This is a genomic window from Pedobacter sp. (assembly GCF_040513095.1).
Taxonomy (GTDB): Bacteria; Bacteroidota; Bacteroidia; order Sphingobacteriales; family Sphingobacteriaceae; genus Pedobacter.
Window position 1 is genome coordinate 1 of sequence record NZ_JBEVDX010000007.1, and the last position, 57,671, is coordinate 57,671.

The following is a 57,671-nucleotide window of genomic DNA, read 5'->3' on the forward strand; positions in this document are numbered from 1 at the left end:
TAGTAATGACACATGTTGATGTTACACAACATGCTCATTTTTAATGATTACTGTAAAGGTAGAGCCCTTATCGACTTCGCTTTCTACAGAAATTGAACCGCCTAATGAGGTGATCTGGGTTTTGGTAATGAACAGGCCGACGCCACTGCCATTAACATGACTGTGAAAACGCTCATTTAAACCAAAAATGCGGTCTTTGTGCTTTAAAAGGTCTATTCCCATGCCATTGTCACTGAATGTAAGGACAATATTACCATTCTCATCCAGTTTTGTAGCAATTTCAATCCGTAATGGACGGTTTTCTGAACAGTATTTCACCGAATTGGACATTAAATTCATCAGTACACTCTCCAGATAACTCTTGTTGAAAGGGATCATTTCACACTCAAAACTGGTGTGTATATAAATGCCCATTGTGTGTATCTGTTTGGTGAACGAATTGCATACTTTCTTAAATATCCGGGACACACTTACTTTTTCTATCTTGATTTCTTTATTCTGTTTCAGACTTAGCATCTGTGTCAGATCATAAATAGTTTCGTTTAATTTATCTGCTGAATCCCTGAACATGTCTACAATCTTTTTATTGTACTCGTCCAGCAGATCGTAATTTAAAATATCGATTAAGCCAATGAGGTTGGAAAGGGGCGCCCTGAGATTATGGGAGGTGATATAGGCAAACTGACTGAGATCCTGATTCCTTGAAGTGAGATCCTCAATGAGCTGATCGCGTTCTTCTTCAGTTTTATTGCGGGCAATATATTCCCGAAAATTAGCCGCTAGTGCACTAATGTCCGAGTTCTTTATCATATTATTATTCAGTTGGTTCGACATAAAATTTATCCTTGGTAGTGATGTACCACATAACAGACAAACACCTTGCCATCTTGTCGGAGCAAACGTGCCGAAAGATATCCACATCCTGTGAGTATTCCTGTAGCGTTTACTACTCCCCGGGATCAAGTAAACGGAGGGCAAGCTCGGCTTGCCGGGCCGAAGCCGCGGCAATACTCAGGATATATTCATCCCGGGATCCGTCGCCAATAAATTCTGTGTTGGTATTGCCAGCGAGATCTGTCACGCTGTTGAGCGGGTTGTAAGGAGTAACTTTGATATCGTTTTCAGAAAAGCCATTTTCGATAAGCATTACAAATGCATTTTCTGCTTCGTTCTCTTCCTGATAAATACGGGTGATCACCTGAAAGGGAATATGCTCCTCATAGCTGCCGGTAGCCCTTCTGGCGTAGAGATTGGATTCATCAAAATCCTTATGGCCGTAAAGCTCAGAATCGGCGGATACCACAGCATGTCCTTTGATATAATCCGGAAGTACGATCAGCTGCTGCGCAGTAATGTTGGGCAGGATTACCTGGTCGTGTGCGGCATCCAGTTCCGCTACTCCAATGGGGATCAGCACTTCTCTTTCTGCCATGTTCCAGATATTACCTTCGAGATTAAGCACCAGGTACCGTACTTTCTGCTCTGTTTCGTCAAAAAGAAGATCGGTGACGGTCCCCAGGTCCTGGCTGTCTGAATTGAGCACTTTCCAGTGGATAATATCGGGTTGACCATCTTTGATCTCAAAATCACTTGTGCTCAGTTCCTTCAGCTGTCTGATTTCGTGCTCATTTTCTTTGCGTTCCATATTGTTTAATAAATGATTTTGTCGCTAAGAAAATAGAATAAAGCGAGTCCTAATGCTGCGATTGCAATGAGCCAGCTAAACCAGCCTTTATATTTTTTGGGTTGAACTTCTAATTGTGCCATGGTTTCTGTAGGTTGATGTATCTGTTTAACAGACGGCAGGCTATTTATGTTTGAGTATCAAGTAATTCTACTGCCTCTTTGTTTCCCTGCTGTATAGCCAGGTCTAATGCAGTAAGCCCCCTGAATTCCCTGATATCAGGATCAGCGCCATAATCAAGCATCAGTTTTACAAGTTCATTTCTCCCGAACATTGTAGCAAACATCAGCGCTGTGCCGCCGTTTCCATGCTGAAGATTGAGATTTGCACCGCTCTCTATTAAAAGTTTTGCGATATCAGCATACCCTTTAAAACATACGCCCATCAATGCAGTATTACCGCCAATATCTGCGGCATCCACATTGGCACCTGCTTCGATCAGTAGCTTTGCGGCCTCCAGACGATTATTGTAACAGGCAATGATCAGTGGGGTGTATCCTTTTTCGTCATGTATGTTTACGTTTACTGCATCATCAAGAAGGGATTGGATGTAAGCCATATCGCCTGATCTGGCAGCGTTAATTAGTGTAGGTTGAAGTTCCATAGAAAATTTAATCTTTTATAACCATGTATTACTATTTATAATCCCATGGAGGGAGTATTGTAGAATAAAAACCTCCTGTATGGATTACAGGAGGTTTAGTACTATTTATGCAGGTACGTCTGGCTTTTTCTCTCTTTCCCAGAAACGGTGCTGGGCAACTGCAGCAATGAAATCAGCAGGTTTGCCATTGAGGATTACTCCCGGAGGCGTTGCCCCTTTTGGCCCGAATGGGATCTGGGTCATTTTAATAAAATCTTCAGCATCACTGGCTGCACCAATAGCTTTACAATGTTTGAAAGCTTCGGTAACGAAATGGAGCGCATCCGCTTCGGCAGCTATAGATTTTACGCTGGCTGCTCCTCCCGGAATATATACCGCATCGAATAATACTGATGCTGATGTCAGGAAAGTAAAGTCGACTTTAACGGCAAGGCCTTTGTCATCCTTGATATGCCCATTGTGCGTAGCCACGATTTTAGCCATTGCACCGCCAGCCTGTAAAGCTTTTTGCAGGGCATTCAGTTCTGTGCTATTTACGCCATCTGTAGCCAGAATAGCGATCATCCTGCTTTTGATAGAATCCTTGGGTGTATTGGCCATACTTAAAGCAGCGGATGCTTCTGTAGAAGATTTCACGATTCTGGATTCATATTTTGCAGGATCGGCATCTGCAGGTACACCATGGTTGATTGGCAACTCCGGTCCTTCAGGAACTTCAAGACCTAATCCATCGGCTACTCTTTTTGCAAGCGTGCCATCTACCAGGGTAAGAATACCGACCATCCTTTTACGGATATCCTCCCGGTCTACTTTACCCAGTTCAAAACGCAGGGCATCTACAATGTGGTTCTTTTCGTGTTCTGCCTGACTGTTATAAAACATCGTGGCCTGGCTGAAGTGGTCAAAGAAGCTCTCGCTGCGGTCCCTGATCTTCCGGGCATCAATCCTTTCTTCGTAAGTATTGAATCCGCCTTCGGCAACAGTTGCCTGTTTTGGATAGTTCGCAGAGATGCTGTTTGGCTCATAACTGGTGCGGCTGGTATTTATAGTCTGGCGCATGTGGCCATCGCGCTGGTTATTGTGTACTGGCGAAACCGGTCTGTTGATAGGGATTTCATGGAAGTTTGGTCCTCCCAGACGCAATAACTGTGTATCTGTATAAGAGAACAGTCGTCCCTGAAGCAGCGGGTCATTGGTAAAATCAATCCCCGGAACAACGTGGCCAATATGAAAAGCTACCTGTTCTGTTTCTGCGAAGAAATTGTCAGGGTTTCTGTTCAGTGTCATCTTACCGATTTTCTGTACCGGTACCAGTTCTTCAGGGATTAGTTTAGTTGGGTCCAGGATATCAAAGTCGAACTTATGTTCATCTTCTTCGGATATAATCTGTACGCCGAACTCCCATTCAGGAAGGGCACCTGCATCGATAGCATCCCAAAGGTCTCTTCTGTGGAAGTCGGGATCATTACCAGAAATCTTTTTAGCTTCGTCCCAGGCTACGGAGTGAACGCCCAGCAAAGGTTTCCAGTGGAATTTAACAAAGCTTGATTTTCCTTCGGCAGTAATCAGGCGGAAGGTATGTACTCCAAAACCTTCCATCATGCGGTAACTGCGGGGCAGTGCCCTGTCTGACATTAACCACATAATCATATGTGTAGATTCTGGCATAAGTGAAATGAAATCCCAGAAAGTATCATGTGCTGATGCTGCCTGAGGAATTTCATTGTGCGGTTCTGGTTTTACAGCATGGACCAGGTCTGGAAACTTGATCGCATCCTGTATGAAGAATACTGGCATATTGTTACCAACAAGGTCGAAATTACCTTCCTGGGTATAGAATTTAACAGCAAATCCGCGTACGTCGCGCGCCATATCTGTTGAGCCTCTGGAGCCTGCAACAGTAGAGAAACGTACAAATACAGGTGTTTTGACTGAAGTATCATTTAAGAAACCTGCCTTTGTCAGTTCAGGAATAGGCTTATAAAGTTCGAAGACACCATGTGCACCTGAACCACGTGCATGGACGATCCGCTCGGGAATACGTTCGTGGTCAAAATGGGTGATCTTTTCACGCAGGATAAAATCTTCGAGAAGGGTAGCACCTCTTTCACCTGCTTTCAGTGAATTCTGATTGTCGTTGATTTTTATACCCTGGTTAGTGGTCAGGAATTCGCCGCCGCCGTGCTCTTTATCTGACTGCAACTGGATTTGTTTTGCGTTTTCCAATGGTGCATTCTTGCTTTTTGCCGGAGTGGTTTCCTGTAGTTTGCTGGTTTTCTTGTCTTTCATGTTAGTATGAGTATGCAGAGAACTTTAACACCATTTAGGGCACAGTGTTTTGATTGATTACACATATTTGAGGTGAAACACTGTTAAATCTGTTTTCAATAAGCATTCCGGGGAGGGGTATGACTAAACTTATATGGAAATAGGTTGTTGGGGAGTATATCTAATCTATACTTATGAAAAATATTTTAAATACTTCATCATTAGGGCTCCTTGCAGGAGCACTGTTATTTGCCTCATGCGGTAACTCTACAAAAACGACTACGACAGATAGTACTTCTACGGAAACTACAACTATGACTACTGATTCTGCAGCTTTAAAACCTACTGGTCCCGCACCGGAATGGGGTAAAACTATCCATCCGGAAATGCAGGCAGTGATTGAAAAGCTGGTAAGTTATGGTGATAAACCAACAGAAAGCCTGAGTGCAACGGATGCAAGGAAAAACCATACACCTACTGATGCGGTAATGGACCTGGTGAAAGAAAACAATATCACTTTACCTGCACCTGGTGTAGATACGGTTGGAAAAGAAATCCCGGTAGCCGGCGGAAACATCCACTTGAGAATTTATACCCCTAAAGTGGGCAAAGGTCCTTTCCCGGTAATTGTGTATTACCATGGCGGTGGATTTGTGATTGCCAATATAGACGTATACAATGCTTCGGCACAGGGACTGGCTGAGCAGGTTGGCGCAGTAGTGGTTTCTGTGGCTTACCGCCTTGCTCCGGAACATAAATTCCCGACTGCACATAATGATTCATTTGCCGCATATGAGTGGACCCTGAAAAATGCAGCCTCTATCAATGCTGATCCTAAGAAAATTGCCGTACTGGGCGAAAGCGCAGGTGGTAACCTTGCTGCTAACGTAAGCATCATGGCAAGGGACAAAAAGATTATGGTTCCTTTGCATGAAGTATTGGTTTACCCAATTGCACAGGCGGACATGACTACCAAATCGTATACAGCTTACGCCGCGGCGCATCCGCTGAACAAACCAATGATGGCCTGGTTCACTGAGAAATATGTAACTGCTATGGCAGAAGCTAAGGATCCAAGAATTTCATTGGTGAATGCGAACCTGAAAGGATTGCCTCCAACTACAATTATTACTGCTGAGATAGACCCATTGAATAACGATGGCATGATGCTGGCCGACAAACTGAAAGCTGCCGGTGTAACAGTTGATACTAAAAACTACGATGGTGTTACCCATGAGTTCTTTGGGATGGCAGCAGTTGTTCCTGAAGCCAAAGAGGCTCAGGCTTATGCGGCTGACCAGCTAAAAAAAGTTTTTGGAAAATAAATAAAACATTTTTTTTAGTTCAACGTTGTTTGAACGTCTACACATTTACCTGTGAAAAACAAAAAGGGCTGGGTCATTTAATTGATTCAGCCTTTTGTTTTTGTTAAAACATTTTGCGCTAAAATTGATTGATAAGGGTAATGGAGAAGATTACTGTATACCCCGGCCGTCCCTATCCGTTAGGCGCTACCTGGGATAGCGAAGGTGTTAATTTTGCGATATATGCCGACAATGCCACGGCTGTTGACCTGTGTTTTTTTAATGGAGAGGACGATGAGCATGAATCCCTGAAAGTAAAGCTGACTGAGCGTACCCATCATATCTGGCATGGCTACCTGCCTGATATTGCCCCCGGACAATTGTATGGCTACCGTGTTCACGGACCCTTTGATCCGGAGAACGGACACCGCTTTAATGCAAATAAACTGCTGATAGACCCTTATGCAAAAGCAATTTCGGGAGTAATAGGCTGGAGCGATGCGCTGTTTGGGTATATAATGGGCTCTGAAATTGAAGACCTGAGTTTTAGTGAACTGGACAGTGCGCCCTTTATTCCAAAAGCGGTGGTAATTGACCAGACCTACGATTGGAAAGGAGACATACCTCTGGATATTCCCTACCATGAATCAATTATTTATGAAGCTCATGTAAAAGGTTTTACTATGCAGCATCCCGGGATCCCGGAAGAGATCAGGGGAACTTATGCAGCACTGGCACACCCTATAACCTTAAACTATCTGAAGGAACTAGGAATTACAGCGATTGAACTGATGCCTGTTCACCAGTTTGTGAACGACAGACACCTGGTAGAAAAAGGGCTGAGCAATTACTGGGGATACAATACTATAGGATTTTTTGCCCCGGATGTCCGCTATGCAGCCAGTAATGAGCGCGGCGGACAGGTAAGGGAATTTAAGGATATGGTGAAGGCGATGCATGTAGCGGGTATAGAGGTGATCCTGGATGTGGTATATAATCATACTGCTGAAGGCAACCATATGGGCCCCACGCTTTCGTTTAAAGGAGTAGACAATGCTTCTTACTATAGACTGGTAGATGACAAGCGCTATTATATGGATTATACCGGCACAGGAAATACCCTGAATGCCAACCTGCCAAATGTGCTGCGTTTGTTTATGGACAGCCTGCGTTACTGGATAACGGATATGCATGTAGATGGATTCCGTTTTGACCTTGCCCCGGCGCTGGCCCGCGAACTGCACAGTGTAAATAAGCTGAGCGCATTTTTTGATATTATCCACCAGGACCCGATCATTTCGCAGGTGAAGCTGATCGCTGAGCCCTGGGACATTGGTGAAGGTGGTTACCAGGTAGGAAACTTCCCGCCTGAATGGGCAGAGTGGAATGGCAAATACCGGGATTGTATAAGGGATTACTGGCGTGGTGCGCATAGTATGCTGGGTGAATTTGCCCAGCGTTTTACGGGAAGCCCGGACCTTTATCAGGATGACCTGAGAAGCCCGACGGCAAGTATAAACTTTATCACAGCGCATGATGGCTTTACGCTGCATGACCTGGTGACCTATAACGAGAAACACAATGAAGCCAACGGTGAGGATAACCGCGATGGGGAGCAGCACAATGGCTCTTACAATTACGGCGCTGAAGGCGAAACTGATAATGCAGAGATCAATGTGATCCGTTCCAGACAAAAGCGGAACCTGCTGACTACCCTGTTTTTGTCGCAAGGTGTACCAATGATGGTTGCAGGAGACGAGTTTAGCCGTACACAGCGGGGAAACAACAATGCGTACTGCCAGGACAATGAAATTTCATGGCTGGACTGGGTCAATGCAGACCAGGAACTGTTCAATTTTACCCAGCAACTTATTCACCTGAGAAAAAGGCATCCCGTATTTTGCCGGCGCCGCTGGTTCCAGGGTGTGCCAATTAAAGGTGTAGGTCTGAAAGATGTTGCCTGGTTCCTGCCCGGAGGCCTGGAAATGCAGGAGCACAACTGGAACGAGGATTATGCTAAATCCCTCGCGATCTACCTGAACGGGGATGACCTGAGAAGTACTGACCCGAGAGGAAACAAAATTACGGACGACAGCTTTTACCTGATGTTTAATGCGCATGATGAGCCATTAGACTACAGTCTGCCGAATGCACGTTATGGCAGGGAATGGCTCAGGGTATTAGATACAGCAATACAGGATATCAATGAATCTCCAACGAGGCACTTTACAAGTGATACCATCAGGGTGGAGGGAAGATCTATAGTTTTATTAAAACATGTAAGGAACACTGAAGATTATGTTCAACAAGCTAAAAAGAAAAACAGGCGTAAACTTTGATGAGAACGGGAATGCAGCCATACGTTTATGGGCACCCGAAGCCGAAACAATAGATCTTAAAACTGCGGAGGCAACGCTCCCACTGGAAAAGAAAGATTTTGGGTATTGGGAAACGGAAAGCGATCAGTTACAACCTGGAAATACCTATCAGTTTCTCCTTAACGGGGAGAGCCTGATTCCTGACCCTGCGAGTCTGTCGCAGCCTGAGGGGGTGCACGGGCCATCGGAAGCAAAGGATCTTTCGGCATTTGCCTGGACGGACCAGTCCTGGAAAAACCCGGAGCTGGGAGATTATATCCTATATGAACTGCATACCGGTACTTTCAGTCCTGAAGGCACTTTTGAAGGCATCATAGCCAAACTGGATTACTTGGTTGAACTTGGAATTACTGCCATTGAGATCATGCCGGTAGCACAGTTTCCGGGTGGCCGTAACTGGGGTTATGACGGGGTTTTCCCTTTTGCCGTACAGGATTCTTATGGTGGCGCCGAAGGCCTTCAAAAGCTGGTAGATGCTTGTCATGGTAAAGGATTGGCAGTAGTACTGGACGTAGTTTATAACCATATGGGGCCCGAAGGCAATTACTTTGCGCAGGCAGGACCCTATTTTACTGAAAAATACAGTACTCCATGGGGCAGTGCCATCAATTTTGACGATGCATGGTCTGACGGTGTGCGCGACTATTTTATTGAAAACGTACTGATGTGGTTCAGGGATTTCCATATTGACGGTTTACGCCTTGATGCTGTACATGCAATTAAGGACCTAGGTGTGAAACACCTGTTACAGGAAATCAGCCAGGAAGTTGATAAACTGATGGAAGTTACGCATGGTAAACATTACCTGATTGCGGAATGCGACCTGAATGATAACAAATACATCAATCCGGTTGAGCAGCACGGCTACGGCATGGATGCACAATGGATAGATGAATTTCATCATGCATTGCGTGTGACGGCCGGAGAGCCTGCCACTGGTTACTACAGTGATTTCTCGGGGATAAAGGACCTGGAAAAATCTTACAAGGATGCTTATATCTATGATGGTGTCTACTCGCCTCACCGCCTGAAAACTTTTGGCGGTAAAGCCGAAGGTAACGCAGGATCACAGTTTGTGGTGTTTTCACAAAATCATGATCAGGTAGGGAACCGGATGCTTGGCGAACGTACCAGTACATTACAGAGTTATGAAATGCAGAAGTTAATGGCGGGAGCGGTATTGTGCAGTCCTTTCCTGCCTATGTTGTTTATGGGCGAGGAGTGGGGTGAAACCAATCCATTCCTGTTTTTTACCAGTCATGGAGACCCGGAGCTGATCGAGGCCGTGCGTAAAGGACGGAAGGCTGAATTTGCCGCTTTCCATGCCGAAGGCGAAGCGCCAGACCCGCAATCGGATGATACCTTTGAGCAGTCTAAATTACAATGGGAACTCCTGCAGTCTGAAGGACATCAGGAATTGCTGGCCTATTACAAGACCTTCATCGCCCTGCGAAAAAAATACGCAGCACTGAATAATACCAACCGCAGTCAACTAACCGTATCGGCCGATGTCAGAACAAACTGCCTGGTGCTGAGGCGCTGGGAGGAGGAAGTCCAGGTGTTATGCCTGATGAATTTCTCCGGTAAAACACAGGACCTGACTATTCCGGATGATAAACCCAGCTGGAAGAAGATCCTGGATTCTGCTGACCCGAAATGGAAAGGCCCGCGTGCAGCACCAATATCGGTTGATGCACTGCAAAAAATGGAGATACAACCACAATCTATCCTAATTTATACCAATAAATATGCATAAGCCAATTTCAACCTACCGCATACAATTTCATAAAGATTTTAAATTTAAGGATTTTGACCAGATCATCCCTTACCTGAAAGAACTGGGCATTACCACCATTTATGCTTCGCCGGTACTGGAGGCATCTCCGGGCAGTATGCATGGGTATGATACCGTTAACCCGGAGCAGATCAATCCCGAGATTGGTACACTGGAGGAACTAAAGGCTTTGTCGCGCAAGCTTAAATCCCTGGATATGCAGTGGATCCAGGATATTGTACCTAACCACATGTCTTTCCATCCCAATAACAAATGGCTGATGGATGTGCTGGAAAAGGGAGAGCAATCGGCCTATGCCGGTTTCTTTGATATCAACTGGTCTGGCGATAAAACCACACCGCTGATGGTTCCCTTTCTGGGAAGTACGGTTGAAGAGGCGATAGCAGCAAAGGAACTGAAACTGGTGCAGCGTGACAGTGGCATCAAACTGCAGTATTTTGAAACTGAATGGCCGGTAAATGATAAAGTAAAGGATGTAAACATGCCGGTACAGCAGGCTGTGGATCTGCAGTACTACAGGCCTTGTTCTTACAAGGAGACAGATTATCAGATCAATTTCCGCAGGTTCTTTACCGTAAACAGTCTGATTTGCCTGAATATGCAGGATGAAAGGGTTTTTGAGGCTTACCACAGCCTGATCAAAACTTTGCTGGATGAAGGTGTTTTCCAGGGCCTGAGAGTTGATCATATTGACGGCCTGTATGATCCTGAAACTTACTTTGAAAGGCTGCGCAAGCTTGCAGGAGATGAGGTTTATATAGTAGTGGAGAAAATTCTGGAAGAGGGGGAGGAAGTGCCGGATGACTGGCCGGTTGAAGGAACTACAGGATACGACTTCCTTGCACAGGTAAATAACCTGTTTACCGCGCGGAAGGCAAAAAAGAAATTTACCAAATTTTATGAGTCGCTCAGCGGAGAGACCAAAAGTATAGAAAGGCTGATACGGCAGAAGAAAGCAAGTATCCTGGGCGACCATATGGCGGGCGAGCTGGAAAATCTGTACCAGCTGTTCCTTGAGCTGAAGCTGGCCGGTGAAGCAGAATTAAATGCGCTGAAGCCGGGAACCTTGAAAGATGCGATAGGGCAACTGCTGATCTGCTTTCCTGTTTACCGTTTTTATGGTAATCAGATGCCTTTGGAGAAGACTTTTTATCAGAGCCGGATTATTAATATCCTGAAGGATATTGATGAGGTAAAAGTGCTTGAAGGTGCAGTAGAAATACTCAGGGCCGTGCTGATTATCAAACCGCTGGAAGAAAATGAGGATTATAACCGGAGGGTAACGCAGTTTTATCTGCGTTGCATGCAGTTTAGCGGTCCGCTGATGGCCAAGGGTGTGGAAGATACTTTAATGTATACTTATAACCGTTTTATCGGCCACAATGAAGTGGGTGATGCACCTGCCGCATTCGGTATCAGCAAAGAGGAATTTAACTTTTTGATGATTGAACGCGCAAACCACCTGCCGCTGTCAATGAACGGGACCTCTACGCATGATACGAAAAGAGGCGAGGATGTACGTGCGCGTTTGAACGTGCTTTCAGACCAGCCCGAGGAATGGATAGCAAAAGTGAAGCAATGGAGAAAGCTGAATAAGGAACTTGCCGGTGGCCTGGATCCGAACGATGAATATTTTATCTATCAGACTCTGGCCGGCAGTTATCCTATGCCAGGGATGGACGAGGACAATTATGCAGAACGCCTGCAGGCTTATCTGGAGAAAGCGCTGCGTGAAGGAAAAGTGAATTCTGACTGGAACGATCCGGATACGGATTATGAAGAACTGGTGAAACAGTTTATCATAGGTATACTGGACCAGTCTGCCCCTTTCTGGGAGAACTTTGCAGCCTATCACCATAAGATTTCTGATGCGGGGATACTGAAGTCACTCTCGCAGCTCGTACTGAAGTTTACTTGTCCGGGAGTACCTGATACATATCAGGGTACTGAACTGTGGGATCTGAGTCTGGTAGATCCGGACAACAGAAGGCCTGTGGATTACAAGCAGCGACAGGACTGGCTGCAGGAATTGCAGCAGGGTGACGCTTCGCTGCGGAACCTGTGGGATGAACGTTTTAACGGCAAGATTAAGTTGTATCTGACTCATTTATTACTGGATAAGCTTAAACCCTTTGCCCGGCTTTTAGCGGATGGCTGGTATGAGCCGCTGGAAGTAAAAGGGAAGTTTGCAGATAGGGTACTTGCTTTTAGCAGACAGGACCGGGATCAGATGCTTGTTGTAGTTGTTCCTTTGGATATTGCTGCTCCGGATCCTGAAATGGACTGGGGAAATACGCGTGTAGAGCTTCCCCTCAAAACGTTCCACTGGAATAGCCTGACAGATGGTTCAGGAGCTAAGGAAAACACACCGGATCTGCCTTTGGCTAAATTGTTTGGGGATTTCCCTCTTGCAATAATTTCGGTTGAAGCCATTGATAACCCGCGCGGAGCCGGGATCTTACTGCCTGTTACCTCTTTGCCCTCTGCTTATGGGATAGGTGATATGGGTTTTGAGGCCTATGATTTTATTGATTTTCTGGTGAGATCGGATCAGAAATACTGGCAGCTGCTGCCATTGAACCCGATAGGCGCAGACCAGGCATTTTCGCCTTATAGTTCTGTTTCGGCAATGGCCGGAAATACTTTGCTGATTAGTCTGTCAGGCCTTTCTTACCAGGGCTACCTGGACCAGCAACAGCTCGAGAAAGCCAGTATTGCAAATAAGGATGAGATTGATTTTAAAAAGGCTATTGCTATAAAAGATAAGTTGCTGAAAAAGGCTTATGAAAGCTGGATGGATGCAGAGGATGAAGAATTTTTGGTTTTTATTGAGCAGGAAAAAGACTGGCTCGATGACTTTGCCCTTTATACGGTTCTGAAAGACAATCACAACGGTGATACATGGCTCAACTGGCCATCTGATTATAGAGACCGCAATAGCCTGAGCCTTGAAAACTTTGCTGCAACCCATGGTGACGAGCTGAAATTTGAACAATGGAAGCAATATATATTTTTTCAGCAATGGGCTGAGATCAGGGATTACGCTGCAGGAAACCAGATTAAACTTTATGGTGATCTGCCTTTTTACCTGAGCCATGATTCTGCTGATGTATGGGCGAACAGGGAGCTGTTTAGCCTGGACGATAAAGGCGATATGACTGGTATAGCGGGGGTTCCACCTGATTATTTTAATGCTGAAGGCCAGCTTTGGGGAATGCCGGTATATAACTGGGACAGGATGAAGTCTGATGATTACCAGTGGTGGATCAGGAGAATCCGTAAAAATATGGAACTCTACGATTTGCTGCGGCTGGATCATTTCAGGGCTTTTTATGACTATTGGGAGGTGCCTGCCGGAGAAAGTACTGCGGTAAACGGAACCTGGAAAATGGGACCCGGATCCGACTTCTTTACCGCCTTGACGAGGGAATTTCCTGAGATGCCATTTGTAGCGGAAGACCTGGGCGAGATCAGTGAAGGTGTTTATGAACTTCGCGATGAATTTAAACTCCCGGGAATGAAGGTGCTGCAGTTTGCTTTTGGTGCGGACATTGGTTACACTGACCATATCCCGCACAATTACACATCGGACAATTTTATCGTATACACGGGAACCCATGATAACAATACTACCCGCGGGTGGTATGAAACAGATGCAGACCGCTTATCTAAAAAGAACCTGAATAAATATACAGGTGTGAAGGTAAAGACGAATGATGTCCATACCGTACTGGCGAAGCTTGCTTATTCTTCGATAGCTAAAATCGTGATCCTGCCCCTGCAGGATATACTGGGGCTTGATGGAAAATCGAGGATGAACAAACCTGCTTCGGTAAAGGAAAACTGGAAATGGCGCATTAAGGAACTGCCGGGATGGGATGTAGAAAAGAAATTGCGGGGATGGGTTAAAATATATGGAAGGCAATAATTTGAATTTATAAATCATAAATTATGAGTAACGATAACAGGAAATTTATAGTTGATGAGCTGAGCGCTCTGATTGAAAAAGGCAATGCACATGCCTCTTTTGAGGATGCCGTTAAAGGAATTTCTATGGACCTGATTGGGGTTGTGCCCGATCGTTTACCTTATGGGGTATGGCATATGGCCGAACATCTGAGAATTACACAATGGGATATCCTGGAGTTTTGCCTGGGGCCTGATCACGAATCGCCGAAGTGGCCTGATGAGTACTGGCCGGAAGTGGGAAGGGAAGTTTCAAAGGAAACCTGGGATGCTACAATATCAGGATTCCGCAAGGACAGGCAGCGCTTTCTGGATCTGCTGAAAGATGAAAGCCGGGATTTGTATGCACCCTTTGCTTATGGGGACGGACAGAGTTTGTTCCGCGAAGCATTGCTGCTCGCGGACCATAACTCTTATCATGTGGGAGAGATTATCGTCATCAGGCGCTTGCTTGGCGACTGGAAATCAGGTTAACCGGCTCCTAAATCGACTTAACTGCTAAAGAAATCGTAGAGAATTTATTTTTTTTACGATTTTTTTAGCGTTTAAGCGCCTGGATTTTCCCCCGAACGGCCTGGTTGGATCCCATCCAGGCTAAAACGTTTTAAAGTTTATTAGCATGCTTAATTTACAGAACTGCCTGTTTAATTTTGCTGAATACTTCTATGTATTATAGAGATAAAACTGCCTCTGCATAGCTAAAAATAAAGCCTTTTAGTTAAATCGGGAACTGTGTCCCGATAAAATACCGGGAGCATTTATTAGCTTTACATTTTAATTCAAATATAAAATGTGTGGAATAGTAGGTTATATCGGCCATAGGGAAGCCTGGCCAATTGTCCTGAAAGGCTTGAAAAGGTTAGAGTACCGCGGTTATGACAGTGCCGGTATTTCATTGATTAGTGAACATAGCCTGAACATCTACAAAAAGGTAGGTAAGGTTCAGGAACTGGAGAACTTCAGTGCCGGCAAAAACTTATCGGGCACGATAGGAATGGGACATACCCGTTGGGCTACCCATGGTGTTCCGTCTGACAGAAACTCACACCCGCATACTTCCAATGATGGCCGCCTGGCGATCATCCACAATGGGATCATAGAAAATTATGCAGTACTCAGAGAAGAACTCTCGCTGAGAGGGCACCGCTTTAACAGTGATACGGATACGGAAGTGCTGATCCACCTGATTGAGGAGATCTATAAAAAAGAAAATATTGACCTGCTGGAAGCCGTTCGTCTGGCTCTGCACCAGGTAAGCGGTGCTTATGCGATTGTGATCATGGACGAAGAGCAGCCTGATCAGCTGATTGCAGCCCGCAAGGGCAGTCCGCTGGTAATTGGTGTAGGTACCGGTGAATACTTTATAGCCTCGGATGCTACGCCTATCATCGAATATACCAAAAATGTGATTTACCTGAATGACAACGAGATCGTCCTGGTTAAAAGAGAAGAACTGGTGATCAAGAGGCTGGATAATCTAGTGCAGACACCGTACATCCAGGAACTGGAGCTGAAGCTGGAAATGCTGGAAAAAGGCGGATACGAGCATTTTATGCTAAAGGAGATTTTCGAACAAACACGATCTATCCGCGACTGCCTCCGCGGCCGTATTTACGCCAATGAAGGCAGGGTACAGCTGGGAGGAATTAAAGAATACGCGGATAAGCTTAAAAATATTGACCGGATCATCATCGTAGCCTGTGGTACATCATGGCATGCGGGACTGGTTGGGGAGTACCTGATTGAAGAATATGCGCGGATCCCTGTTGAAGTGGAGTATGCTTCTGAGTTCAGGTACAGGAATCCCATTATTACAGAAAAAGATATTGTCATAGCCATCTCTCAGTCGGGCGAAACTGCAGATACCATGGCGGCAATCCAAATGGCTAAGGAAAGAGGCGCTACGATTTTTGGTGTGTGCAATGTAGTAGGCGCCTCTATTCCGCGGCTAACGCATGCCGGTGTGTATACGCACGCGGGACCTGAGATTGGTGTGGCTTCAACAAAGGCTTTCACCGCGCAGGTAACAGTGTTGACACTGATGGCGTTTTATATGGCACAGCAAAAGGGTACACTTACCCAGGCGAAACTCGTGGAGCTGCTGACGGAACTGGATCATATCCCGGAAAAAATTGAAATAGCACTGGAATCGAATGAACTGATCCAGGAGATCGCGCATAAGTTTAAAGATTCGAGGAATTGTCTGTTCCTGGGCAGGGGTAGTGGTTTCCCTGTAGCCCTGGAAGGGGCTTTGAAGCTAAAGGAGATTTCTTACATTCATGCCGAAGGGTATCCCGCTGCCGAGATGAAACATGGACCTATCGCGCTGATCGACGAAGAAATGCCGGTGGTGGTGATTGCGACAAAGAATTCTTCGTATGAGAAGGTGATCAGTAATATCCAGGAGGTTAAGGCCAGAAAGGGCATTGTGCTTGCAATAGTTACTGAAGGTGATACTGAGGTGCGTAGCATGGTGGATTTCTGTATTGAAATACCTGATGCAAGTGAGGCGTTTTTGCCTTTGCTGGCGACGATCCCGCTGCAGTTACTGGCTTATCATATTGCGCTTTTACGGGGCTGTAATGTTGATCAGCCCCGGAATCTGGCAAAAAGTGTTACAGTTGAATAACTGACACAAAACCACAGCATTATTTGTAAACTAAGATGCGATAGTCGCAGTAGTTCTGCTTATAGTAATCTTCCTTACGGTTTCGATGATCCCTGTTTTGTCATATCCGCAGATAGCCCAGAGCTCTGCCTGCTCCCCATGTTCAACAACTTCGTCAGGCATTCCTAAGCGGATTACGCTGGCCTGGTAGTTATGATCAGCCATAAATTCGAGCACTGCTGAACCCATTCCGCCCTGAAGGCAGCCGTCTTCTACAGTAACTATCTTTTTGTAGCGTTTAAACACATCGTGCAGCAATGCTTCATCCAGTGGTTTTACAAAACGGATATCGTAATGGGCCGGGTGAATGCCTTCAGCATTGAGTTCTTTACAGGCTTCAACAGCAAAGTTTCCAACATGTCCGATAGTAAGGATAGCAACATCTTCGCCATCACATATTTTACGGCCTTTGCCGATTTCTATAGCTTTGAACGGACGTTTCCAGTCGACCATTACACCTGAACCCCTTGGGTAACGGATAGAGAAAGGGCCTGCATCTTTAAGCTGGGCGGTGTACATCAGGTTCCTGAGTTCTTCCTCATTCATTGGTGCAGCTACGGTCATATTAGGGATGCAGCGCATATAAGCAAGGTCGTACGCACCATGGTGAGTAGCACCATCTGCACCGGCAACACCGGCACGGTCAAGACAGAAGACAACGTTCAGGTTCTGGATCGCCACATCATGGATCACCTGATCATAGGCACGCTGCATAAAGCTCGAATAGATATTGCAAAATGGAACCAGTCCCTGAGTAGCCAGTCCGGCAGAAAACGTTACGGCATGCTGTTCTGCAATACCCACATCAAATGCACGGTCGGGCATCGCTTTCATCATGATATTCATCGAAGATCCTGAAGGCATAGCAGGAGTGATTCCTACGATATCTTTATTGCCTTCGGCAAGTTCTACCAGAGTATGCCCGAAAACGTCCTGATATTTTGGTGGCTGAGGTTTATCAACAATGGATTTCTTGATTTCGCCGGTCATTTTATCAAACAGACCCGGTGAATGCCATTTGGTCTGATCCTTTTCTGCCAGTGCAAAGCCTTTTCCCTTTACGGTTACGCAATGCAGCAGTTTAGGGCCGGGAATATCCTTAAGGTCTCTGAGGATAGCCGCCAGTTTTTTGACATCGTGACCATCAACAGGGCCGAAATACCTGAAATTCAGTGCTTCAAACAGATTGCTTTGTTTAAGCAGTGTACCTTTGATACTTTTCTCGATCTTTTTAACGAACGTATGGGCATTTGGGCCCAGTTCCGAAAGTTTGATCAGTACGCTTGATATATCATCGCGGAAGCGATTGTAAGATTTTGAAATGGTAATGCTCGTAAGGTATTCCTTTAGGGCACCTACGTTTGGATCGATTGACATACAGTTGTCGTTCAGGATCACGAGCAGGTTGGAATTTTCAATTCCCGCATGGTTGAGTCCTTCAAAGGCCATTCCTGCTGTCATAGAGCCATCGCCGATTACAGCTACGTGCTGACGGTCGTTTTCTCCTTTATAGTGAGAGGCTACGGCCATGCCCAAAGCTGCAGAGATAGAAGTGGAAGAGTGGCCTACACCGAAGGTATCGTATTCACTTTCGCTGATCTTTGGGAAACCACTGATACCATGCAACAGGCGGTTGGTATGGAAGACAGATTTTCTGCCTGTAAGGATTTTATGTCCGTAGGCCTGGTGGCCGACATCCCAAACGAGCTTGTCATAAGGAGTGTTGAGTACATAATGTAAAGCAACAGTAAGTTCTACCACACCAAGACTGGAGGCAAAGTGCCCGCCATTAACACTCACTACATCAATGATATACTGACGTAGTTCCTGGCTGATCTGCTCCAGATCATCTTCTTTATACTGCTTTAAATCAGCAGGGTAATTTATGTTCGGTAGTAATGGAGTGGTAAAATTTTCCATGCAGTGGTTAGTAGACAACAATATACAAAGTACGTGATTTTAGTTAATAAAACCGCAAAATATTAGTCTTTCCGTCAATTGCCTCCAAACGTGTTTGCAGGATGACATAATTATGCCCTTAAATTCAGCAGGAAATCATTATTTTTGCGAAAATTATATTTTAATAAATGGAAAGAGATACTTTAATCTTTGATTTGATTGACAAGGAATTAGATCGTCAGGAGAATGGCCTTGAGCTGATCGCTTCAGAGAACTTTGTAAGCAGACAGGTAATGGAAGCTGCAGGTTCAGTGTTAACAAACAAATATGCTGAAGGCTTGCCAGGCAAACGTTATTATGGCGGTTGCCAGGTAGTTGATGATATTGAGACCATTGCTATTGAGCGTGCGAAAAAACTATTTGGCGCTGCATGGGTAAATGTTCAGCCTCACTCTGGTGCACAGGCTAATGCTGCTGTAATGCTTGGTGTATTGCAGGCTGGTGATAAGATTCTTGGATTTGATCTTTCACATGGCGGTCACTTAACGCATGGTTCTCCGGTTAACTTTTCAGGAAAATTATACCAGCCCCTTTTTTATGGTGTAGGTAAAGAAGACGGACTGATTGATTATGCAAGGCTTGAAGAAGTAGCTCTGGCAGAACGTCCAAAGTTAATTATCTGTGGTGCGTCTGCTTATTCAAGAGAGTGGGATTATGCATTTATCCGCAGTGTAGCTGATAAAATCGGTGCATTGGTGCTGGCTGATATCTCTCATCCTGCAGGATTTATTGCCAAAGGTTTACTGGCAAACCCACTTCCACATTGCCATATCGTTACTACTACTACGCACAAAACACTTCGCGGACCACGTGGAGGAATGATCATGATGGGCAAAGATTTCGAAAATCCTTTCGGATTAAAAACTCCTAAGGGTGAAACCCGTATGATGTCATCTGTGCTGGATATGGCTGTTTTCCCGGGAACGCAGGGCGGACCACTGGAACACATCATTGCTGCAAAAGCTATCGCTTTTGGAGAAGCACTGAGTGACGACTATTTAGTATATATCAAACAGGTACAGGCAAATGCCCAGGCTATGGCCAAAGCTTTTGTAGCTAAAGGATATGGTATCATTTCTGGCGGAACCGATAACCACCTGATGCTGATTGACCTGAGAAATAAAAATATTACCGGTAAAGTTGCTGAAAATGCGCTTGAAAAAGCCGATATTACGGTGAATAAAAACATGGTGCCTTTTGATGATAAATCACCATTTGTAACTTCAGGAATTCGTGTTGGAACCGCTGCTATTACTACCAGAGGTCTGAAAGAAGAAGAGATGGGACAAATAGTTGACCTGATTGATCAGGTGTTGACAAACCCTGAAGATGAGGCTCATCTTGCTGCAATAAAGAAACAGGTAACTGCCCTGGTTGCCCGTTTCCCATTATATAAATAAAAACAAGGGTTAAAAACCAAAATGCAGGAAAATCCGGGAGTATCGTCATCAACTGAGCAGGACAGGCTGAATGCCTTAAATGCTTATCATATCCTGGATACTCCTGCTGACAGTAATTTTGATAACCTGGTTAAATTAGCCACACAAATATTTAGTATGCCCATTGCCTTTATCTCTCTTATTGATGAGAAAAGGCAATGGTTTAAATCTTCTATCGGCCTGGACACGCCGGAGATGCACCGGAACGATTCGTTCTGCGAGCAAACCATCCAGGAATGCAATGTCATGGAAGTTTGCGATACTTTACTGGACAGCCGATTTAAAGACTATGCCATTGTCACTGAAGAACCTTATGTCCGTTATTATGCGGGATCTCCGCTGATTGACGAAGATGGATTTGCGCTCGGCACTTTATGTGTAGCCGATACGAAACCGGGTAAGCTGTCTGACTTGCAGAAAGATATTCTATGCAATCTGGCTAAAGAAGTGATGGTACACCTGAAACTGAAGAAAAGGGATCAGGAAATTGCAGCAAATGCCCTCCGTGTGGAGGAAAGTAAAAAGGTTGAAAACGACCGGATGAAACTCTCCTTTGTTGCCAGTAAAATTAACAATGCAGTAGTGATCAATGACGCCAATAACCTGGTGACCTGGGTAAATGCTGCATTTGAAAAAATTACGGGATTTACGCTGGAGGACGTAAAAGGCAAAAGGCTGGGGGACCTCATCGTAGGGCCAAAAACGGATATGGAGCTGCTGGAAGAGGTAAGGCACCTCACTGAACAACGGCAGTCGTTCACCATTGATATGTTGGCCTACCGTAAAGACAAGCGCGAAATCTGGCTTTCAGTATACAACACCGTTGTACTTGATGAAGAAGGCAATGTGGATGCTGAAATAGAGATCATCATTGACATTACCGATAAAAAGAAGGCTGAAGAAGAACTGATGGTACTCTCACTGGTAGCGAGTAAAACCGATACAGGGGTAAGCATCCAGGATAAGGAAGGAAGAACTACCTGGGTGAACAAGTCGCTCGAAAGAATGACCGGCTACACGCTGAAAGAACTGCGCGGGCATCAGATGGGCAATATTATGTCGCCCGATTTTGATCAGGAGCTGATACAGACTTCGCGGGATAAGAGTAAAAACAATCAGTCATACAGTATAGAAGTACTTGGTGAAAAGAAGGATGGCACCCCCATCTGGTTTTCTATCTCCAACACCCCTATTTTGAACAGCAGGGGCATGGTTGAACGGCAGATTGATCTGATTTCTGACATTACCCAACGCAAGCAGGTAGAAAAAGAGATGTTTGAAGCCAAGGAACAGGCGCTGAAACTGAGTCAGGCCAAGCAAATGTTCCTTTCTGTAATGAGCCATGAAATCCGTACACCACTGAATGCCGTGATTGGTATGACCCACCTTCTGCTGGATAATGATCCAAAGATCTCGCAGATTGACGATCTGAACATTCTGAAGTTCTCAGGAGAGAACCTGCTGCATATCATCAATGATATCCTGGACTTTACCAAGATAGAGACCGGTAAGATGGAACTGGAGATTTTCCCTTTCAGCCTGAAAACGCTGGCCAATGACATTATCAATTCCTTACAGGTTAATGTTAAGAAGAATAGCAACGAACTGAGACTGGTGCTTGATCCGAATATTCCTGCCCAGGTTTCGGGTGACAAGAACCGGTTATACCAGATCCTGATGAACTTTCTGGGGAATGCCATTAAGTTTACAGACAGCGGGCTGGTGCAGCTGAGCATAAAGCTGGTGGAGGAGAATGACAAAGAATCTGTAATCAGGTTTGAGGTGCAGGATAATGGTATAGGTATACCCAAAGATAAACAGCATTACATCTTTGAAACCTTTACACAGGCAAAAACAGATATCTCAAGGAAATACGGAGGTACAGGACTGGGACTTGCCATCACCAAAAAACTGCTGGATATGTTTAATTCTGAAATCACTGTTGACAGTATTGAAGGAAAGGGCACGACCTTTTCTTTTGAAATGAAGTTCAGCAGGACGCATGAAAAATCGTTGGCGGCTGTACTGGGACCAGAAATGAGTGTGTTTATTGGTAAGAAGATTCTGGTTGTAGATGATAACGAGATCAATATCTTAATTGCCAAGCGTATCCTTAGCAAATGGGGACTGGAAATCGATTCTGCTATTAATGGCTATGAAGCGATAGACAAGATCATGAGCATCCATTACGATCTGGTCTTTATGGATATCAAAATGCCGGGCATCGACGGCTTTGAAACTACAGGTATCATACGTGACATCAGTGATCCTTATTATAAGGAAGTGCCTATCATCGCTTTAACCGCTTCAACCTTGAAAAATGACCATTACAAGTTCATGGAATGTGGGATGAACGGGCATGTGCTCAAGCCATTTAATCCTGAAGAGATCAAACAACTGCTTTCGGGATTCCTCTCAGTTGAGAAAGTAGAAAACTGATATCCATTATCCCATACATTTAAGAAGCCCTTTAACAGATAAAGGGCCGGTTTTTCTGTTAAGAAATGACCGACCCTTTTACCATCTAAATTAACGCTCTCGAATATATAAACGGAGATGTTTTGAAAATGTTTTATGCTTTATTAAATTTTTAATAAAAATTATTTTTACAAGCGCCATACTATTCTGCGAAGGCTATTGCGGCGATGCTCAGTTTGGTCAATCCGGTATCCAGCAGTACCTGCCCGCAGGCTTCGAGTGTTGCTCCGGTAGTGATTACATCGTCGACAAGGAGCACATGTTTGTCAGTCAGCTCCCCTGAATCCTGGACGCTGAAGACTGCTTTCATATTCTCGAAGCGTTTATACCGGTTTCTTTTTGTTTGTGTGCCTGTAGCCCGCTGCCGGATCAGCTGGGTAGTGCCTACAGGAATATGCATTACACTGGCTATGCCTTCGGCAATCATTCTGCTCTGATTGTAACCGCGGCTTCTTTCTTTTTTGGGATGTAAAGGGACTGGGATAATCAGGTCAGGTCTGGGTGAAGCAGTGACTAATCTCTCACCAAGTAATACGCCTAAGCGGAAACCCAGATCTGGCTGAGAGCGGTACTTTAGTTGGTGAATTAATTGCTGAACCTTTGTCCCTTTTCTGAAATACAGCATCGCCATCGCTGCCTGACAGTTGATTCTTCCCCAGAATAGTTTTGCTACTGCGTTTTCAGCGTACAGGTGGAAGTCCGTATAAGGCAGGTCATAAAGACAGGCTGTACAGATTTGTTTTTCTCCATGAAAAAGCTGTTTCCCGCAAGCTGCGCAGAGATCAGGAAACAACAGGCTGAAAAAATCTGATATATATTGTGTGAACGTGCTCATGCACACAATGTACTGCTGATTGCAGATAAACTGGTTGAGATTTACTGAGCTTCTTCTTCTTTGACTGCTAACTGGCCACAGGCAGCATCAATATCTTTCCCTCGGCTGCGTCTGATATTGGTATTTACGCCCTGGCCTTTCAGGTAGTTGGAAAATGCATCGATCTTATCGCCTTCGGCATTGATGAAATCTGCAAACTGGATGGGGTTATACTCAATCAGATTCACTTTGCAGGGAACGTGTTTACAGAACTTAGCCAGGTCTCTTGCGTCCTGTATCTCGTCATTGAAACCATTGAATACGATATACTCGTAAGTGACCGGGTTCTTGGTTTTAGCGAAGTAATATTTTAGCGCTTCTGCAAGTGCTGTAAGGGAGTTATGCTCAGTGATGGGCATGATCTCATTTCTTTTCTTATCGTCTGCCGCATGAAGTGACAGTGCAAGATTGAACTTAGCACCATCGTCACCGAGTTTGCGGATCATTTTAGCAATTCCGGCAGTAGAAACGGTAATCCTTTTGTATGACATATTTAGACCATCGGGAGCAGTGATGCGCTCGATCGATTTCATTACGTTGGCATAATTTAAAAGGGGTTCGCCCATACCCATATACACGATATTAGTTAGCGGGGCATTGTAATTCTTTTTGGCCTGGTCATCGATCAGTACCACCTGGTCATAGATCTCATCAGCATTGAGATTACGTTTTCTGTCCATGTAACCCGTAGCACAGAACTTGCAGGTTAAACTGCAGCCTACCTGTGAACTTACACAGGCTGTCATCCGTTCTTCCATAGGGATAAGTACACCTTCAACGATATTGCCATCGTATAGACGGAAGCTGCTTTTAATCGTATGGTCGTTGCTGAACTGCGAATTATTTACTGATACCACATTGATGGCGTAATTCTCATCCAGTTTCTTTCTCAAATCTTTGGACAGGTTGCTCATCTCCTCAAATGTGCGCGCAGATTTTTCCCATAGCCATTGGTATACCTGTTTGGCACGGTAGGCGGGCTCATTCATTGCTGTGAAGTGTTGCTGAAGCTGGACCAGGTTCAGTGAGCGGATATCAGTTTTAGTAAGTGTTGCAGGCATTTGATGCAAAGTTACCTAAAATTTGTAAGCCACCCAATATTTATAATGAGTTGACTTACAGATGGCATTATCATTTCGTGTTCATGCAGAGGGTATTATCTTTTCGGGCTTCTGGTTTTTCCTGCTGGTGCACCGGATTTTCCGTTTGAAGGTCTTACCGGTCTTCTGCTTGGACCATTGCTCTTGTTCCAGTCTGATGACGGTCCTGCAGGTTTATAAGATGAAGAACCTCCCGCTTTTGGTGCTGATGCCTTTGAAGGTCTTTCTGAGCCCTCTGCTCTTGCTGAAGCTCCTCTTGAAGATTTTCCGGAAGATGTTGCCCTGGGTGCTCTTGTTGCCGCAGCTTTCCCTTTTGATGGTCCCGCAGGTCTTGCACGTGAAGATGTTCTTTTCGGGGTTACGTTAACAAGATCTTCGTCTTCCTTAACAGCTTTTTTAACGATTCTTTTTGGTGTTTTATCTGCTGCGGAACTTGATTTGGCTACTAAATTATAGATATCTGTTTCTTCCTCGGGAGTCAGTTCTCTCCATTCTCCTACGGGAAGGCCTTTCAGGCTGATATTCATGATACGTACACGCTCCAGTTTGGTTACTTCAAAACCGAAGTGTTCGCACATGCGGCGAATCTGCCTGTTTAGGCCCTGGATCAGGATTATCCTGAAGACAAAAGGACTTTCTTTGATGACTTTACATTTTTTTGTCATCACCCCCAGCACAGGAACTCCCTTGGCCATGTTGGTAATAAACTGCTCTGTTAAGGGTTTATCAACTGTAACCAGGTATTCTTTTTCGTGATTGTTTCCTGCGCGAAGGATTTTATTTACCAGATCTCCATTATTGGTCATGAAGATCAGTCCCTGTGAATCCTTATCCAGTCTTCCGATAGGGAATACACGTTCGCTGTGGTTTACGTAGTCGACAATATTGCTTTTTACACCTGCTTCGGTAGTACTTGTTACGCCTACTGGTTTGTTAAAAGCCAGCAAAATAGAGTTTTCTGCCTGCTTAGGTTCGATACTCTGTCCGTTTACCGAAACCAGGTCCCCGAAATATACCTGATCGCCAACTTTGGCTTTCCTGCCGTTAATTAATACATTCCCCTGCTCTATATATCTGTCGGCTGCTCTTCTTGAGCACATTCCGCTTTCACTAATGTATTTATTTAATCGGGTGGTAGAATCAGACATAAACGTAATTAATTGATTTTCTTTTTACAAAGTAATCAATTTATACCCATATATGCTATCAAAATCTTTTAATAAGCCCATTTGACAGATTGGCTGATAAGTATTTGTAAACTTTTTGTAAGCTGAGTGTAATTCACTAATTTTATCAAAAAATATTGCATATGATACTTCCTTCTGCGCTGAATGATGTGGATAATAACCTGGTCAACCTGTTTCAACATGGTGACAAAGAGGTTTATACCAGGTTGTATAACAAATATGCACCCGCTGTTTTAGGCGTACTCAGCAGAATGGTCGGGGATAAGGTGGTCGCTGAAGAGTGTACAAACGATGCGTTTTGTACGATATGGGCCCAGCGGAAAGATTATGATCCCGCTAAAGAGCGTCTGTTTACCTGGATGATCAAGATTGCGAAACACTGTGCCGCCTGCCTGCCACCGGAAAAGAGAAACCAGATGGCCGATGAGATCCGCGAAGAAATAGATCTTGTTTATGCAATGGACATCAGAAGATACCTGCAGGATATGCAAAAGGAGCAGGGCGATAGCTTTGCTGCCGGCCTGGATGTAACAATCAGGGAAGCAATACATCTAATCTACTTTGAATCGTACAGCTTTGCTGGTGCAGCAGAAAAAATGAACATATCCGTTGACAGTCTCAGAGGAAAAATGATTCAAACAATTAAACAAATTAAGGGGTCATTACTGGCATGATGAATCTGGAGGATTTCATAACATCCGGAATTTTAGAACTCTATGTTCTGGGTCACACTTCCGATGAAGAGGATGCAGAGGTACTAATTATGTCCAGCAAGTTTCCTGCTGAGATTGCACATGAAATCCTGGAAATAGCTACCGCCCTTGAATACCTTGCACTTAAAAATGCTGTGGAGCCCTCAGCAAAGCTAAAGGAATCTGTATTGGCAAAATTCAGCGGGATGCCTGCAAATGATCCTGCCAGCCAGGAAACGGATGTAGCAGAGAAAAAGTCAGGGGCAGCAGCCGGAAGAAATGGCGCCGCAGAGAAAACTACACGGCCTGCAATTGAAATTCCGCGTTTAACCCCCTTTTCCAGGATCGAGGATTATACAGACTGGTTCGTTCCGGAAGATCTGATAACACCCGAAGGTTTTAAGGGCGTGCATTTGAAAATTCTTGGACATACTGCGGAAATGACCACGATGATCATTTGTGCCACAGAAATAGAAGGTGAAATCCATCACGATATTTATGAAAGACTGCTGGTGCTTGAAGGCACCTGTGATGTGATTATCGAAAATAAGGTTTTCTCGTTTCACAGAGGAGATCTGATTGACATTCCTCTCCACAAATGGCATGATGTAGTCATTCCCGAAGGAACGGTCTGTAAAGCTATCCTGCAAAGGATACCGGCATAATTTTGCGCCGTTTTTATCAGCTTTGACGGGAATAACCGTTATTTGTAAAATATGATTTCCTATCTTTCTGCATCATGGATTTATCCTGTAAGCTCTGCACCGCTTGAAAACGGCGTAATCGCGCTGCGCAGCGACGGTACAATTGAAGAAGTATTTTCTGCGGAGGAGGCAAAAGCAAAAAACATACAGGACATACAATATTATGAGGGTATCCTGGTACCGGGTCTGGTCAATACGCATTGCCACCTGGAACTTTCTCATCTGAAAGGGAAAATCCCCATGCATACCGGTTTGCCGGGTTTTGTGCGGCAGGTGATCCAGCAGCGTAATTCATCGGCAGAGGAGATTGAAACTGCAATGTTGCATGCTGATGAGGAAATGTATGCCAATGGGATAGTAGCTGTTGGAGATATCTCTAACCAGAGCGTTTCGAAAAAGGTAAAACTGCAAAGCAAAATTTATTACCACACCTTTGTGGAAGCCATGGGCTTTAATCCGGTGAAAGCGGCAGAAATCATTGCCAATGCTAAACTTACACAGGCATCCTTTGCTCCGCTGAAAGCGACAATCGTGCCTCATGCACCTTACTCTGTTTCGGCCGAGCTGTTTACAGAGATCAATGCGGTATCCGGTATAGCAGGCGAATCCATTTCGATACATAATCAGGAAACAGCGGATGAAAATGCTTTTTTTGAAAGTAAAACCGGCCATTTCCTCAAGCTTTATGAGTTTCTGGGACTGGATATCTCTTTCTTTGAAATACAGGGGAAATCCTCTCTTCAGACTTATCTCCCGCTTTTATCTGCAGCACCAAGAACTTTACTGGTACATAATACTTTTACCAGCAGTGCAGATCTGGAATTTGCCGGATTAGCACATCAGTTGTTGTTCTGGTGTTTATGCCCGAATGCCAATCTCTATATTGAGGACCGGCTGCCGGATATAGCTTTGCTGAAGGATGCCGGAGTGACAATTACTCTGGGAACCGATAGTCTGGCCAGTAATCAGCAACTGAATATCCTTGCAGAAATGTATAGCCTGCAGGAGAAAGGGGACGTTTCTTTTGATGAATTATTACGTTGGGGAACGCTGAACGGAGCAGCATTTCTTGGAATAGACGCGATATATGGTAGTTTTGAAAAAGGGAAGAAACCTGGTGTGAATCTGGTTACACAGACTGAAGGCCTGCGTCTGAAACCCGATAGTAAGATTCAGCGTTTAATGTAAAATTGTATTCTATGTCTAACCGCATTACCAGCTTGTTTAATATTCACTATCCGATCATTCAGGCAGGTATGGTCTGGTGCAGTGGCTGGAAACTGGCCTCAGCAGTATCTTCAGCAGGAGGTTTAGGGATTATCGGCGCAGGGTCTATGTATCCTGATGTGCTTTGGGAGCATCTCCGGAAAACTAAAAAGGCTACGGACAAGCCATTTGCCGTGAATATTCCCCTTTTATACCCGGATACGGAAATATTGATGGATATCATTGTGAAGGAAGGAGTAAAAATCGTGTTTACTTCGGCCGGTAATCCGGCAATCTGGACAAGCTTTTTAAAAGGGATGGGGATTACTGTTGTGCATGTAGTGTCTAATACCAGATTTGCAAAAAAAGCGGAGGAATGTGGTGCGGATGCGGTAGTTGCGGAAGGATTTGAAGCCGGCGGACATAACGGGAAGGAAGAAACGACTACACTGTGCCTGGTACCTATGATAGCAGATGCAGTAAGTATACCCGTAATTGCTGCGGGTGGAATATCCTCAGGAAGAAGCATGCTCGCCGCTATGGCGCTGGGTGCGGAGGGTGTACAGGTGGGTTCGGCCTTTGCCGTTGCAGAAGAATCTTCCGCCCATCCGGCATTTAAAGAAAAGGTGATCAAAGCGGCCGAAGGGGATACCCGGATGCACTTACAAAAAATTGTACCGGTAAGGCTGCTCCGAAATACTTTTGAAGCTGCTGTGGCAGCTGCGGAAGCTGAAGGGGCCGATCCTGCAACATTAAAAGCATTGTTAGGCCGCGCAAGAGCAAAATTAGGTATGTTTGACGGCAATATAGAAGAGGGTGAGCTGGAAATTGGGCAGGTATCAGCGATGCTAAACGAGATCCGCCCTGCAAAAATAATACTGGAAGAAATATGGCAGGACTTTCTGTATGAAAAGGAGAAGCTCTGCAGGTTATAGGAAACTAACAAATCAGGAAGCTTTCTTTTCAGAACGTTTCGATAACAATAAAAATAAGATGAAGCATATCATTATCAAAATAACAGGTAAAGTTCAGGGTGTGGGTTTCAGGTATACCACGAAAGTTGTAGCCGACCAGATGGGCGTAAGGGGAATGATCAGAAATGAAAAGGACGGAAGTTTATATATAGAAGCTGAGGGCGATGATACACTGCTGGAAGTTTTTCTGGAATGGTGCCATGAAGGACCGGACCGCTCCCAGATAGAAAACGTGGAGGTTACGCCCGGCGAACTGAAAAACTATCGTAATTTTGAAATTATTAAAAAATAGAATGCATTATTGTTCGTTTAATCCGGTCACGTGTCAGTTATAAAGAAGTTTTTAGGTCAGACGGCAGTATATGGTCTCAGTACCGTATTTTCAAGGCTGTTTAATTTTATTTTAACACCCCTATTTACCAAAGTGTATGCGACCAGTGTATATGGTATTTTCACAACCTTATACAGCTATGCGTCGCTGATCAATGCTGTACTGGCGTTTGGTATGGAAAGCACATACTTTCGCTACCTGAACAAATATGAGGATAAAAAGCAGGAAGTTTACAACAACTCATTTATCTGTATAGCCTCTATTGCACTCCTTTTTCTGATTAGCGGGAATGTATTTGCTGATGGTATTGCTGCCTGGATCAATAACGGGCAGGACAAACAGGTTCTTGATTATCAGCAATACATCCGCTTTTTTGTGTGGCTGCTGTTTCTGGATGCCATCTGTGTGATTCCTTTCGCCAAACTCAGGGCGGATGATAAAGCGTTTAAGTACAGCCTGATCAAATTTTTAAACATAGGGACCTTTGTAGGATTTAACCTGCTTTTTATTTATGTTGTTCCGCTGATTATCAGCAATCATGGGGCGGCTGGCATCTGGTTTGAATCGTGGTACCGCCCGGGCTGGGTAGGTTATGTATTTATTTCGAATTTGATTGCAAGTATGGTTACATTTTTATTGCTGTTGCCAGAGTTCCTGCAAATCAGATTCCGCTTTGATAAGGAACTTTTTCTCAAAATGCTTTCTTACAGCTGGCCTATCCTGGTAGCCAATTTATCCTTTATCGTGAATGAAAATCTGGATAAAATAGTTTTGAGCAGATTGCTTCCTGATACAGTTGCAGATGTTCAGGTTGGGATCTACGGTGCAGTGTGTAAGATTGCAATATTCTTAAGTATTTTTATTACTGCCTTCAGGCTCGGGGCGGAGCCCTTCTTCTTCAGCCATGCGAAACAGGCAAATGCAAGGAATACTTACGCAATTATACTGCACTACTTTGTGATTGCGCTGTCATTGTTGTTTGTTGCGCTGGTTGCCAATATTGAGCTGCTTAAACATTTCATTCAGAACCAAGCCTATTGGGTGGGATTGCCTGCCGTGCCTTATCTGCTGTTTGGCTATGTATGCCTTGGGATATATATGAACCTCTCTATCTGGTATAGGTTATCTGATCAGACAAAGTACGGTCTGTATATTTCAATGATTGGCGCGGTGATCACCATTGTTTTTAATTTTATCCTTATTCCGCATTACAGCTATATGGGGTCTGCATGGGTGTCTATGCTTGCTTATGCTGTCATGATGGTTATCTCTTATGTCCTTGGACAAAAATATTATCCGATACCTTACAAGCTAAACGTTATACTGGTATATCTGCTGACAGCTGTAGTGCTGGTAGTGCTCTCGTTCTGGGTATTTCACAGGAATATCTATATCGGAAACGGGTTGCTGCTGCTGTTCCTTGCGGGGATCTGTTATGTAGAAAAGGATGAAGTTAAAATGCTTCTGGCAAAAGGAAAGTAAGTTCAAATACAATAAAACTATATATTACAAATGAAGATCAATATCATCAACAAATCAGGACTGGCCCTACCTCAATACGAAACAGCTCATGCAGCGGGTATGGATATGAGAGCTTTTACACCGGAAGAAATTGTGATTAAACCTTTGCAGCGTATTCTTGTCCCTACAGGACTACATATTGAACTGCCTGTAGGTTATGAAGCACAGATCCGCCCGAGAAGTGGTTTAGCCTATAAACATGGGATCAGTATTGTCAATTCTCCGGGAACGATCGATGCAGACTACCGCGGAGAAATAAAAGTATTGCTGGTAAATCTTTCTGACACAGATTTTGTAGTGAATAATGGCGACAGGATTGCACAGATGGTAATCGCAAAACATGAAACAGTGAGCTGGGAGAGTGTTGAAGAATTGAGTGATACTGCACGTGGCGAAGGTGGCTACGGACATACGGGTAAATAAAATTTATCATGAACAGAATTGTTGTTTTATGCTGTGTACTTTTTACAGGAATGCATGCTGCAGCCCAGCAGGCAACGATTTCTGTACGCGATAGTACTATCATTAAACAACTTTTCTTTGAAGGCCTCAGGGACAAGTTAAACGAGAATTACGATAAAAGCAATGTAAGTTTCAGCAGGATTGCCGTTCTGGACCCCCGGAATGCTGCTGCATGGTACGAAATAGCACTCCTGAATTTCAGGCAGAATAAAATGCCGGAAGCAGAAACTGCGATTAAAACGGCAGTGGGGCTGGAGAAAGACAATATCTGGTTCTGGAAACTATTGGCTGAGCTATACAAGAGTACCGGCAATATGGAAAAACTGATCCCGGCCTTTGACCAGCTGATCCGTCTTTCGCCGGAGCAGAAAAGCTTTTATTTTGACAGGGCAAATGCTTTGTCTATTGCCGGGAAAAAGGAAGAGGCCCTGGCAGCGTATAGCCTGCTGGAAAAGAAATTTGGGCCTTCGCCTACACTCAACAGGGCTAAACAAAGGATAGCAGCAGATACCTTACCGGCAGATTCTATGGCTGCGGCAACGCTGTATGCAGGGCAGAAAAACTTCGGGGCTGCTGCCCGTATCCTGAAAAATATTGCTCCGGCACATCTTGAAGATCCATTGTATTTTGCCCTGTCGGGCGATATTCTCTATGAAAACGGAAACCTGCCTGGCGCACTGCGGAGTTACAGGAAAGCCTTAAAGATCAGCGATCAGCTATATGGAGTCTGGGAGAAGGTACTGAACATACATATCCTGCTGGGGCAATATAAACAGATGATAGAGATGGGAGAAGCCGCTTTATCGGTTTACCCCAACCAGGCGATCCTGTATTACTATATGGCTTTTGCCCTGCACCGCGAAGAACAGAATGTGGCTGCATTGGGTAATATCAAAACAGCGCTTTCACTGGATGGAGACAATAAAGAATTGCAGGCGTTGATTTTTGCTTTACAGGCCGAGATCCTGATCGACGAGCACAAGCCGGATGCGGCGGATAAAGCTTTTGATAAAGCGATCACGCTGGACCCGCAGAATTACCTGATCATGAATAATTATGCTTATTACCTTGCACTGAGGAATGAGAATTTAAATAAAGCAGTTTCGCTGATTGATATTGCAGCCCGGGCCCTGCCTAATGACGCTTCGGTTGCTGATACATATGCCCTTGTTTTATTTAAGGGAGGCAAGTATGCAGTGGCCAGGACCTGGATAGAAAAGGCACTGGAAAACAAGGAAGCTGAAAATGGTGTTTACCTGGAGCATTATGGCGATATCCTCTTTATGCTTGGAGAGCAGGACAAGGCAGTAGTCCAGTGGAAAAAATCAAGAGATGCAGGCAACGATTCAACGCTGTTAAAAAGAAAAATAGATGAGAAGAAATACATTAAATAGCCTGCTGGTACTTTCACTTCTGCTGATTGCTGCAGGATGTAAGTCTAAAAAAGCTATAGTTAAAGCGCCTCCCGTAGCAGAAACTGTAGCGCCGGTGCTGAATACGAAAAAGCTGGAGAACCTGAAGACCTTAAAATCCAAAGACCTTCCCTTTACTACGCTCTCGCTGAAAGGCAGGGTGAACATGGAAATTGAGGGCAAGGAGCAGGGTATATCTGTTAATATCAGGGTGAAAAAAGACGAAATGATCTGGATCAGCATGACGGCTATTGCAGGAATTGAAGTTGCCAGGGCACTGATTACGCCAGATAGCCTGATTGTGCGCAACAACCTGCAGTCGCTGGCCATTAAAAAGCCCTTCAGCTATATTTATAAATTTACCAGTAAACAGGTCACTTTTAAAATGCTGCAGTCGGTGCTGACAGGCAATACGATGGATGAGCTGATGACGGAGCGTTCTGAAGTAAATCTGAATGGGGGTATCTTTACACTTTCGGGCGACAAGACCGGATTAGGCTACAGGGTACTTTTCAATACCTTATTAAAAACTGCTGAACTGAACCTGAACGATGCCAGGGCAGGACAGGCGCTGAAAGTGGTATATTCCGATTACCAGGACGTAACTGGGGCGCTTTTTCCTTCAGTTACTAAAATAAACTCCGTATCAGGGACGAAAAAAACGAACATTGCGTTTGATTTTAATAAAATAGAGCGTAACCTGCCTCTGGAATTTCCGTTTACGGTTCCCAAAAGGTTTGAGTTAATAAACTAATTTTTTTTATACTTTTGATGCAATGAAGCTACACAAATTACTTTTGTTTCTTTTATTTTTTGCGTTTGCATCAACTGCGGTTGCGCAAAGCAGTTCACAGCTGAAAAGAAAAAAAGAAGCCATACAGCGGGAAATCGAACTTTTACAGCGTAATCTGAACAAGGCTTCCCAAAGCAAGAAGCTTACTTTAGGAGAGATTCGCGCATTAAGCGCCAAGATCAACCTGATGCAGAACAAGATCACGGTGATCAACTCGGAAATAAAAAACCTGGATAGTGAAATCCATGAAAATACGAATACCGTACATTCACTTCAAGGTCAGCTGGCGCAGTTGAAAAAGGAATATGCGGGAATGATCAGGTTTGCACAGCGGAACAGGAACTCTTATGATAAGATGATGTTTATTTTTGCTGCGCGTGATTTCAATCAGGCCTACAAAAGAATTAAATACCTGCAGCAGTTTGGTCAGTACCGTAAGAAGCAGGCAGACTATATTCAGGGAACAGAAAAGAACTTAAACTACAAGATTGTAGTACTGGATAAAAGCCTGAAAGCGAAAAGCAATCTGCTGCGTGAACAGGAGTCGGAGCAGGATAAACTGGCAAGAAACAAGAGGGAGCAGGCTACGGTATTGAACCAGGTAAGCAAACAGGAGAAAGAACTAGGACGCGATATTGCCAAGAGAAGGAAACAGCAGCAGGCGGTAGACCGCGCGATCAGGGATGCGATCAGTAGGGAAATTGCAATTGCAAGAAAGAAAGCAGAAGATGAAGCCCGTGCGGCTGCAGCAAAAGCACGTGCCGAGAATAAAGCTGCGCCGGTTGAAAAAGCAAAGACCAACAGCAATTACCTGACCTCTACACCAGAGGCGGCGAAGTTATCTGCAGGGTTTGAGAACAACAGAGGCCGTTTACCATGGCCGGTAGGACAGGGTTCCATTACTGAAAACTTTGGAAGACACACCGAAGGCGAAGCCAGCTACAGCAATGACGGGGTAAATATCCTGACAGCTGACGGAGCGGCAGTAAGGGCTGTATTTGGTGGAGAAGTGCTGTTTGTAAGGATGATACAGGGAATTTATGTAGTGGCCATTCGTCATGGTGATTACTTTACGATCTATCAGAACCTGAGATCTTCTTCGGTAGCCAAGGGTGATAAGGTAGAGACGCGCCAGAACATCGGTACTGTAGCTACTACGTCGGACGGGCCATTATTACATTTTGAAATCATGCGTGGACAGGCTAAACTGAATCCTGAAGCATGGATAGCAAAATAAATAATTGGTTTTAAAATGATTATATTTGTAAAGATTTATAAAGTTGAGTGATATGCAGACTGGAGTGATATTAGAATTTTTAAATATGGGCGGTGGAGAGATCATGCTGATTCTTGGCGTGGTCATGCTTTTATTTGGAGGTAAGAAATTACCTGAACTGGCGAGAGGCCTTGGAAAAGGAATCAGGGATTTCAAAGATGCATCTGAGGGAGTGAAAAGAGAAATTCACCGCAATATCAATGCGATGGATATTGATGAAGACCTGAAAGCTGAGAATGATAAATATGACCAGCAGTATCCAAAACCTACTTTAGAAGAACAGATGTATCCTACTGCGGCGGCAGCTGCACCGATTAACCTGACTAAAACTTCTGATACAGAAGAAGTGGAAATACCTGCTTCAGAGTCCCCTTCGGAAGTTGCAGCAGAAGCACCAGTATCAGCTTCGGGAACTACCGTAGTTCCTGCATCGCCGGAAGCCACTGAAGTGCCTGTTGCGAAACCGGCAACAGCTCCGCTGGGCACGCCAATTGCAGCTTATTCGGCAACGGCCGCGGCTGAGAAAGCAGCAACACCAGCGTCATCCGCTGCTCCGGAAGTTTCAGCGACAACGGAAACAGCAACAAACACAAATACGATTGAAACCGTTACACCGGATTCAGAGTCAACAGTACCTTCAGAAACAGAAAAAAATAAAATTTAATCCTACGATTATGTCAAACTTCACAATATTAGCTGCCCTGGGCACACCTGAGATCATTATTATTTTAGTAGTTGTTCTCCTGCTTTTCGGTGGTAAAAAAATCCCTGAATTAATGCGTGGCCTTGGTAAAGGCGTAAAAGAATTCAAAGACGGTAAAGACGGAGCAGATGATTCAGTTGAATCTAACCGTACCAATACCCATAAACCTCTGTAGGTTTTTATTTTGAATTCGTAACCCTTTAATTCCTTTCCATTAGTTTGAAGAAGTATACATCTTTATCAGAGATACAAGCGCTTATTGAGCAAAAAAAGCTTGTTCTTCCTGATCTGCTTGACCATTATTTTACACAGATAGAAACCCACAAGAACCTCAATGCATTCAACGAGGTTTTTTTTACTTCTGCGGGAGTACAGGCGCAGGAAGTGCAGGAAAAGATCCATAATGGTACTGCAGGGAAACTTGCGGGTATGGTAATCGGTATCAAGGATAATATCCTGTATAAAGACCACATTACTACTGCTTCTTCTAAAATGCTGGAAGGATTTATCTCGCCCTATTCTTCAACAGTGGTTGAAAGACTGATTGCTGAAGATGCCATTATCATCGGCAGGTTAAACTGTGATGAATTTGCAATGGGCGGTTCCAATGAAACCTCTTACTATGGACCGGTACGCAATGCCGCTGATACTGAAAGGGTAGCCGGTGGCTCATCCGGTGGTTCTGCTGTAGCGGTACAAGCTGATCTTTGTCTTGCTGCTCTGGGAACAGATACCGGCGGATCTGTAAGACAGCCCGCTGCTTTTTGCGGATGTTTTGGATTTAAGCCTACCTACGGACGTATTTCAAGATATGGTGTAATTGCTTATGCTTCTTCTTTCGATCAGGTAGGAACGCTGACATCTTCTGTAACTGATGCAGCTCTGCTGATGGAAGTACTGGCCGGTGCTGATACGCATGACAGTACGGTATCAAGACTGCCTGTGCCGGCTTATTTGTCGAAGCTTGATGATCAGTGTAATAAGAATATTGCAGTCTTAAAGGAAACACTGGAGAGCGAGGCACTGGATCCGGATATCAAATCTTCTATTCTTACGGCTATCGAAGAATTGAAGGCACAAGGACATACGGTTAATTATGTATCTTTCGATCTGCTGGACTATTTAGTGCCTGCCTATTATGTGCTGACAGCTGCCGAAGCTTCTTCTAACCTATCAAGGTATGACGGTGTTCATTACGGATACCGCAATCTGCAGGCGGAGAACCTCAGCAGTTTATATAAAAAATCCCGTGCCGAGGGCTTTGGAGATGAAGTAAAACGCAGGATACTGCTCGGAACTTTTGTACTGAGTGCCGGGTATTACGATGCCTATTATCAGAAAGCCCAGCGTGTAAGAAGGATGATCAGGGATAAAATTGAAATGTTATTCAATAGCTACGACGTGATCCTGACTCCTGTAGCGCCTACTCCTGCCTTTAAAATAGGCGAGAATATGCAGGACCCGCTGGTAATGTATATGGCTGATATTTTTACCGTGCTGGCTTCGCTTACAGGTATTCCTGCAATTGCAGTTCCACTGGGCAATAATCCGGACGGTTTACCGTTAAGCTTACAGTTAATGGCAAAACATTTTCAAGAAGATGTTTTACTTTCTTTAGCAAAGAGTTTTAGCAGCACCCCTAAACGCTTATGATAAGAAATGTACTTGTAGTAATCTTCTGTGTATTGTTTGGTATGAAAGCCGGCGCACAGGAAAAAATAGTCAGGCTGGATTCTATTTCCCCGATCAGCTTTCTTTCTACAACCTTTACAGGTGACACCACGGCAGTGCCGCAGGTTTTAGAAAACCCTTTATTCTACAATTACAATTTTACTTATAAAAAACGCCTCGATTCCATTCAAAAGGAAATTCCTCTGACTTACAATGAGTCTGTACAGCGCTATATTGATGTGTATGCCGGCAGAAAAGAGATGATGGGCAAAATGCTGGGGCTTTCAGAATATTATTTTCCAATCTTTGAAAATGCGCTCAAAGCTTTTAGTGTGCCTCAGGAGCTGAAATATCTTCCGATTATTGAGTCTTCTATGAATTCCCATGCAATTTCCAGAGTGGGTGCCACCGGTTTATGGCAGTTTATGTTTACCACTGCCAAAGGATATGGACTGAACATGGATAACTTTGTTGACGAACGCAAGGATCCGATCCAGGCCAGTTATGCGGCTGCAAGATATTTTAAGGATGCATATGCTGAGCTGGGCGACTGGCTGCTGGCAATAGCTGCTTACAACTGCGGTACCGGTAATGTAAACCGGGCGATTGCGAAAGCACATTCCAGGGACTTCTGGGCAATCAGGCCTTTCCTGCCAATGGAAACAAGAAATTATGTGCCAGCATTTATTGCTGCGATTTATGTAATGAATTGCCCAGATAAACACCAGATCCTTGCACAGAAATCGCTGTTTGCGATCAAAACAGATACTATCCAGGTGAGCCGCTATGTTTCTTTAACAGAGCTTGCAGAAGCTTTGTCAATGCAGGAAGAAGATCTCTGCACCTTAAACCCTTCCTATAAGAAAAAGATCGTTAATGGTTCAATAGAGCTGCCGAAACGGATCATTATGCCCAAAGTGAGCCTGGCAAGTTTTGCCAGTATTTACGAAGTGCTGAATGACCATACGGTAGAAATGAATACCCGGATTATCCAGGCATCAAATGATGACAGGAGACTCCTTAAAAAACACAGGGAAACAGTTGCTGAAGACAAACCTTCTATCGTGTACCATAAGGTGGTTCCGGGACAGAACCTGACTGCTATTGCCGATAAGTTTGGAATAGATGTACAGGATATCAAAGTGTGGAATAAGCTGAAAGGGAATAATATTGTTCCCGGACAGAAATTAATCGTCTCAAAAAATCAGGCTGCTGCCAGGCATACTGAAAGCCGTTCGGGAAAGAAATACATCTCGTACAGAGCGCAGTCAAACGGCGCTGAGAAGTCTTCCGGAAGGCTTTAATCAGCTCTTATTCTTTTTGTTCATTCCTGATCGACCCTTTTTTTTGCTCAAATATTATCTCATATTCGTAAGCGCTTCGGATCATTTTTACGCAGCCCGAATTTGTGCAGGTAAATTTAGTACACAATAAAGAATTTAATAACGTTTTCCTATTAACTTTGGCTCAAATAACAGCAAAATGTAATCGTAAGTACCGGCAGCCGATCTCTTAATTATACGCTCTATAGATAAGAATTTAGGTTAACGAAACTATGAAAGTGATAGAGGTGTTTTAATTCATTAAGAATGATAAATTCCTTTTAGTAGCTTTAGCACATTGATTTTAGCGAAAAAATAGAAAGATATGTATGATTATATTGATGGCAGGCTGACTTTTAAATGTCCTGCTTATGTTGTGGTTGAAGCTGGTGGTATAGGGTATCACATTAATATATCATTGAACACATATAGTGCCTTAGGTGCTGGCGAACGTTGTAAAATGTACGTTTGGCTGCATGTAAAGGAAGATAGCCATACGCTTTACGGGTTTATTGATGAGGGGGAGCGCCGTTTGTTCCTGCACCTGATCTCCGTTTCTGGTATCGGGCCAAATACCGGTAGAATGATGCTCTCCTCGATTACGCCGGCAGAGATCCAAACTGCTATTGTGAATGCAGATTTACCTTTAATCCAGCGGATAAAGGGCATCGGTGCGAAATCCGCACAACGGTTAGTTTTAGAACTTCAGGACAAATTGAAAAAAGAAGGAACAGGATCGCTGATTGCTGCCCCATTAAACCATACAGTACGCGAAGAAGCACTTTCAGCCCTGATGATGCTGGGTTTTGCAAAATTACCGGCGGAGAAATCTATAGACAATGCAATAAAAAATGGTGGAACAGATCTGACAGTAGAGCAGATGATAAAAATAGCTTTGAAGAATTTATAATAAAGATCAGCCAGTTACGGAAAAACATATCATATACTTTTGCCTTTGAGAAACACTTTTACTTTTCTACTCTTCCTGGTTTTTTCTTTCTGCGGCTTACATGTTATAGCGCAGGTAAGGCGTGTAGTTCCTGCCCAGGATACTACCAGGAATACTTTTGGCCTGAGGGAAAAGCAGAGGTTAGGAATAAGGCAGCCATTTAACTCGTTTTCGCCAATGCCTGATAACATGACGAGGGAGGTGGAGTATGATGCTGTCAATAAAAGGTACATCATCCGGGAGAGAGTTGGCGGAAGAATCCTTGGTGCCCCACAGTATCTGACTGTAGAACAATATCAGCGCCTGGTGAACAGCGAGATCAAACGCAATAACTGGCGTGAGATTTCAAACGCTGAGGCGGATGAGATCAGGCAAACGGGAGTAATTCCGAGTTTGACGATTGAAAATAAATCTTTTGAACGTTTATTTGGCGGTAACCAGATCAACATTCAGCCGAGGGGGGAGGCAGAGCTTACCTTTTTGGGCAGGGTCAACAAAAATGAAAATCCACTGTTCAATGAAAGACAGCGTGTGCAAAGTAATTTCGACTTTAACCAGCGGATCCAGATGGATGTGGTGGGTAATATCGGAACCAAGCTCAAGCTAAACATGAACTACAATACCGAAGCCCAGTTTGATTTTGAGAACCAGATAAAGCTGGATTATACCGGCGGCGAGGATGATATAATCAAAAAGATTGAAGCAGGTAACGTAAGCATGCCGCTGAGCACTTCCCTGATCTCAGGTACCCAGGCACTCTTCGGAATCAAAACTCAGCTCCAGTTTGGTAAACTGAACGTAACTTCAGTTTTCTCACAGCAGAAATCTCAGTCGCGCGAACTCAAGATAAGCAATGGTGCGCAGCAAAATGAATTCAGACTGAGCGCTGATACTTACGAGGCCAACAAACATTATTTCCTGGCAAAATATTTCAGGGATACTTACAATAAATCCTTAGCTACACCACCCACCGTATTGTCGGGTATCAATATCACCAAGATAGAAGTCTGGATTACCAATAAAACGGGCAATACCCAGGACTCAAGGGATGTACTGGGCCTCATTGACCTTGGAGAAAACCAGCCTTACAATACCGGTCAGATTGTTGGCGGAGCTGGTTTTTCTACATTGCCTTCGGGATTTGCACTGCAGGGCAGCAGACAGTCTAATGACCTGCTTACGAAAATTCCTGCCGGTGCAAGACTTACCAATTCAAACGATATCATTTCCTACTTCCAGTCTAATGGGGGAACGGACAACTTTGGTAAGATGACCTATGCCCGCAAGCTATCTGATAAGGAATATACACTGCATACGCAGCTGGGTTATATCTCATTGAATAACCCATTAAATGCAGATGAGATACTGGCAGTTGTATTCAGGTACACTTACAACGGTGCCGAATATCAGGTTGGGGAGTTCTCTACCGATGTGAGTTTTGATCAGGCAACGCCGAAGGTTTTGTATGCTAAATTGCTGAAGAACGAGACGACGAAAACCAATCTGCCTACCTGGGACCTGATGATGAAAAACATCTATTCGATCGGGGGATACCAGATCAGTCCGCAGAATTTCAGACTTGACATCCTGCGGCTGGACAACGAATCGGGCATAGAAAAACCGGTGATGTCAGAAGGTATCAACACGGCGAATAAACTATGGATCAACCTGACGGGACTTGACCGGCTGAACCAGCAGAATGAACGTAAGCCTGACGGGGCATTTGACTTTGCTGCTGAAGATAAGCCTTTTGCCAGTACAGCAAGTGCCTCTACAGAGACTTCTATAGGCAACCTGAATTCCCTCGGAAATGTGAATTCAGGTGCGACAAGCAATGGACTATCCTCTTTTGTCACAAATACCAGTGCGGGTTACGTGACTATCGATCCCCTGAACGGAAGGGTGATCTTTCCGGTACTGGAACCTTTTGGTAAAGACCTGGCCTCGCAGTTTAACCCCGGAGAGCAGAACCTGATCGATAAATATACTTTTACAGCTTTATACGACTCTACCAAGGTAGTTGCTCAGCAGCTGTTTACAAAGCAAAACCGCTTCATCATTAAGGGAGCATTCCAGTCGGACGTAGCCTCAGAGTTCAGTCTGAACTCTATCAACGTTCCCGAAGGCTCAGTAAAAGTGTTTTCCGGTACAATCCCCTTACAGGAAGGTGTGGATTTTACCGTGGATTACCAGGGCGGCCGGGTAAAGATCATCAATACAGGATTACTGATCTCAGGTCAGCCGATCAGGATCACTACTGAAAACAGTGAATTATTCGGCTTGCAGCAACGCTCTCTTTTTGGAACACGCCTGGATTACCGTGTAAGCAATAAGCTGAACATCGGGGGTACATATATGAACCTCTCGGAAAAACCGCTTACCCCAAAAGTAAACCTGGGCGAAGAGCCGATCAGCAACAGTATTTACGGATTTGACCTTAACTATAGTTCTTCTTCGCGGTTTCTGACAAAGATGGTAGACCGCCTGCCTTTCCTCTCTACCAAGGCGCCTTCCAAATTCACATTTTCAGGAGAGTATGCCAAGCTGGTGCCTGGGCATCCGGCTGCGCTGAATAGTGAAGGGGATAAAGGTGGCGTAAGTTACCTGGATGACTTTGAAGCTACCCGCTCAGTGATCGACCTGAAAAGTGCGATCTCCTGGCAGCTGTCCAGTACTCCCCAGCTTTTCCAGGAGTCGCAGCTTATCGATAATCTTGCCTATGGGTACAACAGGGCAAAGATGGCCTTTTACAATATCGATCCAACCTTCTACAATAGCTCGGGTACAAACCTCCCGGCCAACCTCAGGAACAACAGGACAGAATTGTCAAACCATCTGGTGCGTGAAGTCATTGAACAGGAAGTTTTCCCGTTTAAGGAAACCCCAACAGGACAAACCGTATCACTCCCTACACTGAACGTTGCCTATTACCCCACCAAGAGAGGTCCTTACAATTACGCAACCACAGGATTTGCAGCCAATGGTGACCTGCAAAACCCGCGCTCGCGATGGGGGGGAATATTCAGAAAGATTGAGACCAACGATTTCCAGGCTTTAAATATTGAATATATTGAGTTATGGGTGATGGACCCAAACATCTACAAACCCAATTCAATTGGGGGAGACCTGTATTTCAACATCGGTAATCTCTCCGAGGATATCCTGAAGGACGGAAGAAAATCTCTGGAGAACGGGCTTCCTGCCGATGGCGATCCTACAAAATATGACGAAACCAACTGGGGCCGCGTGTCTAAGCTGCAGCCAGTTATACAGGCTTTTGATAATGACCCTGCTGCACGGAGAGCACAGGATGTAGGTTTAGACGGACTTTCCAGCAATGATGAAAAGCTGAAGTTTGCAGCAGCTATCTCACAGATCAAAACACAGTTGAACCCAACAGCAGCAGCCGAAATTGATAATGACCCGAGTTCTGATAATTACACCTATTACAGGGGGCCAGCACTGGATCAGGCCAATGCCGGAATTTTAAGACGTTATGAAAATTACAATGGCCCGGAGGGTAACTCCAAAACGGCACAGCAATCCCAGGAGGAGCTCGGTATTGAAAATTCGGCCTCTACCTCATTGCCTGATGCTGAAGATGTTAACAGGGACAACAATATGACGCAGAGCGACGAGTACTTTCAGTACAAAGTGTCGATGCGTAAGGGCGATCTGGAAGTTGGAAAGAACTATGTAACTGATGCTGTGACCTCGCAGGTGAAACTTGCCAACGGGCAGACGCAACCGGTAACCTGGTACCAGATCCGCATCCCTCTGGCCGACTATGAGCAAAAGGTAGGAAACATACAGGACTTTAAATCTATCCGTTTCTTCAGGATGTTCCTGACCAACTTTGCAGATACAACTGTGCTGAGGTTTGCAAAGATCCAGCTGGTAAGGGGCGACTGGAGGCAGTACAATTCACTGAACGAAAGTTCGCAGATCATTACTGATCCGGCACTGAGTACAGTGACAGCAGACAACTCGACTATAGAGCTGACTACAGTTAATATCGAAGAAAATGGTAAACGTGCGCCAATCCCCTATGTGATCCCGCCGGGAATTATCAGGGAGCTGGATTTTAACAACTACAGAACGGATACGAAATTAAATGAGCAGTCGCTGGCCTTTACAATCCGCAACCTGAGGGATGGGTATGGCAGGGCTACCTTTAAAACTACGCTGAGCGATTTCAGGTCGTACAAACGCCTGAAGATGTTTGTCCACCTCGAAGCCCTTGGAAATGCCGTCATCAACAGCGGAGATCTGACTGCATTTGTCAGGGTAGGATCAGACAATCAGGACAACTATTATGAATATGCGCAGCCAATGACGGTGACGCCCCCAAATACAAGTAACCCGGATGCTATCTGGCCGGATGCGAATATTATTGATATTGAACTGAAGCTCTTCCAGGATGCCAAGCTGGCCAGGAACAGGGCCAGGGACGTAAACGGAGCTTTGTGGGACATCAGCAAGCCTTTTAGTTATGTTGTGGATGGTAACCGGACAATAACGATCAAAGGCCAGCCGGATATGGGACAGGTAAAGGTGTACATGCTGGGAGTGAAAAACCCGCTGAAGAATGTAGCAAATGCTGCAAATGATGATGGCCTTGAAAAAAGTGCACAGCTCTGGTTCAATGAGCTGCGCTTGACGGAATTTGATGAGCGCGGGGGTTGGGCAGCAGCAGGGCGGATCAATGCCCAGCTGGCTGATTTTGCCGAAGTCAATGTATCGGCAAGCAAGACCACCATTGGCTTTGGATCACTTGACAGCAGGGTAAGCGAGCGCAACAGGGATGATAATGTCTTTTTTGATATCTCTTCCAATCTGCAGTTAGGTAAGTTCTTCCCTCAGAAATCAGGTTTGAAGGTGCCGATGTACGTAAGTTATTCTAATCAGGTGAGCACGCCGCAGTATGACCCGAAGATGCCGGATATAGAACTGAAAACAGCACTGGCAACGGCTACCAAAGAGGAGAAAAAGGAAATTCTTGATTATTCGCAGGATGTAACCACGCGCAACAGTATCAACTTTACGAATGTGCACAAGGAACGTACTGACCCTTCCAAAAAACCGCAGGTATGGGATGTGGAAAACCTGAGTGCCAGCTACTCTTTCACCAAGTTCCTGCACCATGATTTTATCAATCAGAATACGGTACAGAAAACAACTTTCGCTTCGCTTGCCTATAATTACTCAGGGCAATCAAAAAACTATCGCCCCTTTGACAGGATCATTAAAAATAATACTTTGGCCCTTCTCAGGGATATCAACTTTAGCCTGCTGCCAAGTGCTATTAATTTCAGGATTGACGTAAACCGTTTTTACTCGGAGAACAGCCTGCGGAATAATGATCCGACCAACAGTATCCCGATCAATACTACCTATAACAAGAATTTCCTGGTGACCCGGGTATATGCTATTTCATGGAACCTGACGAAGTCGATGACTATAGATTTTGATGCAACAAACTACTCGATTATTGATGAACCGGATGGAAAGATTGAAGGACTTAAGAGAGATACCGTATGGCAGAACCTGAAAAATCTGGGGCGTACAACGGATTACAGCCATAACCTGAATATTACTTATGCATTGCCGGTAAACAAGATCCCGGGGATGGACTGGGTAAATGTGGCTACACGCTACGGGACCAACTTCAACTGGCAGACCGAGCCGCTCTCTACGCTGAACGACCCGACGATTAATCTTGGAAACACTATCCAGAATTCGAGGACGATCCAGCTGAACCCTACGCTAAACTTTAACGGGCTTTATAATAAATTTGGTGCATTGCGCAATATGAAGGATGGTAATGGCGGCGGACTTTCAGGCGTGATGCTGAACTTGCTTACAAGTATTAAAAATATCAATGCTGCCTTTACACAGACTAAAGGGATCTTCCTGCCGGGCTACCTGCCGAAGACCAGCTACCTTGGTATCGATGATATTACCGGGGCTCCCGGACTGGGATTTGTTTTCGGAAGCCAGAGGGATATCAGGCAGATGGCCATCAGCAACAGCTGGATCACTACCGATACCCTGCAGTCGCAGCTTTATATCAATACGCTGAGAGAAGATATCAGTGTAACCAGTGTACTGGAGCCTTTCCGTGATTTCAGGATCACGCTGACAGCGAACAAGAACAGGACGATGAATTATTCTACAAACTTCAGGTTCGACAATACGAGCCAGGCGTTCCGTAATCTGAGTCCTAACACGACCGGTGACTACAGTATATCATTTATTACCCTGGGTACTGCCTTCTCTGAAAAATCAGGCAGCACTGTATCTAAGCTGTTCAATCAGTTTATGGCCAACAGATCAGTAATATCCCAGCGTTTGGGTGCGAAGAACCTGAATTCAAGAGGTGTATCCGGCGGTTATGCAGATGGCTACAACCAGAACTCACAGGATGTGATCATCTCGGCCTTTATGGCTGCATATACAGGAAAAGATGCTTCGTCAGTAAGCCTGAACTCTTTCCCTAAGATACCGTTACCTAACTGGCGGATCAATTATGGCGGACTGGGCAGGCTCGACTTCATGGCTGAGACGTTTAAATCGATTGATATCAGGCATGCCTACCGCTCGGTTTACAGTGTTAACGGCTTTAACTCTCTGCAGCGCTACACTGAAAACGACGGCTACGTGAACAGCAGGGATGATAACCAGAACTTCCTTCCTTTCTACCAGTTTCAGCAGGTAACTATTGCAGAGACTTTCTCTCCGCTGATTGGTGTGGATACACGTTTAAAGAACAACCTGACAGCCAATTTTGAGATTGGAAAAACCAGGCTGCTCGGGCTGAGCCTCTCCAACAGTCAGCTGGCACAGTTAACGGAGAATAACCTGGTATTTGGAATAGGGTACAGGACTACGAAATTCAGGTTTCCTTTCGGGCTGTTTAAGGAGCTGAAGCTGGATAACAATATGGACTTTAAACTGGATCTGGCCATCAGGGACAACAAAACTGTTATTTACAGGGCAGATGTATTTGAGGCCGAAGTCTCTTCAGGTGCAAAGAACATCACTTACAGGCCTACTGTAGATTATATCCTGAACCAGCGTTTCAATATCAAATTGTTTTATGATGCGAACCTGACCAAGCCATATACCTCGCAGACTTACAATACATCGTTCAGCAACTTCGGCTTTAGTTTGCGTATTACACTGAATTAGCCTTGCTTAGAAGCAGATATTAATTACCTTTGGCTCATACGAACAAAACCTAAAAAAAAATGAATTTTCCATCAGAACTAAAGTACACGAAAGACCACGAATGGGTTAGAGTTGAAGGCAATGAAGCCTTTATTGGTATTACTGATTTTGCGCAGCGCGAACTGGGTGACATCGTTTATATCGATATCAATACAATAGGTGATGAAATCAGCAAAGATGAAGTTTTCGGTACCGTAGAGGCCGTTAAAACTGTGTCTGACCTTTACATGCCTGTAACTGCAACAGTATTGGAAGTAAATACAGCATTGAACGATAACCCTGAACTGGTGAATTCTGACCCTTATGGAGAAGGATGGATGGTCAAAGCATCGATCTCTGACGCCTCACAGGTAGAAGGATTATTAACTGCAGAAGCATACCAGGCCTTAGTTGGTGCATAATATACAATGAGTAAATTAAAAACATTATCATATCAGCGCTGGGCAGGTATCTGGACAGTGGTTATCCTGATTTTTTGTACTGCGAAAATGCCCGACACTCAAGGTTCGGGCTTTTTCTTTATTGGTTTTGATAAGCTGGTGCACCTGGGGTTCTTCTTTGTGCTGAGCATTTTACTGTTCTACGGTAAGATCAAAAGCCAGTCGAGCTACAGTTTCAGGGTAATGACAATATTTAAGATCGTAGCGCTGACATTCTTTATTGGCGGAGCGATTGAGATCATTCAGCTTGAGCTTTTCCCCTACAGATCTGCTGAATGGTGGGATCTGGGAGCCGATATGATGGGTGTGATGATGGCTGTTTTTAGTTATGTCCTTTTGCACCGTTCCAACTATAATGAAACTACAATGAGCCGGGAAATCCGCAAGAACAACGAAGCGGCCCTGGATGCTGTGGATGCTGAAAAAAAATAACCCGATGGCCTCAGGCCATTCTATAATAATTTGGTATGAAGACAAGATATAGTATTATGTTTCTGGGATTAGTGATGCTGGTTAGCAGCTGCAGTATTTTTAAACCGGGCTGCCATTGCCCGCACGTAGTTTCTGCTGCACATTCCGATAAACAGGCGGTCAAAAGATCCTGATATTCAGGAGTTTTCAGTGTAGGGCGTCAGAAGATTCTTTGTATTTAATTTGTTACCCTTCTTTTTGTTTGTCATTTCAAACTATTTCACCGGATTGGAGTCTGATAGAGTAGACAAATAACCATACTCCTCATTCTTGATGATAACTTCTACAAAAACTCTCCTGCTGATTACCAAAAATTTTCTGCTGACAGCTTTTCTTCTGATCAGCTTCTCTTCATTTTCGCAAACTAAAAATGGTTCGGTAACCGGAAAAGTGCTGAATGCCAAAGGCCGTTTGCCAATTGATTTTGCTTCTGTAGCCGTTAAAAATCTAGCAGATACTACACAAACTTCTGTTATCAATACACAAGCTGATGGTTCATTTAAAATTGCCGGACTTGCACCGGGAAATTACCGCCTGACGGTAGCATACCTTGGATTAACGAATTTCAATAAACAGTTTGCGGTCACTGCGGCGGCTCCGGCTGTCGCACTGGGTGAACTTGCTATGGAGAACAGCGGGCTCGATTTAAAAACGGTGGAGATCAAAGGAGTGGTTACGCCGGTTGTTGTAAAGACAGATACCGTTGAATATGATGCAAAAGCTTTTAAGGTAAGGGAGAATGCTGTAGTAGAAGATGTTCTTAAAAAATTGCCGGGTGTGGATGTGGCAAAAGATGGATCGATCAAAGCACAAGGCGAAACGGTTACGCGTGTGCGTGTTGACGGTAAGGATTTTTTTGGAAATGATCCCTTACTGGCTACCAAAAATCTGCCGGCAGATATGATTGATAAGATCCAGGTTATAGACCTGCTTTCTGACCAGGCCCAGTTTACCGGTGTGGATGATGGAAACAGGGAGAAGATCATTAATATTACAACCAAGAAGGATATGAAGAATGGCTATTTCGGCAATTCTTCAGCGGGTTATGGTACAAATGCTGGTGAAGGGACTGATCCGCGCTACGATGTGAGTATCAATGCGAATAAGTTTAAAAACGATCAGCAGTTTTCTGTAATCGGCCAGTTCAATAACGTGAACAAGCAAAACTTTGGCAGTGGCGGCGGCGGTGGTAACCGTGGCGGTGGCGGCGGAGGTGGCGGCTTTGGTCCGAGTATAAGTACCGGTGCCCCTCAGCAGGGAATAACCACCACAAATGCCTTCGGGATCAACTTTGCCGATGTATATACAGATCAAACGAAGGTTACCGGAAGTTATTTCTTCAATAAGAGCTCACTTTTTAATGATCAAAGCAGTTTCAGACAAAATTTACTGGGGAACAGTACGACTACTTTTGATCAGGACCTGAACAGCACTACAGATAAAACCAATCACAGGTTCAATTTTATGATTGATACCAAGATTGATTCATCTACTACAATTCGTATCGAACCGGCGGTTACTTATACAGAAACCGGGTTGAATCAGAACAGTTCTTACGTGAACAGTTATGCAACTTCACAAACTGTAGGTACCCAGCAGCTGAATACAAAAACCACGGCGCCTACGGTAAATAACAATATCCTGCTGCGGAAGAAGTTCCTGAGAAGAGGACGTACACTTTCATTGAATGTAAGAACAACGATCAACGACAGCGACGGCAAAAACTATAATACGATTGCGAACAGGACAACGTCAGGCATTGATTCGCTCACGCTGGACAATACGGACCAGCTGAACAATACGACTGCCCATTCTATAAGCAATACCTCAAGACTGGTCTACACAGAACCACTTTCTAAAACATTGAGCCTGGAACTGAACTATCAGAATGTGTATAATTTTGATAACAGTGAAAGGTTTACTTATAATTATAACACTATAACTTCATTGTATGATATTCCGGATTTTACATATACCAATACTTATGAGAACAAAACCTTAACCAATGCGGTAGGTGCAAGTATCAATAAGACGGCTAAAAAGTATAACTGGAACATTGGCCTGGCCGTACAAAATGTAGACAGAAGAAATGAGAATCTGACCACCGGCAATATCTTTAGTCAGAATTTCAACAATATTGTTCCAAGTGGTCAGCTGCGTTATAATTTCAGCAGGAGCAAAAGACTGGTGATCAGGTACCGCGGAAGCACTCAACAACCTTCGATCACCCAGATTCAACCGATCCCGGATAACTCAAACACACAAACTATCCCAATTGGTAACCCGGATCTGAAGCCAGCGTTTACCAACAATGTTACTGTAATTTACAATAACTTTGATTTTGCCCATTTCCGTTCACTGTTTATTTTTGCCAACATCAGTCAGACTTTCAATGCCTTTGGTAACAATAATTCCCTGATCAATGATGCTGGAGATCCCAACTTTGGTAAGATTGCTGTGGTACCGGTAAATGTGAATGGTGTGTACCAGGGCACACTGGGATCATCTGTTGGTCTCCCGATCATAACAGACAATAAACTGAACCTTAATATTGACCTTGGCAGTACTTATGCAAGAGGTGTAAACTTTACCAATTCCATTCAGAACATCACTAACGATCTTTCTGTAACCAACAAATACAGGCTGGTAACTTCTATGGATAAACTTGATATGACTGCCGGTATTGCCGGATCAATTAACCGGGCAACCTATTCTGCACAGGCAAGTTCAAACACCACTTATTATACATTGAATCCTACGGCTAACGTGAGTTACATGTTTCCGGGAGAATTTCGTGTCGCTGTTGACGCTGACTACTACCAGAATACTGGAAGGGGACAGGGTTATGATACCAATTATACTATCGTGAACGGATACATCAGCAAGCAGTTCTTCAAGAACAGGGGAACTTTTAAACTGGCGGTAAATGATGCACTGAACCAGAACCAGGGCATAACCAGGACATCAAGCAACAACACCATTACCGATTTAAGATATAATGTGCTGAAAAGATACTATATGTTCTCATTCACTTATTCACTTAACAGGATGGGTGGCAAGACCATCAACAATATGCCCGGACAGCGTGGAGAACGTGGTGAAGGCGGTGGTATGGGTGGCTTCGGCGGCGGCGGTGGCGGACGCAGGGGAGGAATGTAATCTCAGCATCAAGATAGCCGATATGTAATGCATTATTTGGATTTATTATCGATAAAGGCTAAATTGCCGCCTAATTTAAGGTATGAATCTTTCACATTTGAAACCAGGAGAACGCGGCACTATCGTAGCTTTTACAGATCTTGAAATGTCTGTAAAATTAATGGAGATGGGTTGCCTGCCTGGTGAGATGGTAGAAGTTGAGCGTTTTGCCCCCCTTGGTGATCCTATGGCTATCCGTGTGGCAGGATACCAGCTTTGTTTACGAAAAGACGAAGCTTCAGTAATTATCATTACATAGACAAATTGAGCAGTATTCTAAAAATCGCGTTGGTTGGTAATCCCAATACGGGAAAATCAACACTGTTTAACCTGCTTACGGGAATGAACCAGAAAATTGGAAATTTTCCGGGAATTACCGTCGATAAAAAAGTAGGTTACTGTAAATTAACGCCCGGTCAGCAAGCTGAAATAACCGACCTTCCTGGCACTTACAGTTTATATCCCAAAAGTAAAGACGAAGCTGTTGTTTTTCAGGTACTGGCAAACAAACGCAATTCCAGTCATCCCGATATGATCGTGGTGGTTGCTGACGCAACAAACCTGCGCAGGAACCTGCTGTTGTATTCTCAGGTGGCCGATCTCAATGTGCCGGTGATCCTTGCTTTGAACATGACAGATATGGCAGTCAAAGAAGGGATCAATATCAATGTTGACAAGCTTTCTGCTAAACTGGGGGTGCAGGTGGTACCTATTTCTGCAAGAAGTAACAAAGGCCTGAAAGAACTGAAGCAGGCAATTGCAAATATTACCCCTATTGCCACGCAGGAAAAAGGAGCCGACATGAAAGTTCTGGCCGGTAAGGCTATTGAAGATGTAAAAGCACTGGTAGGTACAGATAATGATTATTATGCACTGCAGCTTTTGCACCAGCACGAACACCTGGATTTTTACACTGATAAATACGAGGAGTTTGAAACCATTGAAAGAAACAATCACTTCGAATCTTCCAAACTGCAGGCTGCGGAAACTATCGCACGTTACAAACACCTGAGTACAATCCTGTCTGATGTCATCGAAGATAAGGGAGTAGAAAAGAAATTCGTGATGAGCGACCGCATTGATGCAATCCTGACACACCGTTTCTGGGGTTTCTTCATTTTCCTTTTTATCTTATTATTTGTTTTCAATGCCATATTTTCCTGGGCAGCTTATCCAATGGACCTCATCGAAGCGTCCTTTGCCTGGCTGACAAGTTTTGGACATGAACACCTTCCGCCTGGCGTCTTAACTGATCTGGTGCTGGATGGCGTGGTAGCGGGGCTTGGGGGCATCGTGATCTTTATCCCGCAAATTGCTATCCTGTTTGCTTTTATCTCGATACTGGAAGATACAGGGTATATGGCGAGGGTAACCTTCATGATGGATAAGATCATGCGGAAGTTTGGCCTCAGCGGCAGGTCTGTTGTACCTATGATCGGCAGTCTGGCTTGTGCCGTACCTTCAATCATGAGCGCCAGAACTATTGAAAGCTGGAAAGACAGGATCATCACGATTATGGTGGCGCCTCTGGTGAGCTGTTCGGCAAGGTTACCGGTATATACGCTGCTGATCTCACTAATTATCCCCAATGAGAAAGTATTGGGGTTGATCAGCCTGCAGGCGCTTACCCTGATGGCAATGTACATGATCAGTATCATAGCAGCGATGGTCGTGGCTTTTGTAATGAAGTTTATCATCAAAGCCAAAGAGAAATCATATTTTATTATGGAGCTGCCGGTCTACAGAATGCCACGCTGGAAGAATGTGCTGTACACAATGTATGAAAAGTCAAAGACCTTTGTACTGGAAGCGGGTAAAGTGATCATTGCGATCTCCATTGTTTTATGGGTGCTGGCAAGTTACGGCCCTTCTGATAAGTTCCAGGCCATTGAAAAAAAATATGCGCAGATCGAATTACAGCAGGACAATACAAAAATTATTACCCTGGAAAGGGATAAATCTGCTGAAAAGCTGGAAAATTCCTATGCAGGTATTCTGGGCCATACAATTGAACCTGCGATCAGGCCGTTGGGATTTGACTGGAAAATCGGTATTGCACTGATAACTTCTTTTGCCGCAAGAGAGGCTTTTGTGGGCACTATGGCTACAATCTATAGTGTTGACGGTGGTGTGGATAATGAGGGGACTATAAGGGATAAAATGAGGGTTGCTGTAGACGCAAATACGGGATTGCCTTTATTTACTTTTGCCACCGGTTTTTCGCTGATGTTATTTTATGCTTTTGCGATGCAGTGCATGAGTACCGTGGCGGTTGTATACCGTGAAACAAAGTCCTGGAAATGGCCGCTGATTCAAACTGCATATATGACGGTGATGGCTTATGTGGCCAGCTTAATTGCCTATCAGATTTTAAAGTAAATCCTTATCTTAGGACTGTGGAAAAAGTGAATGTTTTAGCCCAGTATATGCCTCCTGAAGCAGCTCCGGTTATTGCTAAATGGATTGATTACTTTCAGTGCGAATTTAAGATATCTAAAAGCAGGGCCACCAAGCTTGGAGATTACAGGCACCCTTTTAAGCAGCTGGGCCACAAGATATCGGTTAATAATAACCTCAACACTTATGCATTTCTGGTAACCACTGTGCATGAGTTTGCGCATTTGCTTACCTGGAACGATCATAAGAATAAGGTGAAACCGCATGGGGAGGAATGGAAGGTAAACTTTAAGAGAATGATGACTCCCTTTATAGAAAAGCAGGTGTTCCCAGCTGATCTTGAGTCGGCCATTACTACTTATCTCAATAATCCTTCGGCTTCGAGCTGTACCGACCTGAAATTGTCAAGGGCGCTCAAGCGATACGATGCGCTGGCAGATCATACCCGTTTGGAAGAACTGCCTTTTCATGCTGTTTTCAGTATCAGGGATGGCCGCAGGTTTAAGAAAGGGGAGCAGCTGAGAAAACGGTTCAGGTGTGAATGCCTGGATAATGGCAATATCTATCTGTTCAGTCCACTGGCAGATGTGCTGATACTGTCTACAGGTACATAAACAGCTTCCTTATCTTTAATCTTCCATCTTAAACTGAGTTTTTCATCTTTAAATACAGACGGAAAATTGAGCAGGCTGTCAATAAAAGTATCTCTGGTACTGACCAGGAGGCTGGCTTTATAGTTACTGGGCCCTTTACTCTTCAGGAAAATATAATGGGCATCTGGATAGGTCGTGATGTTATCAAAAACCATCTCAAATTTATCAGTTCCTGCGATAGCTTCGTCCATACTTTTGATATCGCCTGCATAATCCTCTTCCGGATATTTATTCTCTGCAGGCTGTATGAGCAGATAGGGGAGTGTTGAAAGTGCAGCCGCAGAACTTGCTGTACGGCTATCCATTTTAAAAGTCACATTGTTGCGGAGATAGCTGCGGACGTTTTTATAAACCTCTACGCCTTCATTCATGACCTTGTCCTGCTGTTTTACCAGGATGAGGCTGTCATTTTTGAAGTAATAACTTTTGACACTGTTGCTGGTATTGCCGTTTGCAGTATAGGTTTTATACAATTTACCGTCTCCATAATTACTGTACTTTTCTGCATACACGGACAAATCTCCCGAAAGATAAATGAGACTGAAGTCTTTCTTATAATGGCTTAATGTTCTGTCTATTGCAGCTGAGTAATTGAGGATAGACTTATCTGTCATTCCGGTGGCTCCTTCTTCTCCGGGCAGCGCGGCCTGAGGATGTTTCGATTTAAAGTAATTACAACTGTATAGGGTAACCAGTAATATAACTGAACTTAAAAATCGGATCGTCTTCATAGCGCTTTGATAGAATGGGTTGTTATTAGCCATAGGGCTATTATCGTGCCAATGAAGCCATTAGTAAGCCAATAATTTTTGGACGGTAGCCTGGATCCTGCTCTTAGCAAGGAACTGATCTTCGAGTAATTTGTTCATGGGAATAGCAGTATCAAGACTGGCGCAGCGCATCACAGGGGCATCCAGGTCACTGAAACAATTTTCTCCGATCCAGGCGGCTATTTCTGCCCCAAAACCACTGCTCAAAGTATCTTCATGTAAGACCAGTACCCGCCCTGTTTTTTTCACTACCCCGGCAACCGCGGTTTTGTCCCATGGCTGTAAGCTGCAAAGGTCTACCACCGTGGCAGAAATATGGAGATTTTCTGCCAAATATGCCAGTGCCCAGTGTACACCCAGTCCGTAAGTGATGATACTGAATTGTGTGCCCTGTTTGAGCACGTTGGCTTTGCCGATTTCAATGTTATAGTAGCCTGTAGGTACCTGCCCGCTGATATTTCTGTAGAGATACTTGTGTTCAAAATAAAGTACCGGGTTAGGATCATCAATCGCAGCGAGCAGCAGACCTTTGGCTTCCAGGGGAAAGGCAGGATACACGATCTTAAGCCCAGGGGTTTTCGTGAACCAGGCTTCATTGCTCTGTGAGTGGAATGGTCCTGCGCCCGTTCCTGCCCCGGTAGGCATTCTGATTACCACATCAGCTTTTTCTCCCCAGCGATAATGTGTTTTGGCCAGGTTATTCACAATCTGGTTAAATCCACAGGTGACGAAATCTGCAAACTGCATTTCTATTACAGATTTGTAGCCGTTAATGGAGAGGCCCAAACCGGCGCCAACTATAGCCGATTCGCAGATAGGGGTATTCCTTACTCTTGCTTTCCCGAATTCTTCTGAAAAACCCTGTGTGATTTTGAAGGCTCCACCATATTCGGCAATGTCCTGCCCCATTAGTACGAGGTTGCTGTATTTCTGCATCCCGATTTTGAGCCCATCACTGATTGCATCCAGGTACCGCATTTTTGTGCTTACTCTGGATGGGGGAACAGCTCTCTGCAGATACGGTGCATACATATCCTCCAGTTCTTCTTCCGGAGAAGATGCAGGTTCCGCATCACTAAAGGCTTTATCTATCTGCTGGTCGATTTCTGTTTTAAAACCAGCCCGGATGGTCTGGATAGATTCTTCTGTAAGTAACTGCTGAGCTATCAGGTAATCTTCGAAATTCTGCAACGGATCTTTAAGCTGCCATTCTTCCAGCAGTCCTGCAGGGACATACTTTGTGCCCGAGGCTTCTTCGTGTCCCCTCATTCTGAAAGTTAGGCACTCTACCAGAACCGGCCTGGGATTGCTTCTTATCTTATCTGCAAGCTGAGAGATGGTATCCAGTACTTCCAGCACATTATTGCCATCAATCTGTAAACCCTCAATGCCATAGCCTATAGCTTTATCGCTCAGCTTTGCACAATTGAACTGCTCATTTACTGGTGTGGACAGGCCGTAACCATTGTTTTCGATCAGGAATATCACGGGTAAATTCCATACCGATGCCACATTGACGGCCTCATGAAAATCGCCTTCGCTGGTGGCTCCTTCTCCGGTAAAGACCAGGGTAACCTTTTCTTTACCGGCAACTACATCAGCCAGGGCAATTCCATCTGCCAATGCCATCTGTGGCCCCAGGTGTGAAATCATACCGATGATCTTATGTTTCTGCGTACCGAAGTGAAAGGACCTGTCGCGGCCCTTTGTAAATCCTGTTACTTTGCCCTGCCACTGCGCAATCAGATTCCGTAAAGGAACCTTTCTTGCGGTGAATACACCCAGGTTGCGGTGCATCGGCAGTATATATTCATCAGCCCTCATCGCAAGGGCTGCTCCTACAGCAATGGCTTCCTGCCCAATTCCGGAGAACCATTTTCCTATGCGTCCCTGCCTGAGCAGGATCAGCATCTTCTCCTCGACCATCCTTGGATAGAGCAATTCCTTATAGATTGATAATAAGGTACTATTACTTTTATCGCCGCGGTCGAACTGCATACACTATAGCTGAGTTTTATTTTTCTGCTGCTCCAGCCATTGTGCAGCAAAAGATTTGTCGGCGATCTCAGGCATGGCGCGGTATTTACCCCACATTTTTTTGAAGAAAAATTTAAGGAAGAAGTTTTTGATCTTTCCTCCAACCATATCCATTCTTGATCGTTTGGACATGCCTGTATTCCATACTTTCCAGCCTATGTCTTCAACTTTAGTATTCTCATGCTGATCAACGGCATCACGCCTGTTCAGCAGCAGCATTTTATGGATGTCTATTTTAACAGGGCATACCTCAGAACACTTTCCGCAGAGGCTGGAAGCGTAACTCAGATGCTTAAACTCTTTCATCCCCTGCAAATGAGGGGTAATGATTGAACCTATCGGGCCGCTATACGTAGTATTATAGGTATGTCCTCCAATATTCTTATATACCGGGCAGGCATTTAAACAGGCTCCGCAACGGATGCAGTACAATCCCTGGCGCTGATCTTTTTGGGCGAGCAGGTTTGTGCGGCCGTTATCCAGAAGGATCACATACATCTCCTCAGGACCATCGGTTTCATGCGGCTGTCTGGGCCCGCTGAGGATAGTGTTATATACTGTTAGATTCTGACCAGTTCCATGACTCGCCAGTAGTGGCCAGAACAAATCCAGATCGGCCATTGAAGGAATGACTTTTTCAATCCCCACAATAGCGATATGTATCTTAGGAAAGGTGGTGCTTAATCTCGCATTGCCTTCGTTTTCTGTTAAGGCTATACTGCCGGTGTCTGCAATCAGGAAGTTACCTCCTGTGA

At 44.5% G+C, this 57,671-nt stretch carries 41 protein-coding genes (1 of these 41 running past the window's edge); 30 read left to right on the forward strand and 11 right to left on the reverse strand.

All coding sequences use genetic code 11. From position 1 onward, the window contains the following. Positions 1 to 21: 21 nt before the first annotated feature. The 4 genes from ABWY16_RS00810 to katE all read right to left on the reverse strand — a co-directional run bounded on the left by ABWY16_RS00810 (position 22) and on the right by katE (position 4,577). Complete coding sequence (locus tag ABWY16_RS00810; protein WP_353902752.1) at positions 22 to 810, reverse strand: sensor histidine kinase; 789 nt, start codon at positions 808 to 810, stop codon at positions 22 to 24. Between the two features lie 136 nt (positions 811 to 946). After that, on the reverse strand, positions 947 to 1,645 hold the full coding sequence (locus ABWY16_RS00815) for a PRC-barrel domain-containing protein (RefSeq protein ID WP_353902753.1): 699 nt from the start codon (positions 1,643 to 1,645) through the stop codon (positions 947 to 949). 166 nt (positions 1,646 to 1,811) lie between these two features. Continuing rightward, positions 1,812 to 2,288 (reverse strand): ankyrin repeat domain-containing protein, encoded by a 477-nt coding sequence (locus ABWY16_RS00820; RefSeq protein ID WP_353902754.1) that lies wholly within the window; start codon positions 2,286 to 2,288, stop codon positions 1,812 to 1,814. Positions 2,289 to 2,393: 105 nt separating this feature from the next. Continuing rightward, positions 2,394 to 4,577, reverse strand: a complete 2,184-nt coding sequence (gene katE / locus ABWY16_RS00825; RefSeq protein WP_353902755.1) for a catalase HPII — start codon at positions 4,575 to 4,577, stop codon at positions 2,394 to 2,396. A gap of 173 nt (positions 4,578 to 4,750) precedes the next feature. Between katE and ABWY16_RS00830 the strand changes: the two genes are divergently transcribed. The 6 genes from ABWY16_RS00830 (at position 4,751) to glmS (ending at position 16,628) form a co-directional block, all read left to right on the forward strand. Beyond that, on the forward strand, positions 4,751 to 5,881 hold the full coding sequence (locus tag ABWY16_RS00830; RefSeq protein ID WP_353902756.1) for an alpha/beta hydrolase: 1,131 nt from the start codon (positions 4,751 to 4,753) through the stop codon (positions 5,879 to 5,881). Positions 5,882 to 6,021: 140 nt separating this feature from the next. Further along, a complete protein-coding gene (gene glgX / locus ABWY16_RS00835; protein WP_353902757.1) occupies positions 6,022 to 8,199 on the forward strand; it encodes a glycogen debranching protein GlgX in 2,178 nt (725 codons plus the stop codon). Further along, complete coding sequence (treZ, locus tag ABWY16_RS00840) at positions 8,159 to 9,994, forward strand: malto-oligosyltrehalose trehalohydrolase (RefSeq protein WP_353902758.1); 1,836 nt, start codon at positions 8,159 to 8,161, stop codon at positions 9,992 to 9,994. Before glgX ends, treZ begins: the two co-directional genes overlap by 41 nt. Further along, complete coding sequence (gene treY, locus ABWY16_RS00845; RefSeq protein ID WP_353902759.1) at positions 9,987 to 13,961, forward strand: malto-oligosyltrehalose synthase; 3,975 nt, start codon at positions 9,987 to 9,989, stop codon at positions 13,959 to 13,961. Before treZ ends, treY begins: the two co-directional genes overlap by 8 nt. A 23-nt stretch (positions 13,962 to 13,984) precedes the next feature. Then, entirely contained in the window at positions 13,985 to 14,473 is a 489-nt protein-coding gene (locus tag ABWY16_RS00850; RefSeq protein ID WP_353902760.1) for a DinB family protein, read from the forward strand. 316 nt (positions 14,474 to 14,789) lie between these two features. Then, the gene (gene glmS / locus ABWY16_RS00855; RefSeq protein WP_353902761.1) at positions 14,790 to 16,628 is read left to right on the forward strand and encodes a glutamine--fructose-6-phosphate transaminase (isomerizing); all 1,839 of its coding nucleotides are present in this window, start codon (positions 14,790 to 14,792) and stop codon (positions 16,626 to 16,628) included. A 30-nt stretch (positions 16,629 to 16,658) separates the two neighbouring features. Here glmS and dxs read toward each other — a convergent pair whose 3' ends face one another. Continuing rightward, the gene (dxs, locus tag ABWY16_RS00860) at positions 16,659 to 18,587 is read right to left on the reverse strand and encodes a 1-deoxy-D-xylulose-5-phosphate synthase (RefSeq protein WP_353902762.1); all 1,929 of its coding nucleotides are present in this window, start codon (positions 18,585 to 18,587) and stop codon (positions 16,659 to 16,661) included. A 167-nt stretch (positions 18,588 to 18,754) separates the two neighbouring features. On the opposite strand from dxs, the gene glyA reads away from it, so the two are divergent. Together glyA and ABWY16_RS00870 are read left to right on the forward strand one after the other, a co-directional pair. After that, positions 18,755 to 20,026: a serine hydroxymethyltransferase gene (glyA, locus tag ABWY16_RS00865; protein WP_353902763.1), complete on the forward strand. Its 1,272-nt coding sequence runs from the start codon at positions 18,755 to 18,757 to the stop codon at positions 20,024 to 20,026. A gap of 21 nt (positions 20,027 to 20,047) precedes the next feature. Next, positions 20,048 to 22,504: a PAS domain S-box protein gene (locus ABWY16_RS00870; RefSeq protein WP_353902764.1), complete on the forward strand. Its 2,457-nt coding sequence runs from the start codon at positions 20,048 to 20,050 to the stop codon at positions 22,502 to 22,504. Positions 22,505 to 22,685: 181 nt separating this feature from the next. On the opposite strand, the gene ABWY16_RS00875 is transcribed toward ABWY16_RS00870, so the two are convergent. The 3 genes from ABWY16_RS00875 to rluF all read right to left on the reverse strand — a co-directional run bounded on the left by ABWY16_RS00875 (position 22,686) and on the right by rluF (position 25,665). Next, positions 22,686 to 23,378, reverse strand: a complete 693-nt coding sequence (locus tag ABWY16_RS00875) for a ComF family protein (protein ID WP_353902765.1) — start codon at positions 23,376 to 23,378, stop codon at positions 22,686 to 22,688. 41 nt (positions 23,379 to 23,419) lie between these two features. Further along, complete coding sequence (gene rlmN / locus ABWY16_RS00880; protein ID WP_353902766.1) at positions 23,420 to 24,478, reverse strand: dual-specificity RNA methyltransferase RlmN; 1,059 nt, start codon at positions 24,476 to 24,478, stop codon at positions 23,420 to 23,422. Between the two features lie 95 nt (positions 24,479 to 24,573). Beyond that, positions 24,574 to 25,665: a 23S rRNA pseudouridine(2604) synthase RluF gene (gene rluF / locus ABWY16_RS00885; protein WP_353902767.1), complete on the reverse strand. Its 1,092-nt coding sequence runs from the start codon at positions 25,663 to 25,665 to the stop codon at positions 24,574 to 24,576. Between the two features lie 161 nt (positions 25,666 to 25,826). Between rluF and ABWY16_RS00890 the strand changes: the two genes are divergently transcribed. The 22 genes from ABWY16_RS00890 to ABWY16_RS00995 all read left to right on the forward strand — a co-directional run bounded on the left by ABWY16_RS00890 (position 25,827) and on the right by ABWY16_RS00995 (position 54,070). Then, on the forward strand, positions 25,827 to 26,378 hold the full coding sequence (locus ABWY16_RS00890; protein WP_353902768.1) for an RNA polymerase sigma factor: 552 nt from the start codon (positions 25,827 to 25,829) through the stop codon (positions 26,376 to 26,378). Continuing rightward, positions 26,375 to 27,061 carry a hypothetical protein gene (locus ABWY16_RS00895; protein ID WP_353902769.1) on the forward strand — a complete coding sequence of 229 codons (687 nt, stop codon included), beginning with the start codon at positions 26,375 to 26,377 and terminating at the stop codon, positions 27,059 to 27,061. The genes ABWY16_RS00890 and ABWY16_RS00895 overlap by 4 nt, the downstream gene beginning before the upstream one ends. Positions 27,062 to 27,112: 51 nt before the next feature. Further along, entirely contained in the window at positions 27,113 to 28,288 is a 1,176-nt protein-coding gene (locus tag ABWY16_RS00900; RefSeq protein ID WP_353902770.1) for an amidohydrolase family protein, read from the forward strand. An 11-nt stretch (positions 28,289 to 28,299) separates the two neighbouring features. Then, positions 28,300 to 29,241 carry an NAD(P)H-dependent flavin oxidoreductase gene (locus ABWY16_RS00905; RefSeq protein ID WP_353902771.1) on the forward strand — a complete coding sequence of 314 codons (942 nt, stop codon included), beginning with the start codon at positions 28,300 to 28,302 and terminating at the stop codon, positions 29,239 to 29,241. Positions 29,242 to 29,299: 58 nt separating this feature from the next. Further along, entirely contained in the window at positions 29,300 to 29,572 is a 273-nt protein-coding gene (locus ABWY16_RS00910) for an acylphosphatase (RefSeq protein WP_353902772.1), read from the forward strand. Positions 29,573 to 29,602: 30 nt separating this feature from the next. Beyond that, positions 29,603 to 31,093: a lipopolysaccharide biosynthesis protein gene (locus tag ABWY16_RS00915; protein WP_353902773.1), complete on the forward strand. Its 1,491-nt coding sequence runs from the start codon at positions 29,603 to 29,605 to the stop codon at positions 31,091 to 31,093. Positions 31,094 to 31,123: 30 nt separating this feature from the next. Beyond that, positions 31,124 to 31,555, forward strand: a complete 432-nt coding sequence (gene dut / locus ABWY16_RS00920) for a dUTP diphosphatase (protein ID WP_090556932.1) — start codon at positions 31,124 to 31,126, stop codon at positions 31,553 to 31,555. Between the two features lie 8 nt (positions 31,556 to 31,563). Next, a complete protein-coding gene (locus tag ABWY16_RS00925; protein WP_353902774.1) occupies positions 31,564 to 32,988 on the forward strand; it encodes a tetratricopeptide repeat protein in 1,425 nt (474 codons plus the stop codon). Next, complete coding sequence (gene lolB1 / locus ABWY16_RS00930; RefSeq protein ID WP_353902775.1) at positions 32,966 to 33,760, forward strand: lipoprotein insertase outer membrane protein LolB1; 795 nt, start codon at positions 32,966 to 32,968, stop codon at positions 33,758 to 33,760. Before ABWY16_RS00925 ends, lolB1 begins: the two co-directional genes overlap by 23 nt. Positions 33,761 to 33,782: 22 nt before the next feature. Then, a complete protein-coding gene (locus ABWY16_RS00935) occupies positions 33,783 to 35,036 on the forward strand; it encodes a murein hydrolase activator EnvC family protein (protein ID WP_353902776.1) in 1,254 nt (417 codons plus the stop codon). A 64-nt stretch (positions 35,037 to 35,100) separates the two neighbouring features. Then, positions 35,101 to 35,739, forward strand: a complete 639-nt coding sequence (tatA, locus tag ABWY16_RS00940; protein WP_353902777.1) for a twin-arginine translocase TatA/TatE family subunit — start codon at positions 35,101 to 35,103, stop codon at positions 35,737 to 35,739. Between the two features lie 10 nt (positions 35,740 to 35,749). Beyond that, a complete protein-coding gene (locus tag ABWY16_RS00945; protein WP_353902778.1) occupies positions 35,750 to 35,953 on the forward strand; it encodes a Sec-independent protein translocase subunit TatA/TatB in 204 nt (67 codons plus the stop codon). A gap of 44 nt (positions 35,954 to 35,997) precedes the next feature. Continuing rightward, on the forward strand, positions 35,998 to 37,431 hold the full coding sequence (gene gatA, locus ABWY16_RS00950) for an Asp-tRNA(Asn)/Glu-tRNA(Gln) amidotransferase subunit GatA (RefSeq protein WP_353902779.1): 1,434 nt from the start codon (positions 35,998 to 36,000) through the stop codon (positions 37,429 to 37,431). Next, entirely contained in the window at positions 37,428 to 38,753 is a 1,326-nt protein-coding gene (locus ABWY16_RS00955) for a lytic transglycosylase domain-containing protein (protein ID WP_353902780.1), read from the forward strand. Before gatA ends, ABWY16_RS00955 begins: the two co-directional genes overlap by 4 nt. Positions 38,754 to 39,096: 343 nt before the next feature. Continuing rightward, complete coding sequence (gene ruvA, locus ABWY16_RS00960) at positions 39,097 to 39,681, forward strand: Holliday junction branch migration protein RuvA (protein ID WP_353902781.1); 585 nt, start codon at positions 39,097 to 39,099, stop codon at positions 39,679 to 39,681. A gap of 45 nt (positions 39,682 to 39,726) precedes the next feature. Further along, entirely contained in the window at positions 39,727 to 46,911 is a 7,185-nt protein-coding gene (sov, locus tag ABWY16_RS00965; RefSeq protein WP_353902782.1) for a T9SS outer membrane translocon Sov/SprA, read from the forward strand. A gap of 59 nt (positions 46,912 to 46,970) precedes the next feature. Then, complete coding sequence (gcvH, locus tag ABWY16_RS00970) at positions 46,971 to 47,351, forward strand: glycine cleavage system protein GcvH (RefSeq protein WP_353902783.1); 381 nt, start codon at positions 46,971 to 46,973, stop codon at positions 47,349 to 47,351. A 6-nt stretch (positions 47,352 to 47,357) separates the two neighbouring features. Then, the gene (locus ABWY16_RS00975) at positions 47,358 to 47,822 is read left to right on the forward strand and encodes a VanZ family protein (RefSeq protein ID WP_353902784.1); all 465 of its coding nucleotides are present in this window, start codon (positions 47,358 to 47,360) and stop codon (positions 47,820 to 47,822) included. Between the two features lie 312 nt (positions 47,823 to 48,134). Beyond that, the gene (locus ABWY16_RS00980; RefSeq protein WP_353902785.1) at positions 48,135 to 51,020 is read left to right on the forward strand and encodes an outer membrane beta-barrel protein; all 2,886 of its coding nucleotides are present in this window, start codon (positions 48,135 to 48,137) and stop codon (positions 51,018 to 51,020) included. Positions 51,021 to 51,102: 82 nt separating this feature from the next. Beyond that, positions 51,103 to 51,318, forward strand: coding sequence for a FeoA family protein (locus ABWY16_RS00985; RefSeq protein ID WP_265793535.1), 216 nt, complete (start codon positions 51,103 to 51,105; stop codon positions 51,316 to 51,318). Between the two features lie 5 nt (positions 51,319 to 51,323). After that, entirely contained in the window at positions 51,324 to 53,438 is a 2,115-nt protein-coding gene (gene feoB, locus ABWY16_RS00990; RefSeq protein WP_353902786.1) for a ferrous iron transport protein B, read from the forward strand. Positions 53,439 to 53,455: 17 nt separating this feature from the next. After that, a complete protein-coding gene (locus tag ABWY16_RS00995; protein WP_353902787.1) occupies positions 53,456 to 54,070 on the forward strand; it encodes a SprT-like domain-containing protein in 615 nt (204 codons plus the stop codon). Here the strand turns inward: ABWY16_RS00995 and ABWY16_RS01000 are convergent. The 3 genes in view from ABWY16_RS01000 to ABWY16_RS01010 are tightly spaced (at most 60 nt apart) and all read right to left on the reverse strand, a layout consistent with a single transcriptional unit that may run on beyond the window. After that, complete coding sequence (locus ABWY16_RS01000; RefSeq protein ID WP_353902788.1) at positions 54,019 to 54,840, reverse strand: hypothetical protein; 822 nt, start codon at positions 54,838 to 54,840, stop codon at positions 54,019 to 54,021. The genes ABWY16_RS00995 and ABWY16_RS01000 overlap by 52 nt on opposite strands. Positions 54,841 to 54,900: 60 nt before the next feature. Continuing rightward, positions 54,901 to 56,877 carry an alpha-ketoacid dehydrogenase subunit alpha/beta gene (locus tag ABWY16_RS01005; protein ID WP_353902789.1) on the reverse strand — a complete coding sequence of 659 codons (1,977 nt, stop codon included), beginning with the start codon at positions 56,875 to 56,877 and terminating at the stop codon, positions 54,901 to 54,903. Between the two features lie 3 nt (positions 56,878 to 56,880). Beyond that, positions 56,881 to 57,671, reverse strand: the 3' portion of a protein-coding gene (locus tag ABWY16_RS01010) for a LutB/LldF family L-lactate oxidation iron-sulfur protein (RefSeq protein ID WP_353902790.1). The gene runs 601 nt beyond the window's last position; 791 of the gene's 1,392 nt are visible here — the last part of the coding sequence; the start codon falls outside the window, past its right edge; the stop codon is at positions 56,881 to 56,883.

Coding starts and splice junctions, on each gene's coding strand:
- ABWY16_RS00810 (WP_353902752.1), bottom strand. CDS start 810: ATGATAAAGAACTCGGACATTAGTGCACTAGCGGCTAATTTTCGGGAA.
- ABWY16_RS00815 (WP_353902753.1), bottom strand. CDS start 1,645: ATGGAACGCAAAGAAAATGAGCACGAAATCAGACAGCTGAAGGAACTG.
- ABWY16_RS00820 (WP_353902754.1), bottom strand. CDS start 2,288: ATGGAACTTCAACCTACACTAATTAACGCTGCCAGATCAGGCGATATG.
- katE (WP_353902755.1), bottom strand. CDS start 4,577: ATGAAAGACAAGAAAACCAGCAAACTACAGGAAACCACTCCGGCAAAA.
- ABWY16_RS00830 (WP_353902756.1), top strand. CDS start 4,751: ATGAAAAATATTTTAAATACTTCATCATTAGGGCTCCTTGCAGGAGCA.
- glgX (WP_353902757.1), top strand. CDS start 6,022: ATGGAGAAGATTACTGTATACCCCGGCCGTCCCTATCCGTTAGGCGCT.
- treZ (WP_353902758.1), top strand. CDS start 8,159: ATGTTCAACAAGCTAAAAAGAAAAACAGGCGTAAACTTTGATGAGAAC.
- treY (WP_353902759.1), top strand. CDS start 9,987: ATGCATAAGCCAATTTCAACCTACCGCATACAATTTCATAAAGATTTT.
- ABWY16_RS00850 (WP_353902760.1), top strand. CDS start 13,985: ATGAGTAACGATAACAGGAAATTTATAGTTGATGAGCTGAGCGCTCTG.
- glmS (WP_353902761.1), top strand. CDS start 14,790: ATGTGTGGAATAGTAGGTTATATCGGCCATAGGGAAGCCTGGCCAATT.
- dxs (WP_353902762.1), bottom strand. CDS start 18,587: ATGGAAAATTTTACCACTCCATTACTACCGAACATAAATTACCCTGCT.
- glyA (WP_353902763.1), top strand. CDS start 18,755: ATGGAAAGAGATACTTTAATCTTTGATTTGATTGACAAGGAATTAGAT.
- ABWY16_RS00870 (WP_353902764.1), top strand. CDS start 20,048: ATGCAGGAAAATCCGGGAGTATCGTCATCAACTGAGCAGGACAGGCTG.
- ABWY16_RS00875 (WP_353902765.1), bottom strand. CDS start 23,378: ATGAGCACGTTCACACAATATATATCAGATTTTTTCAGCCTGTTGTTT.
- rlmN (WP_353902766.1), bottom strand. CDS start 24,478: ATGCCTGCAACACTTACTAAAACTGATATCCGCTCACTGAACCTGGTC.
- rluF (WP_353902767.1), bottom strand. CDS start 25,665: ATGTCTGATTCTACCACCCGATTAAATAAATACATTAGTGAAAGCGGA.
- ABWY16_RS00890 (WP_353902768.1), top strand. CDS start 25,827: ATGATACTTCCTTCTGCGCTGAATGATGTGGATAATAACCTGGTCAAC.
- ABWY16_RS00895 (WP_353902769.1), top strand. CDS start 26,375: ATGATGAATCTGGAGGATTTCATAACATCCGGAATTTTAGAACTCTAT.
- ABWY16_RS00900 (WP_353902770.1), top strand. CDS start 27,113: ATGATTTCCTATCTTTCTGCATCATGGATTTATCCTGTAAGCTCTGCA.
- ABWY16_RS00905 (WP_353902771.1), top strand. CDS start 28,300: ATGTCTAACCGCATTACCAGCTTGTTTAATATTCACTATCCGATCATT.
- ABWY16_RS00910 (WP_353902772.1), top strand. CDS start 29,300: ATGAAGCATATCATTATCAAAATAACAGGTAAAGTTCAGGGTGTGGGT.
- dut (WP_090556932.1), top strand. CDS start 31,124: ATGAAGATCAATATCATCAACAAATCAGGACTGGCCCTACCTCAATAC.
- ABWY16_RS00925 (WP_353902774.1), top strand. CDS start 31,564: ATGAACAGAATTGTTGTTTTATGCTGTGTACTTTTTACAGGAATGCAT.
- lolB1 (WP_353902775.1), top strand. CDS start 32,966: ATGAGAAGAAATACATTAAATAGCCTGCTGGTACTTTCACTTCTGCTG.
- ABWY16_RS00935 (WP_353902776.1), top strand. CDS start 33,783: ATGAAGCTACACAAATTACTTTTGTTTCTTTTATTTTTTGCGTTTGCA.
- ABWY16_RS00945 (WP_353902778.1), top strand. CDS start 35,750: ATGTCAAACTTCACAATATTAGCTGCCCTGGGCACACCTGAGATCATT.
- ABWY16_RS00955 (WP_353902780.1), top strand. CDS start 37,428: ATGATAAGAAATGTACTTGTAGTAATCTTCTGTGTATTGTTTGGTATG.
- ruvA (WP_353902781.1), top strand. CDS start 39,097: ATGTATGATTATATTGATGGCAGGCTGACTTTTAAATGTCCTGCTTAT.
- gcvH (WP_353902783.1), top strand. CDS start 46,971: ATGAATTTTCCATCAGAACTAAAGTACACGAAAGACCACGAATGGGTT.
- ABWY16_RS00975 (WP_353902784.1), top strand. CDS start 47,358: ATGAGTAAATTAAAAACATTATCATATCAGCGCTGGGCAGGTATCTGG.
- ABWY16_RS00980 (WP_353902785.1), top strand. CDS start 48,135: ATGATAACTTCTACAAAAACTCTCCTGCTGATTACCAAAAATTTTCTG.
- ABWY16_RS00985 (WP_265793535.1), top strand. CDS start 51,103: ATGAATCTTTCACATTTGAAACCAGGAGAACGCGGCACTATCGTAGCT.
- ABWY16_RS01000 (WP_353902788.1), bottom strand. CDS start 54,840: ATGAAGACGATCCGATTTTTAAGTTCAGTTATATTACTGGTTACCCTA.
- ABWY16_RS01005 (WP_353902789.1), bottom strand. CDS start 56,877: ATGCAGTTCGACCGCGGCGATAAAAGTAATAGTACCTTATTATCAATC.